Origin of the sequence: Streptomyces rubellus (assembly GCF_036323805.1) — a bacterium.
Taxonomy (GTDB): domain Bacteria; phylum Actinomycetota; class Actinomycetes; order Streptomycetales; family Streptomycetaceae; genus Streptomyces.
In genome coordinates this window covers 226,623-284,293 of record NZ_JAZDCX010000001.1, presented here as the reverse complement: position 1 = coordinate 284,293, position 57,671 = coordinate 226,623, and the positions used below count along the sequence as shown (strand labels likewise).

Genomic DNA, 57,671 nt, shown 5'->3' with positions numbered 1-57,671 from the left:
GGCGGGGTGTGCGTACCCGTCGGACGGCTGCCTGCCGACCGGGTACGGCGGACCGCCGGCGCCTGCCAGGCGCGTCACGCGGTGGTCGACCGCCCGTCCGCCCCGCTGTGGGGCGCCCACTGCAGGACCGTCACCCTCGAGGAGGCGGAACGCCGGGCCAGGGCGGTCCGGCCCGACCCCTCGCTGCCGCGCTCCGGCTTCACCGACCTGGCCTACCTGCTGGGCGGACCGCCCGGCGGGGACCCGTGCCGGGCCCGGCTCTCCGCCCATGAGGCGTGGGTCTCCGCGGCGACCTCCCGGATCCACCGCGTCGGCCGGCCCGCCCGCGAGGTGGTGGTCCATGCCGCACCCTGGGAGCAGACCTACGTGTCCGCGATGTGGTGGGCCTTCCTCAGCGGCGGCACGCTCCGCCCGCACGACCCGGCCGACCGGGGCTTCCGCCGCCTAGCCCGCGGCACGGAGACCGACCTCCTGCTGTCCCCCGGACGCTACCGGCGGATGCTGGACGCGTCGGACACGGTCCCCGGCCCCGGGCCACGCAGCGTCGTGCTGACCGGTGGCCCCTGTCCACCGGAGCTGGCGAAGCTGCACTTCACCCGTGTCCCGGCCGCCCGGCTCCTCACCGAGTTCGGCGCCGACGGCGGGCCACTGCCCTGGACGGTCCGCGAGATCGGCCCGGACGACTGCGGGCACGGCCTCCCACCGCAGGTGGGCCGCCCCTCGCCCAACGTCCGGGTACGGGTCCTGGACGCGGCGGGGCACGCGCTGCCCTACGGCCTCCCCGGTGAACTGTGCGCCGAGGGCAGCGCGCTGCCCTGCGGCGGTGCGGCCCGGGACGGCGCGGCGTCCGGAAACGGTCCTCTGCTGCGCTCCGGCCGCCGGGGCATGCTGCGCGCGGACGGCTCGGTGGAACTGGCGGACCTCCCCGCCGACGCCCCGGTCCGCGGTACGTCCGGCGGCGCGGCCCCCGCGCCCGAACCCCCCGGCGCCGCGTTCCTGCCCGCCTGCGGCACCGGCGTCTGACCTCCTACCGGAGCGGAGGGCGGGCCCCGCCGAGGCGGCCCCGCCCCCACCCCTCCGCCCCTCCCCGCGCGCCACCTCCGTACCACCGGCTCATCCGCAACGCCCATATCGCCCGGGTTCGCACCGCCGTGCAGCGGCGGTCGGAGTCCCGGTGCGCCCGGCCGCGCCCTCCTGCTGTCCCTCGATCTTCCGGGGCCGGTCCCGGGCTGCCCGTACACCCGCCGACAGACGGCGCATCCTGGAGGAGAACACCTTGCGCACCACTGTCCCGATCAACTCGGAGACCGCGTCCGGCACACCCGTGCCGGAGGCGGAGTGCCCGGTCCGGGAGGACTCCGGTCCCCTGGCCGGCCACACCGTCCTGTACACCGGCCGAATACCCGCGGCCGACGTGGCCCTGCGCCACCTGTCCTGTCTGGGCGCCACCCCGCTCCGGCAGCCGGCGGAGGAGGCCGACGGCGGAACGCTGCGGCTGACACCTCCCGGCGCCGGGGAACCCTCTCTCACCTGCCGCCTCACCTGGTCCTGCCAGGGCGGACGGGAGGCCGCCGACGAGACCACCGTCCAGGCCGTCACCGGCATGATGGCCGTGCACGGCCGCCGCCGCGGCGTCCCCACCCGGCTGCCGGTCGACTACGCGTCCGCCTGCGCCGGGGTGCTGGCCGTCCACGGCGTGCTCGCCTCCCTCATCGCCCGCGAGCGGGGCGCCGACATCTCCCGGACCGGCACCTCGGTGACCCACGCGGCACTGCTGACCGTCTGCCAGTACCTGGCGGCGGCCACCGCCGACGAGGAGGAGTTCCTGCCCGCGGACTCGCCCGAGGCGGGGCCGCCGTTCCGCAGCCGGGACGGGGTGTGGTTCGAGGTGGAGGCCCTGGACCCGGTCCCCTGGCAGTCGTTCTGGACCGAGCTGGGCGTCCCCCGCGACGACATCCGGCGCGCCTGGCGGCCCTTCGTGCTGCGCTACCCCAAGGCCGTCTGCCCGCTGCCGCCGTCGCTGTCGGCCGCCGTCCGCAGCCGGGACTTCGCCGGCCTCGCCGCGCTCGCGGACCGGACGGGCATGAGCGTGTGCCGGGTGCGCACGCTCGACGAGCGGCGCGGCGACAGCGACGCCGTGCTCGGCGGGCGGGTGCTCCCGCCGTGGCGGTTCACCCCGTACGGGGACCCGGCGGCGGCCGTGCCCGCCGGGTCCGGTGCCGGGGCGTCCCCCACGCCGGACGCGCCGCTGCGGGGTCTGACCGTGGTGGAGGCCGGGCGCCGCATCCAGGCCCCGATGGCCACGCGCGTCACGAGCCTGCTGGGGGCCCGGGTGGTGCGGATCGAGCCGCTCGACGGCGACCCGCTGCGCGGCATGCCCCCGATGGCGGGCGACTGCTCGGCGCGCTTCACCGCCCTGAACAAGGGCAAGGAGGTGGTGCACGCCGACCTGAAGTCCCCCGCGGGCCGCGCCGCCGTGCTCGACCTGGCCCGGGAGGCAGACGCCTTCCTGCACAACTGGGCCCCGGGGAAGGCCGCGGTCTTCGGACTGGACTCGGACGACCTGCTGGCGGTCAACCCCCGCCTGGTGTACGCCCACTCCTCCGGCTGGGGCGACGCGCTCGGCGAACACCCGCCGCTGGGCACCGACTTCATGGCACAGGCCCACTCCGGCCTCGCCGACATGATGGCCGTCGACGGCTCCCCCCGGCCCTCCCTGATGACGATGATCGACGTGCTGGGCGGACTGGTCGCCGCCGAGGGCCTGCTCGCCGGGCTGCTGCGGCGTGAGCGCACCGGCCGGGGGCTGCGCGTGGACTCCTCGCTGCTCTCCGCCTCCACCGTCCTGCAGTACCAGGAGATCGAGCGCCCGCGGAACCGGTCCGCCCACGGCTGCGGCACGGCCGGCGCGCCCGTGCTCGACGGGCCGTGGGAGACCGCCCGGGGGTGGCTGGCCCTCTCCGCCCGTTCGCACACCTCCGTCGGGCGGCTGTGCCGACTGCTCGGTCTGGTCCCCTCGGCGTCCGAGTCCGTCCTGCGCAAGGAGGTGGCCGCCCGGCTCGCGGAACGGCCCGCCGACGAGTGGACCGGCGTACTGGCCGCCGCCGGAGTCTCCTCGGCGGTCGTCGCCACCGACCTGCGGCTGCTGGACCGGTCGCCCGCCGCCCGCCCCGCCCTCGCCCGTGACGAGTGCGTGCTCGTCACCGCCCCCTGGAGGTTCGACGCATGACCACCGTCTTCCACGACCTGATACCCGTCTCCCTGCGCAAGAGCTGGACCGCGGAGGGCCGCTACCCGGGGAAGCCGCTGTTCACCCTCTTCGAGGAGAACGCCGCGCGCCACCCGGACGCACCGGCCGTCCTGGACAGCACGGGCACCGTCACCTACGCCGAGCTGCGGCGCACCGCGCTCGGTCTGGCCCGGGCCTTCGCCGACGCCGGCGTGGAACCCGGGGACGTGGTGGCGGTGAACCTGGCCAACGGACACCTCGCCTGCGCCGTCGACCTCGCCGTGGCCGCCCTCGGGGCGATCTGCCTGCCCTACCCCGTCGGCCGCCGCCGTCAGGACACCCTCGCCATGCTCCGCCGTTCCGGGGCGACCACCGCGGTGGTCACCCGTCAGGTCGGCGCGACCGACTACGGCGGGCTGCTGCGCGAGCTGGCCCCCGAACTCCCCGGCCTGCGCGAGATCTTCGTACTGGGCGAGCCGCTGGAGGGCACGCGCTCCCTCGACGCCCTGCTCGCCGACCCGCCCGAGCCGCTGGAGCGGCCGGCCGAGCCCGATCCCGACTCGGCCGCGCGCATCCTGGTCTCCTCCGGCTCGGAGGCGGAGCCGAAGATGGTCGCCTACTCGCACAACGCGCTGGTCGGCGGCCGGGGCGAGTTCGTGCGGTCGCTGACGCGCGGGGACGGGCCGCCGCGCATCATGTTCCTGGTCCCCCTGGCCTCCTCCTTCGGCTCCACCGGGACCTCCGTCACCATCGCGGTACTCGGCGGAACCCTGGTGCTGATGCCCCGGTTCGACGCCGCCGAGGCCGTACGGCTGATCGGGGAACACCGGCCCACGCACCTCATGGGCGTGCCGACGATGTTCCAGGAGATGCTCGCCGATCCGCGGCTGGCCCCGGACGCCGCGGACCGGGTCGACACCTCCTCCCTCACCGCGCTGGTGTGCGGCGGCGCGGGTGTGGACCCGGAGACCGTGGCGGAGTGCGTGCGGGTCTTCGGCTGCGCCTTCGTCAACCTCTACGGCTCCGCCGACGGCGTCAACTGCCACACCCAGATCGAGGACGACCTGGTCACCGTGCAGACCACCGCGGGCCGCCCCAACCCCCGGGTGACGACCATCCGCATCGCCGGCGACGACGGCCGCGAGCTGCCGCGGGGCGAGGTGGGCGAGATCTGGTCGCGCGGTCCCATGAGTCCGCTGTGCTACGTCAACGCCCCCGAGCTGGACGCCCGTTACCGCACCGAGGACGGCTGGGTCCGCACCGGCGACCTCGGCCGGATCGACGACGGCGGGCGGCTGGTCATCGTCGGCCGCAAGAAGGAGATCATCATCCGGGCCGGTCTCAACATCAGCCCGGCCGAGGTCGAGTCGCTGGTGAACACCCACCCCGCGGTCCGGCACGCCGCCTGCCTGGGCGTCCCGGACCGGAAGCTGGGCGAGCGGGTCTGCGTGTGGGTGGTGCCGGTGCCGGGGCGGTCCGCACCGGACCTGGAGGAGCTGCGCCGCCATCTGTACGAGGAGCGCGGTCTGGAGCGGGCGAAACTGCCCGAGCTGCTGAAGGTCGTCGACGAACTGCCGGTCAATCCGGCCGGGAAGGTCGACCGGCAGGCCCTGCGCGCCTCGGTGGTCCTCTCGGACGGCCCGGAGAGCGGGGCCGCCCGATGAGCACTCCGGCGATGAGCGACAGGTCGCGCGGCACGGCGGCGGGTCCGGTGGACGGCGCACGCGCCTCCTTCTCGCCCCCGGACAGCGTGCGGGACCTGCGGGACCGGGTGCGGGACTTCGTACGCGGCGAGGTGATCCCCGCCGAGTCCGAGCTGGCCTCCGGCGGCGAGACGGCCCGCGAGACGCTGCGCACCCTGCGGGACAAGGCCCGGGCCAACGGCCTGTGGGCGCTGTCCCACCCGGCGGAGCTCGGCGGCCGGGGACTCTCCCTGAGCGAGTTCGTGCACCTCGGGGAGGTGGAGGGCGAGTCCGAGTACGGCCCGGCCGTCCTGGGCTCCGAGCATCTGCTGGACGCCCTGATGCTGCACCGGCACGCCGGGCCCGAGGTGCGCGAGCGCTACCTGTCCGGGCTCGTCGACGGCGAGGTGGTGCCGTGCTACGGCATGTCCGAGCCGGGGCGCTCCGGTTCGGACCCCTCCCTGCTGACGACCAGGGCCGAGCCGCACGAGGGCGGCTGGACGATCCGCGGCGCCAAGTGGTTCTGCCGGGCGGCCGGCGCGGACTTCATCACCGTCATGTGCCGGACCGAGCCGCTGGGCATCCCCAACCGGCAGGCGTTCACGATGTTCGTCGTCCCCACGGACACCCCCGGCTTCGAGATCGTCCGCGAACTGCCCGTGCTGGGCACCGACGACGCCCACCGCGAGGTCCGCCTCGACGGCGTCCGGGTGCCCGACGCGTACCGGATCGGCGTCCGCGGCGACGGCTTCCCCGTGGCGGGCGAACGGCTCGACCTGGGCCGCACCCTGCGCGCGGTCCAGTGGCTGGGGCAGGCCAGACGCGCCTTCGACCTGATGTGCCGCCGGCTGACCACGCGGACGGCGTTCGGGGAGCGGCTGGCGGCCAAGCAGCTGATGCAGCAGCACGTCTTCGACTCCTACACCGAGATCCAGGCCGCCCGGTCGCAGGTGCTGCGGGCCGCCGCCGCGGTGGACGCCAGCGACCGGCAGGCGTACCCGGAGGTCGCCACCGCCAAGGTGCTGGCGTCGCGGACGCTGTGCCGGGTGCTGGACCGGGCGGTGCAGGTGTACGGCGCGGAGGGGCTGATCGACGACACCCCGCTGAGCCGGATGTTCCGCCGGGCCCGGGCGACCCGCATCTACGACGGTCCGGACGAACTGCACGCCCACACGGTGGCCAAGCGGATCCTCAGGCGCTACGCGCCGGGGTCCGACACCCCGGTGGACGTGTTCTGACCCGCACCGGAGCGCGCCGACCGCAACCGGCGCCCTCCGGTGCGCCAGCCGGGCGCCGCCCGCCGCGACAGGGATCGCGGCGGGCGGCGCCGTCCGTCGTCCCCGGGATCGTCCGGAGCCTCGGGAACCGCCGGGCTCAGCCGCCCGCCGGGCGCAGCAGCGCGGCGAGGAGGAAGTGGTCGCCCCAGACCAGTTCGTGCGCCACGGCCGTGCCGGACTCCCGGTCGTAGCAGCCGTCCAGCAGCATCCCGGCGGGCGGTGCCGCGGCGCCTCCGGCACCCGCGGCCGGGCGCGTCAGATGGCGTTCGGCCAGGGTGCGCAGGAGGTCCGCCGCCGCCTCGCGGTAGCCGGCGCCCCGCGGCTCCCCCAGGACTTCGGCGAGCACCAGCAGCGCCTCGGCGGCGATGGCCGCCGCGGAGGTGTCCCGGAGGCCGTCCGGGTCGGCGAAGCTCCACGGCGGCACGCCGCCGGCCGTACGGTCCAGCCACCAGTCGGCGGTGCGGCACGCCGCCGCGCCGAAGTCCGGTCCCGGGTCCGGGACGGCGGCCGCCGTGGCGAGGGCGAGCATGCCCCACGCCTGCCCGCGCGACCACCGGCCGGCGGGCGGGTGCCCGGCCGCGCCCTCCCGCGGCACGGCGCTCGCCCGTACCGCGCCGTCGCCGTCCACGCAGTGCTCGGCGACGGCGGCGGCGTGCTGCCGGGCCAGCGCCGTCCAGTCGGCGCGCCCCGCGGTCCGGCCGGCCCAGCCGAGTAGGGCGGTCACGGCGGCGGCCGCATCCACGGTGAGCGTGACGGCGCCGCGCGGGCCGCGGCCCAGGGCGGTCCCGGCCGGGACGAACGCCCCCGGCCCGAGTTCCCGGCGGGAGTCCGCCAGCGCCGCCGCCCCTTCCAGTGCGATCGCCGCGGCGCCGTCGTCGCCGCACAGCCGGTGGCCCGCCGCGGCTCCGTACCAGAAGATCATGGCCCGGGCGTCGGTGTCGTCCGCCGCCCTGGGCCGCAGCCGGGCGGTGCACGCCGCCGCGCGCCCGCGGTCGGCGGGGTCGCCGGAACGGGCGGCGGCCAGCCACAGCAGTCCGGCCCAGAAGCCCCCGGCCCACGATCCCCGGCGGCTGGTCCGCCAGCGGCCGGTGGCCGGGTCGGCGTACAGCGGGAAGAGCTCCCCGAGCTCGCCGGCGGTGGCCGTGACGCGTCCGAGGAGCAGTTCCGCCGCTTCCCGGGCGCCGGGGAACGGCCGGGCCGGGGGCAGGTCGGTGTCGGCCGTCATCTCACCCGTCATCCTGTTCACCGTCTCGTGTTCCGTCGATCAGCAGGGTCTGGGCGGCCGAGCCGAAGGCTCCGGCGCTGTCCAGCAGGACCGCCTCGGCCGTGCCCAGTCCGCCGGTTCCGGCCCGGGTGCGGGCCCGCAGGGCGATCCACTCGCCCTCGGGCGGCCGTTCGAGGTGGACCGTCAGATCAAGGTTCGTCCAGTGGTAGCGGTGCGGCGGCAGCACGGCGCCGACACCGTGGGCGAGGTCGGCCAGCGCCACGGCTGCGAGACAGCCGTGGCGGGGCCCGCCCTCGACGACGGCGCGGCGCAGTCTGGCCCACCCGGTCCCGCCGTACGGGTTGGCCGGGTCGTCCACGAGGACGAGTTCGGCGGCGTCCCGGTTGAACGAGGGGCGTCCCGCCGTGTCGGGCAGCGCCCAGCCCTCCTCCCGGGACGGCGGCCGCGGCTCCCGCGGCAGGTGCCGGGGCAGGGCGGTCCGCGCCCGGCGGACCCCCACGACGCCGCCCCGGGCGACCGGGACGCCGCCGGCCCGGACACACACGTCCACCACGTCGAAGCTGCGCCCGGCCCGAACCCGCTCCGCGGTGACCTCCAGCGGCGCCGCCGGTACGGGGCCGAGGAAGTCGACGGTGAGGCGGGCCGGCGGCCGTTCCTCCCCCAGGACCTCCAGGGCCCGGGCGGCCACCAGCGCGGCGACGGCACCGCCGTGGAGATGCCCTGGCCCCCGGGGGCCGGTGGCGCTCGGGGACGGCAGGTGGCGGCCGCCCCCGGTCCGGAAGAGCGCGCCGGGGCTCCTCCCCTCCGCCCGCTTTCGGGCCGCCACCGGCCGCCCGGCTCTCTCTCCTTCGCTCCGCACGGTCCTCCCCGTCGTCTCTCCGGCCTCCGTCGTCATCGGCGCATCACCTGGCGCAGCCGCGCTCCGCACAGCACGGAGGCGAGGAAGGCGGCGCCCACCAGTCCCCAGCCGGTCTGGTAACCGCCCGGGCCGTCCGCCAGGAGTCCGAAGGCGAGCGGCCCGGCGACGAAGCCGCCGAAGAAGCCCATCGAGACCAGGGCCGAGGCGTGCCCGGTGGCGCCGAACGCCGGGCTGCGCACCACCGCGACCATCGAGACCGCGTTGGCCGCCACCGCCGTCCCGCCCAGGCCGACGGCGCCGAGCCACACCAGCGGGGTCAGCGCGGTGGCGGCCGGCAGCAGGAGCACCAGGCACACCGACACCCCCGCCAGGACGAGCAGCGGGACGGAGATGTCGGCGACGCGCCCGCTGTGGCGGGTCCACAGCACACGGGCCGCGATGCCCGCCACGCCGAGCGCCGCGATGAGCCCGCCGGAGGCCCGTTCGCCCATGCCGAGCTCCTCGTGGGCGTAGAGCGGGAGATAGGTGTTGAGGGCGGCCAGACCGGTGCCGACACCGAACGAGTAGCCGATGAGCCAGCGGGCGGGGGCGTTGGGCGCCGCGGGCAGCAGACCGCCCGCTCGCCGCTCGGCCGGCGGATGGTCGGGCGGCAGGCGCAGGGCCAGGGCCGCCGCGGCCAGCGCCACCGGAACGACCAGGGCGAGTGCCGTACGCCAGGAGAGCGCCGCCGCCAGCGAGGGGAGCAGCAGACCGGCGGCGAACGCGCCGATCTGCACCCCGGACTGCTTGACGCCCACGGCCGCGGCCCGCCGCGGGGGCGGCAGATGGACGGCGATCAGCCGGTTGGTCGCGGGGTTGGCGAACGCCTGGGCGATTCCGGCGAGCAGCAGCGCGAGCAGCAGCCAGCCGTACTCGCCGCCCAGCGAGAGGACGGTGAAGGCCGCCGCCACCGTCACCAGGAGCGCCGTCAGGGTGCGGCGGCCTCCCAGGATGTCGGTGAGGTGGCCGGTGTAGAGCGACAGCACGGAGGCGGTGCCGAAGGCCAGCGCCGTCAGCGTGCCGAGCTGGGAGCGCGAGATCTCCAGCTCGCCGAGGAGCCGCGGTCCCAGCGCGCCGAGCGCGAAGAGCACGAACATCGCCAGCCCCATGCCCGCCGTGAGCAGCGGCAGCAGTCCTCCGGGCGTGTCCGACGTCCGATCGTCCGCCCGTGGTGCGGACTGTGCGGTCATACGCGGTCCCCCCTCTTCCTGTACCGAGCATTCCGTATGCGGATAACTTCTATGTAGTCTTACTCTAGATACTAACTCCAACGAGTAGAACGGACGGTGCGAGGATGAAGGCCAAGTCCGGCGTCCGGCAGCAGAAGGCACAGGAAACCAGGAGGCGCATGCTCGACGGGGCGCTCCGGCTCTTCATCGCCAACGGCTACGACGGAACGACGATCGACTCCATCGCCCGGGAGGCCAAGGTCGCGGTCCAGACCATTTACTTCAGCTTCGGGAACAAGCAGACGATCCTCAAGGAACTCGTCGACGTACGCGTCGCCGGGGACGACGAGCCGATCCCGACGCTGGAGCGCCGGTGGGTGAGGGACGCCGTCACCGCCGAGTCCCCGGAGGCCCAGCTGCGCCACCAGGTGGCGGGCGCCCGGGAGATCTACGAGCGGGTCGGCGAGCTGCTGGAGGTGCTGCGCAACGCGGCCGCCTCGAACGAGGACGTGGCCCCGCTGTGGGAGCGCAACAAGCGGCAGCGCCTGGAGGTGCAGCGGCACCTGGTGAAGGCACTGGCGGACAAGCACCCGCTGCCCGGCTCCCTCACCCTCGACCGCGCCGTGGACATCAGCTACGGCCTGCTGGGGCCCGAGATGTACCACCTGCTGGTCACCGAACGGGGCTGGACCTCGCAGCAGTGGGCCGACTGGGTCCACTCCGCCCTGTACCACCACCTCGTCGGCGGGAGCTGAGGTTCGGGAGGGCCCGGGGTCGGGCCCCCGTACGACATCCGTGGCGCCCGGTGGCCCGACACCCGGCGCGTTCCGACCGCGGCGGGGCGGTGACGTGCCCGCACCGCCCCGAGAACCCCTGGGAGAACCCGTGGCTCTGACGACACGGCCACACACCGGCCGGGACGCCCCGCAGCCGTCCCCGCCGCACAGCCGGCTCGCGGCTCTCGCCCGCGCCCTGATCCGGCGCCGGACGCCGGTCTTCCTGCTGGTGGCCGCCTTCTCCGTGGCGGCCGCCCTGTTCGGGAGCGGAGTCGCCGGACATCTGTCCAGCGGCGGCTACACCCCCGAGGACTCCGAGTCCGCCCGCGCCGAGCGGCTGCTCACCGAGCGCTTCGGGGCCGGGTCCCCCAACATGGTCCTGCTGCTGGAGGCCGACGCCCCGGTGGACCGGCCGGAACCCGCCCGGGCCGGCCGGGAGTTCACCGAGCGGCTCCGCGCGGAGTCCTCCGTGGTGTTCGCGGAGTCGTTCTGGACCACCGGCGACCCGTCGCTGCGCTCCGAGGACGGGCGCTCCGCCCTGGTCCTGGTGAAACTCGCCGGCGACGAGGACCGGGCCACCCGCACGGCCCAGGACCTCGTACCGGAACTCACCGGCGAGCAGGGCCCGTTCACCGTGACGGCCACCGGCGACGCCCCGGTCAACAACCAGTTGGAGAAACAGAGCCAGGAGGACCTGACCCGGGCGGAGCTGATCGCCGCGCCGCTGACCCTGCTCATCCTGCTGGCCGCCTTCGGCTCCCTGGTCGCCGCCCTCCTGCCGATGCTGGTGGGCGTCGTGTCGGTCCTGGGCACCCTCGCGGTGCTGCGCCTGATGGCGGAGTTCACCGAGGTCTCCCTGTTCGCGATGAACATCACCACGGCCCTCGGCTTCGGACTCGCCGTCGACTACAGCCTGTTCATCGTCACCCGCTACCGCGAGGAGCTGGCCCGGGGCCGGGAGGTGGGCGAGGCGATCGCCGAGAGCCTGCGCACCGCCGGCCGGACGGTGCTGTTCTCCGCGCTCACCGTGGCGCTCTCGCTCGCCGCGATGCTGGTCTTCCCCGTGTACTTCCTGCAGTCCCTGGCCTACGCCGGGATCGCGGTGGTGGTCCTCGCCGCGGCGGCCTCCCTGCTGATCCTGCCCGCGGTGTTCGCGCTGATCGGCCGGCGGATCGACCGGTTCGACGTATTCGCGGGCCTGCGCCGCCGCCTGCCGGGGTCCCGGCAGGACGGGCAGGGCTTCTGGCACTGGCTGGTGAGCAGGGTGATGCGCCGCCCGGTGCTGCTCGGCGGAGCCGTGGCCGCGCTGCTGATCATCCTCGCGCTGCCCTTCGGCCACGCCCGGTTCGGTCTCACCGACGACCGGATCCTCCCGGAGGGCAGCAGCGCCCGGGCCGCCGCCGACACCATCCGGGAGGAGTTCCCGGGGGCCTCCACCTCCCCGGCGACGGTGGTCCTGCCGGGCCTGGACCCCGGGGAGCGGCAGGCGGACCTGGAGCGGTACGCCCGCGAACTCTCCCTCGTCGGGGGCACGGCGCGGGTGGACGGGGCGGCCGGGAGCTGGGCCGAGGGCCGCCGGGTCGCGCCGCCCGGGCCGGGCTCGGCCGCCTACACGGCCGACTCGGAGGACGGCGGCACCTGGCTGTCGGTCGTCCCCGCCGTCAACCCCAACTCGGCGGCGGGCGAGGAGCACGTGCGTGCCGTACGGGCGGTGGACGCGCCGTCGCGCCCGCTGGTCGGCGGGGAGGCGGCGTCCCTGGTGGACACCAAGAGCGCGCTGGGCGAGCGCATCCCCTGGGCCGCCGCGGTGATCACGCTGAGCATGTTCGTCCTGCTCTTCCTGTTCTCCGGCAGCCTGGTCGTCCCGCTGAAGGCCCTGCTGCTCAACGTGCTGAGCCTCACCGCCTCCTTCGGAGCGATGGTCTACGTCTTCCAGGACGGCCACCTCAAGTGGCTGGTCGGCGACTTCACCCACACCGGGCAACTGGAGGTGACCGTTCCGCTGCTGATGTTCTGTGTGGCGTTCGGTCTGTCCATGGACTACAGCGTCTTCCTGCTCTCCCGCATCCGCGAGGAGTACCTGGCGACCGGGGACAACACCCGGGCGGTGGTGTTCGGGATCGACCACACCGGCCGGCTGATCACCGCGGCCGCCCTGGTCGTCGCCACGGTCCTGGCCGCGCTCGCCACCTCGCAGCTGAGCCTGCTCAAACTGCTGGGCGCGGGACTGGCCCTGGCGGTGCTCGTGGACGCCACCCTGGTGCGCGGCATCCTCGTGCCGGCCGGAATGAAGCTGCTCGGGCGCGTCAACTGGTGGGCACCGCGTCCGCTGCGGAAACTTCACGAGAAGGCCGGACTGCACGAGGGTTGACCGGCCCGCCTCCCCACGCTCCCGCCCCGGCCCGCCTCCCCCACGGGCCGGGGCGGGCCCGTCGGCCCAACTTGACTAGAGTGAAGGGCTAGAGTAGACATATAGCAAGTTCTCCCGAGCGCGGATGACCTGCTCGCGACGGGAGCGAAGGGGGTCGCCCCTCCCGGGATTCCGGCGGAGGGACCAGGTCGCGCGACCGCTTCGGCAACCGTGCCGGCCGTCCCCCGCGGAGACAATCGATTCATGTGTCATCGCGAGAGGCCGGGCACGCAGCCCGCCGTCGCTGACCAACGGGGGGATACGATTGCCTGACTCAAGAGACTTCTCTCGCACCACACGCGCCCTGTTCGGGACGGCGTACCGGGCCACCGCCCGGCACGCCCTCCGGCCCCGCCCCCGCGACCGTGCCGTGTCCGGCGGGCGGCGGCTGCCACGCCCTCTCGTCCACCGCGCCTGACTCCTCCTCCCCGGTCCGCCCCGCCCGCCTCGACGGCGCGGCGAACGGCGGAGCGGGCACCGGTCCCGCCGAAGCGGTGCCGGCCGTCCCCGCACGTCCCCCGTCCGGAACACACCGCCGTGCCCCGGTGACGGGTCCGGCGGACGGTCCACCACAGCCGGGCGGGTACGCGCCGCGGGTCCGTCCGGGGCCGGAGCGGGCCGCACCCGGAAGACCGGAAGAGAAGCCCTCTTCCGCACCCCTCAGCTCTCCTCCGTGTCCGCGCCCGCACGGGCGCGGACACGGAGGACACCCTCACGCGCCGAAAGGCCGAACGGAGTTCCGAACGTGAGCACTGCTGCACCGGCCGGCTCCCCATGCCGTTTCCTCGTCCTGTCCATCGGCAAGCGCGCCTCCTTCCACGACGCCGTCCTCCGCGCCCTCACCGACCTCGCCGACGGATCGGAGCGTCCGCTGACCGGCGTCCACCCCGGTGTCGAACTCCCCTCCTCCGAGTCCCCGGAGACCGCCCGGACACCCGTCTACACCCGGATCCTCGGCAAGGCACGCGCCTTCCTCGACAGCGCCCTCCCCACGGCCGAGCTGTGTCTGGTCACCGCCGACAACCCGGACCGGGCGGCCCGTGCGGTGCGCGGGCTGCCCGCCGCCGGAGCCGCCGGGCCGGTCCCCCTCGTCCTGGTCGACGCGGCGGGCGCGGGCCTGAGCACCGCGCCGTTCGAGACAGCCGTCGCCGAGGCGTTACGGGAGCTGGCCGACGGACTGCCCGGCGGACTGGGCACCGGACTGGGCGCGCGCCACACCGCCGTCTACACCGAGAACCCCGAGACCGCCGGCATCCCCGGGACCACCGGGGACGGGGCGGCGGTCCAGGTGGCGCGGCCGTATCCGCTGCACCTACTCCCCGCGGACCCGTGGACCCTGGCCGCCGACGTCGTCCGCCTCTTCGGCGACCACGTGCAGCGGTGGCTCAACGACTCCGCGGCGCGGGTCGCCGCCCGGGACGGCGTGACGACCCTGGCGGACGCGCTCCACGGCTTCCTCACCGGGCAGGCCGGCTCCGCCTGGGGCCTGCACTACTACACCGGCTCGGTCGTCTCCGGCCTCATCGAGGACCTCGACCGCCTGGCCGGGGAGTCCGGCAACCCCGTGCTGCGCGGACCGAGCGAGCACAGCCTGGCCTGCGGCGCGCTGGCGCGCTGGCAGCTGGACGAGGCGCCCTTCCTCACCGTGGTGACCAGTGGGATGGTCGACGAGTTCCGCGGCACCCTGGCCAACCTCCGGGAGGCCCGCGCCCGCGGCTTCGTCGTCTGCGCCGACTCCCCGTCCACCGCCTGGTACCCCTTCCAGGGGACCGTCCACGGCGCCGAGGACTCCCGCGCGGTGCTCGCGGCCCGGGGCGTGCCCCATGTGTACCTGGACGACCCGGACCGGCTGCCCGCGGACCTCGGTGCGGCGTACGCGGCGTACCACGAGGACCGCGGTCCCGTCGTCCTGCTCGCCACCCCCGCCGTCCTGCGGGCCACCGGTCCGTTGCCCGCCGGTGCGGGTGCGGGTGCGGTGCCGGGCCGCCGCCCGGCCGCCTCGCTCACGGTCCGGGAGGACCAGCTGGCGCCGGTCGCGGACCTCGTCAACCACGGCCCCGGCCGGCTGCTGTGGCAGGTCGGCCGACTGGACCACGAGGAGGCCGGCCTGGTGCATGACATCGCCCGGCGGGCGGGCGTGGCCCTGGCCGACTCGCTGACCCGGCCGGGCCAGGTCTCCCGGTACCGCGACGGCCGCGTGGTGCCCGAGTACCTGGGGACCCTGGGACTGTACGGCTTCTCCTGGCGAGTCCACTCCTATCTGCACAGCCGGGGCCGGCTGCGCCCCCGCTCCGAGCAGTGCCTGCTCTTCCTCAAGAGCCGGATCGCCGAGGCGGCCACCCCCTTCTCGCCCCGCGTGCTGCGGCGCTCCCTGCGCATCGCCCAGGTCACCCGGGAACCGGCGCACCTCGCCCCGTTCACCGACCATCCCGTGCTCGCCGACGCCCGCGGCTTCCTGCACGCCCTGCGCGAACGGCTGGACGTGGCCCCGGAGGTCCTCGCGGCCCGCGCCGCGGCCCTCGCCGACGCCCGGGAGAGCGCCTCCGACGCGGTGCACGAGCTGCCGGTGCTGCCGATGAGCGCCAACCACTTCTTCGGCCGGCTCCGGCAGGTGCTCGACGAGCTCATCACCACCGAGGGCTACACCTACACCGGCGTGTACGACGTGGGCCGCGGCGGCCTGTCCGCCGTCCGCAACCTGCCCCGTACCGGACCGGGCTTCTCCGGCTGGTACGGTCGGGCGCTGATGGGCGACGCCCTCCAGGCCGTCCCCGCCGTCGCGCTCACCCGCGACGACAACGTGCTCGCCTTCATCGGCGACGGCGCCGCGGCGCTGGTGCCCGACATCGTGCCCGCCCTCGTCCAGCAGGTGTGCCTCTACGGGCACCGGCTGCGGCGCAACGTCACGGTCTTCCGGCTGGTCGACGGCGGGCACTCGGTCATCCGCACCTACCACGAGGGCCGTGCCGACGCGGAGCTGAGCCGCCAGAACCAGGTGGTGAGCCTGCCGGAACCGGAGTGGTCGCGGTCCTTCGGCCCGCTGACCGTCCACCACCGGCACCTGGCCGACCCGTCCGGAGCCGAGCTGCGCGACCTGCTGCGGCAGCCGGCCACCGTCAACCTCTGCTCGGTCCCGCTGTCCCACAACAACGAGGGCGACGGGCTGAGTCTGCTGTCCTCGCACGGCTGGCAGCGCGACGAGCTGTCCGACCTGACCGCGGCGATGATCCGGACCGCGCGCAACCGCGCCGGTCTCCCCGGTTCCTGACCCGCCCGCACCTCACGCCCGCTCCCTCACCGGCTTCGATCCGCAGACCGGAGCGCGGCGCGCCCCGCGCGCCCGCGCCCGGACCTTCCCACGGAGGCATCCTCTTGTCCCCCGACACCCCGCACCGCACCGGCGGCCCCCAGTCCACCGCGCAGCCCACCGGCACGGCGTTCGGCTTCCTCGCCCATCCGATCAGCGCCGGGCACCGCAACCAGATACGCGGGCTCGACCTCTTCTCCCGTCTGCTGGACGAGCACCGCGGCGTCCCGCGCCCGCCGGAGCCGCGCCACAGCCTCCCGGTCCCGCTGTTCGAGACGGTGACCTCGGCCGCCGGGGCGCGCTGCACCGGCGAGGTGCGCTATCTGCCGTACACCGCCGACCAGTTGCTGCGCCGCCCCACCACCGCCCGGAACATGGTCGCCGCGGAGGCCGCGAAGCTGCGGGACTCCGGGGCGCGGCTGGTGGGCCTCGGCGGCGCCACCTCCATCGTCGGCGACCGCGGCCTGTGGACGGCCCGCGAGGTGGGCATCCCCGTCACCAGCGGCAACTCCCTGACCGTGTACGCCGCCCACCAGGAGCTGCTGCACATCGTGCGGCTGCTGGAACTGGCCCCGGAGCGGACCCGGGTGGCGGTGGTGGGCTACCCCGGCTCGATCGGTCTGGCCGTCACCCGGCTGCTGCTGGCGGACGGCTTCCCGCTCGACCTGGTGTGCCGCCGCGGCAACCGCTCCCCGAAGGCGCTGCTGCGGCATCTGGATCCGGCCCACCACGACCGGGTGCGGCTCGTCGACGACATCCGGCAGTGCTCGCCGGAGACCCGGCTGTTCGTCTGCGCCTCCTCCGTCGGCGGTCTGGTGGACCCCGACCGGATCCGGCCCGGTTCGGTGGTGGTCGACGTGGCGCTGCCCCGCGATGTCGCCACGCCGCCGCGCGACGGCCACGAGGTGCTGGTCGTCGACGGCGGGCTGGTCAGCGCGGGCGACGGCGTCACCGTCGGGGACGGCTCCCTGCCCAGTCCGACGCAGCAGCTCAACGGCTGTCTGGCCGAGACGCTGGTGCTGGCGCTGGAGGGCCGTGCCGAATCCTTCTCGCTGGGCCGTGAACTGGACCTGGAGCGGGTGCGCACCATCGGGGCGCTGGCGGCCCGGCACGGTTTCCTCCCCACCCCGCTCGCCTCCTTCGGGCGGCCGGTGGCGGACGAGCAGATCCTCCGGCTCGCCCGGCACCTCCGGCGCCCGCCGTCCGGCCCGAAGAACACCGGGGAGGACACCGGGGAGGGCACGGACCGCCCGGCGGACGCCGGGACCGCCGAACAGCTCGCCTCGGCCACCGCGCGGCGCTTCCGCAGCCGGATGAACCCCCCGATGGCCCGGCTGTTCGAGGCGCACGGCATGGACCGGGTGTTCACCGGCGGCAGCGGCTGCACCCTCACCACCGCCGACGGCACCGAGTACCTGGACTTCGTCGCCGGCTACGGCTGCCTCAACCTCGGCCACAACCATCCCCGGGTCACCGGACGGCTGCGGGACTTCCTCGACCGGGGCACCCCCACGTTCGTCCAGTACATCTCCATGCCCGTCCACACCGCCGAACTGGCCGAGCACCTCAGCTCCCTGGCCCCCGGCCGGCCGGAGCGGGTCTTCTTCAGCAACTCCGGTACGGAGGCGGTGGAGGCGGCGCTCAAGGTCGCCCGGGCCGGGACCGGCCGCACCCGGCTGGTCCACGCCGACAACAGCTACCACGGCAAGACGCTGGGCGCGCTGTCGGTGACCGGCCGCGACCGGCACCGGACGCCGTTCGGCCCGCTGCTGCCCGACACCGTCGCGGTCCCGTACGGCGACCTCGACGCACTGCGGGCGGTGATCGACGGGGCGGCGGCCTTCATCGTCGAGCCCGTCCAGGGCGAGGGCGGTGTCGTCCTGCCGCCCGACGGCTATCTGCGCCAGGCGCGCGAGCTGTGCCGCCGGGCCGGGGCGGCGTTCGTCCTGGACGAGATCCAGACCGGTCTGGGCCGCACCGGCGCGCTGTTCGCCGCCGACCACGACGGTCTGGACCCGGACGTGCTGTGCCTGGCCAAGTCGCTCTCCGGAGGCCTGGTGCCCATCGCGGCGACGCTCTGCCGCGGCGACCTGTGGGACGCCGCGTACGGCAGCACCGACCGCTCGATGCTGCACTCCTCGACCTTCGGCGGCGGCAACTTCGCCGCGGCGGCCGGGCTGGCCACTCTGGACGTGCTGGTGGCGGAGGACCTGCCGCGGCACGCCCGCGAGGTCGGCGAGTACCTGCGCCGGTCGCTGCGCAAGGCGTGCGAGCCGTACCACTTCGTCAAGGAGGTGCGCGGCATCGGGCTGATGACGGCGATCGAGTTCGACGGCGACTTCTCCGGCGCGGTCCGGTCGCTGACGGACGAGCTGCTCACCCGGCTGCCCGGCGATCTGCACACCGTGGTCGACTGGCTGCCCGGGGACCTGCGCTCCGCGCTCTCCCGGGCCGGCTCCGCGCTGGAGTCCACCCTCGGCGACCTGATGTGCCTGCGCTTCGTCAACGGTCTGGCCCGCGACCACCGCATCCTCACCTTCGTCACCGCCAACCACAACCGGGTCATGCGGATCCAGCCGCCGCTCGTCCTCACCACGGCCGAAGCGGACCGTTTCGTCGCCGGGGTGGAGGCCGTCTGCCGCGATCTGGCACTCCACTCCGACCTGGACGCCTGGCTGCCGCCGGGCCGCTGACGGCCCCTCGCCCCGCGCACCGCCCCGGGGCGCGCACCGGCCACGACACCGACCACGCACAGAGCAGACACCGAGCACATCGAGTACACACCGAGCACACCGACCGCGCGCCGGCCGGCAGGAGGAGAGACACGAGATGAGCACCGAGGACACCAGGCAGCGGGTCATCGGCTACATGGTGGAGCGGCTGGGCCTGGAGCCCGACGAGATCACCGACACCACCCGGTTCAGGGAGGACCTGGAACTCGACTCGCTGGACATGGTCGAGCTGGCCACCATCCTGGACGAGGAGCTGGGCACCCAGCTGGACGACTCCGCCCTCGAGTCCCTGGCCACGCTCGGCGACGTCGTCGCGTTCGCCGAGTCCCGCGGCACGCCCGACCGGAGCCCGGCGTGAGTGCCTGCCGGGTCGTCGTCACCGGGGTGGGGCCGGTGACGTCGGCGGGCGTCGGCGCCAAGGAGTTCCACCGCGGTCTGCTCGACGGCGTCAGCGCCGTACGGACCATCACCCGCTTCGACCCGGCGGACCTGCCGGTGCGGATCGCGGCCGAGGTGGATCTGCCAGAGCACCTCACGCCGCCGCGGCGGGACGCGGTCTCCACCGACCGGTGCGTCCAGCTCGCCGCCGCGGCGGCGCATCTGGCCCTGGAGGACAGCGGCCTCGACCTGGCCGCGGTGGACCGCGACCGGGTGGCCGTGGCCGTCGGCACCGGCTGCGGGGGCGCGGAGAGCATCGAACGCGGCCACCTCGCCTTCACCGGGCGCGGCCCCCAGGGGCTGCCGGCGCGCTTCATCCCCATGTCCATGGCCAACAGCACGGCCGCATGGCTCTCCATCCGGTACGGCCTGACCGGCCCGTGCGCCACGACCGTGACGGCCTGCGCCAGCGGCGCCGACGCGCTGGTGGCGGCCCACCAGATGATCGTCACGGGCGAGGCCGACGTGGTGCTCGCCGGCGGGGCGGAGGCACCCGTCACCCCGGTGATCGTCGGCGGCTTCGCCCGGATGCGGGCGCTGTCCACGCGGAACGGCGAACCGGAGCGGGCCAGCCGCCCGTTCGACGCCGACCGGGACGGCTTCGTGATCGGCGAGGGCGCGGCCCTCCTGGTCCTGGAGGAGGCGGGGCACGCGGCGGCGCGCGGGGCCGTGCCCCTGGCGGAGTTCCGCGGCTACGGGCGCTCCGCCGACGCCCACCACGTCGTCGCCCCCCGGCCGGACGGTTCCGCCGCCGCGCGGGCGGTGACCGGGGCGCTGCGCTCGGCCGGTCTCACCCCGGCGGACGTCTCCCACGTCAACGCGCACGGCACGGGCACCGTCCTCAACGACGCCGCCGAGGCCCGGGCCCTGCACACCGCGCTGGGGCCGGACGCCGCGCGGATCCCGGTCTCGGCCACCAAGTCGGTGACCGGTCACACCCTGGGCGCGGCGGGCGCGATCGAGGCCGTGGCCAGTGTCCAGGCCGTAGTCCACGGCGTCCTGCCGCCGACGGCCAACCTGGACGTGCCGGACCCGGAGACGGGACTCGACCTCGTCGGCGGGCAGCCGCGCGAGACCGAGGTGACCGCGGTGCTGTCCGACTCCTTCGCCTTCGGCGGACACAACGTCGTCCTCGCCTTCACCCGTCCGGAGCAGTGCTGACCGGCCCGGCCCCCGCCACCACGTCCACAGGAGGAAGAGCATGACCACCGACTACGACGCGATCGTCGTCGGCGCCGGGTTCGCGGGCGTCACCGCCGCCCGCGGACTACGGGCCGCCGGACGGCGGACGCTGCTGCTGGAGGCCCGCGACCGGATCGGCGGGCGCACCTGGACCGAAGAGTTCGCCGGACGGCGGATCGAACTGGGCGGCGCGTGGATCCACTGGAACCAGCCGCACATCTGGGCGGAGCTCACCCGCTACGGCATACCGGTGGTGGCGGACGAGGAACCGGAGGAGATCCTGCTCGCCACCGAGGAGGAGCCCCTCCCGCTGCCGGCCGACGATGTCCTCATGTCCGTCACCGAGCTGCTCAACCGGGTCTTCCGGGACGCGGCCGACTACTTCCCGCGCCCCTACGACCCACTGTTCCGCGCGGATCTGCTCGACGGGTACGACCAGCTCTCGCTGACCGAGCACCTGGCCCGCACCGACCTCACCGCCGAGGAGCGGAACCTGGTCACCGGGGTGCTCGCCACCGAGCTGGGCGGCCGGGCCGACCGGAGCGCGGTCTCGATGCCGGCCCAGTGGTGGTCCCTGGGGAGCCTCGACCGGCACGGCTACCACTCCATCGTCAGTATCCGCCCCGAGCCCGGCACGCTCGCGGTGCTGGAGGCGATGCTGGCCGACTCGCCCCCCGAACTGCGTCTGGGCTCACCGGTCGCCGCGGTCGCCGACGAGGGTGGGCGCGTCGTGGTGACGACCCGGGCGGGCGAACGGTTCTCCGCGCGGACGGCGGTGGTGGCGGTGCCCGTCAACATGTGGCCGGCCATCGACTTCTCCCCCGGGCTGCCCGCGGCGCACACCGCCGTGGCCGGGGCGGGGATGGGGGTGGCCGACAGCGTCAAACTGTGGCTGCGGTTCCGCAGCGGTCTGGGGAGGTTCATCGCCCAGGGCGCGCCGGACGCCCCGATCTCCCTGCTGATGCCGCACTCCGAGTCCGAGGACGGTGTGCACCTGATGACCGGCTTCAGCGTCGACCCGTCGTTCGACGCGGCAGGCTTCGGGGAGGTCGAGAAGGCGGTACGGCGGCTCGTCCCGGATGCCGAACTCATCGACTACCGGGCGCACGACTGGGGCCGGGACCCGTTCTCGCGGGGTGGCTGGGGCAACCGGCGGCCGGGGCATCTGATCAACTGGCACCGGGCGCTCGGAAAACCCCACGGCAGGGTCGTCTTCGCGGGCGGCGACCTCGCGGACGGCTGGGCCGGCTGCATCGACGGGGCCGTCGAGTCGGGCCTGCGGGCCGCCCGGCAGGCGGTGCGGTACTCGGCGCCGGAGGCGGACTGACCCCGGCTCCCGTCCGCGCACGGTGCTCCCACGGCCGGGCGGGCAGGAACTCCGCGCGGCGGCGGGGACTCCCGGAGAACGGGAGGCCCCGCCGCCGGCGGCCGGACAGGCAGGCAGGCAGGCAGGCAGGCAGGCGCCGGACGCTACGGGGCGTCCCGCACCCTGCCGGTGGCCAACGGGCCCTCCACCGGGTCCCCGGAGCCGTCCTCGACGACCAGCCGGAGCCGCAGTGACTCCTCCGGCTCGGCCGCCCCGTCCACGGCGACGGGCACGCTCACCTCGACGCTCGGCTCGTCCGGTGGAAGCGTCAGATACACGCGGAGATCGTCCCCCACCTCCGACAGCGGCCGCTCCGGGAGCGCCGGGACGTCGTGGTAGTCCTCCAGCCAGGTCCGGTCGAGGTCCGCGGTGGACAGCTCCGTTCCGCCGTCCACCGGCACCGGCCGGAACCAGCCGAAGACGTAGGTGTCGATCTCCTCGTCCAGGGACACCCGCCAGGTCAGTTCCTGCCCCTCGGCGACCCGGTCGGCGACCGGGGTCACGGTGATCTCGGGCAGGGGGTCGTCGTTCCGCGCGGTGACCGTGCCGGTGGCGGAGCCGATCACCGTGCCGCGGACCGCCTTCGCGGCCGCGTACTGGGAGAGGTCGTTCCCGTAGCGGGTGTTGCCCTCCACACCGACGGGCATCTCGGGGCTGTCGCCGGGCCGCACCGTCACCGTCCGGACCGCGATGTCGCCCGAGCCCGGTTCCGGGACGAACAGCCGCACCTGGCCGCCGCCCTGGCCGGAGATCCGCACCGGTACCCGGTGGGTGCGGACGCCGGAGTCGCCCTCGTCGACCGTCAGATGGCCGAGGTCGATGCGGGTCAGCGCGGCCGGCTCGGCCTCGGGGGTGCCGGGGCGCCAGCCCCAGGAGTCCACCAGCCACGCCCGCCCCGAGTCACCGCGCGGGACCAGCTCCAGGCTCTCGATCCGCTCCGGGTCGAGACCGGCCTCGGAGACGGCCGCCAGCGGCACCCGGACCTCACGGGCCCAGTGCGAGACGGTCCGATCGCTGCCGGGCAGCCCGTCGACGCTCACCCGGCCGAGTTCGGCCCGCCGTCCGGAGGTGTCGGTGAGGGCCACGTCGAACCGGGTGCCGGTGGTGTTGGGCGGCACCATCAGCCGGAGGGCCAGCTCCTCCGACCCGGCCACGGAGACCGGTTCGGCCGGGGTCACCCGCACCGCGGCCGCGGATCCCGGTGCCGACCACTCCAGCGCCACGGCGTACCGCCCCGGTTCGTCGTTCGTCAGCATCCAGAGGAAGTGCGGTGATCTCCCGTCCTCCGCCGGGTCCAGGCAGGCGGTGGCGGGGTCGGGGTGGACCTGCCGGCACAGCCGCCCGCCGGTCACGGCGGGTTCGTCGTCGGGCAGGAAAGCGGGGGTGCGGTGGGCGCCCACGGCGTGCGTCAGGACCTGCGCGGGACCGGCCGAGGGGGCCCGTACGCCGGAACCGTCCAGCAGCGGGCGCACCCGGTCGTCGCCCTGCACGAACAGCCGGGCCGCGGCGGCGAGGTACGTCGCCCCGGCGGTGTGCTGCTGGGCGGCGGTCAGCCGTGTCCCGGTGGCGGCGTCCGGCGAGCAGACCGGATCCGGATCGTTCTCGCCCCAGTCCTGGAAGTCGTCGTCAGCGGGTGCCTCGGCCTCGCCCGGCGTCCACTCGCTGTTGAAGAAGTTGTGGTTGGCGCCGACCATGTACACCACGCTGTGCAGGGCGGCGCCCCGGCTGACGCCCCGGGTGGCGTCCGCGTACACCTGGCCCTGCAGGTCGGAGACGTCCCCGTCGCAGCCCGGCAGGATCGTCACCGACGGCACATCGGGGACGGGGTTCTGCCCGAAGGCGGTGGGGGCGATGTGGGCGGTGCCGCGTATGGTCCAGCGCGTCTCGCCGCGGTAGCCGTCCTCCTCGGCCGGCGGGGGGTAGAGGCTGTCCATGGCGGCCCGGTTCACGCCCTCCCCGCCCCGCGAGTGGCCGACCAGCAGCACCTTCGACAGATCGGCGGTCGGCGCCGACCGCACGGCCGCCGGTGCCGTGGCCGGGTCGGCCGACCAGTCCGCCCAGCGGGCCAGATGCAGCCGCACCAGGGAGGAGCGGGCCTGCGCCCCGCCGTCCTTCGCCAGATGGTCCTGGCTGTTGACGCCGTTGGCGGAGACGGACACCGTCACATACCCCTGGGAGGCCAGGAGTTCCTGGTCCTTCAGGTAACCGCGGTGGCTCGGCACCGGCTTGGCGCCGGAGGGGCAGGGCCACTCCCCGGTCAGCGCCTCCTCACCGCCGTAGCAGGTGCCGTGGCGGCCGTGCAGGAAGAGCGCCAGCGGACGGCGGCCCTCGGCGCCGGCCGGCGCGACGACCACCGCACGCATCTCCACCGGGGTGTCGAACCCGGGCAGCGCCACCGGCGGCAGCTCGTACTCGCCGGTGACCGTCCCGTACTCACCGGGGGTGCCGGGATCGACGGAGTTCACCGGAAGCACGGCTCCCGGTTTCGCCGAGGGCACGGGGCGCCGGGGCTGCTGTCCTCCGACCGGGCCGGGCCGGTCCAGGCGCAGGCCGCCCGCCCGCACCTCCAGGTGCTCCAGCCGCTCCGGGCGGGCCTGGCGCAGAGCGAGGCGGAAGGTGCGCCCGTCGGCGTCCGCCACCGGATGGCCGAGGAGCCGGTCCCCGGAGTAGAACCCGACGGCGGCGTCGGTCAGGGGCACCGGGCCGGCCGAGCGCCAGACCAGCTGCCTGCCCGGGCCCTCACCCGATAATCCCCAGCCTTCCGGGAGTTCACCTCCGGGCGGCGCCGACGACGACGGCGGTGGTGGCACGGGCTCGGCCGGCTGGGCCCGGGCCACGCCCGGCGCCCCCGCCGCCACCGTGCACAAGGCGGCCAGGGCCGCCAGGGCGGCTGTCACACGCGGGACACGCATCGACGTTCCTCGCTTTCTGGACCGGCACCGGGCCGGTCCCGGTGCCTCGTCGCTCCCCGGGGGCTTCCACTTCTCCTGACCGACACCTGGAACCGGCGGGTTGCCTCGCGCCGGGAACGTCACCCGGGGGCGTTCCTTCCGGACGCTCCCGGGCCCACCGCGCGTCACATGAAGTTGCGGGTGTGCAGCGCGGAGAGCTCGGCCGCCTCGTCGGCGGGGAAGCCGAGGTGGACCAGGCGCCGCTGCCGACCCTCGTCCATCTCGGCCTGGAGCCGCAAGACCGCGTCGAAGCCCCGGCCGACCGCCTCCGGCGTCCACTCCCCCGCGGCCAGCACCACCAGGGAGTCGAAGACGTCCTGGTTGAGCCCGGCGGTGTCCACCAGCGCGTCGTGGCGGCGCTCGACGGCGGCCCGGAGCCCGCCGCGCAGCGCCGGGTCGAGGGTGCCGCGGTGGTGGAGGTGGGCGACGCCGAAGGCGACGTGCCGGGCCTCGTCGCGGCGGGCCAGGGCGGTGATCCGGCGGGTGAGCGGGTCCGGGGCGTGCCGCTCCAGGAAGCCCAGCAGGTTCAGGAAGCTGCCCTCGCCGAGCACCGACAGCAGGAACGAGGCCAGCGAGAAGTCCGGCTCGGTCAGCAGGGCGTGCAGCGACTCCCGCCCGCCGGCCGAGGAGGTGCCCAGCTCACCGCCGCGCAGCAGGGCGCGGCGGGTGAAGACCTCCATGTGCCTCGCCTCGTCGGCGGCCTGGACGGCCAGCAGTTGCTGCACCTCCCGGAAGTGCGGGTGGATACGGGCCAGCAGCCGGGCGGGGACGACGAGGGCGGCCTGCTCGTTCTCCACCAGGTACGTCATCACCTGGACGACGGCCCGCTCGACCTCGCCGGGCAGGGTGAAGCCGGCGTCCCAGTCCACCGCCCGCGCCGGATCCCACTGCTCGGCCGCCGCGCGGGCGTACAGGGCGGGCGCGACATCCGCCCAGACGTGGTCGCGGTCGGCCAGGTCGAAGGGCCCGGCCGGTCCGCCGTCCTCCACCAGCGCACCGCGCGCCGCCAGGCCCCAGGCGGCCGGAGGGCGGGCGACGAGCCCGTCCGGGCCGGGACCGCCCGCCCGGACAGCGCCCGCCCAGCGGTCCAGGTCCGCGCGCCCGCGGACGACGCGGGCGCGTATCCCGTCGGGCCAGTGCTCGCCGGGCCCCGGTATCCGCACCCGGTGGCCCCGCTCGCGGCACCAGGCCCGCAGATGGACGGGCAGCATCGGGTCGTCCCCGGCCACCGCCAGCTCCTGGCCCGGGCGCAGGTCGCGCAGCGCGCGCTGCACCAGCATATGGGCGCCCCGCTCGAAGCCCAGCGTCCCGAGCCGTACCGCCGGCGGGGTCGGCCCGGGTGCCTCCCCGGGGACGTCTTCGGGGGCGTCTCCGGGCGCGGGCGCCGTCACGGTGTGTACTCCGCGGCGGTGATCCGGCCGTCCGCGGTGTAGAAGCCGCTCTCGTCGACCGCCTGCGCCAGCGAGGCGTAACCGCCGGTGCGCCCCGGCAGCCACTCGGTGAGCCCCTCCAGGTCCAGCAGCGGGCGCACCTCGGGATCGGCGTAGGACATCGACAGCAGCAGCCTGCCGAACTCCTCGGCCGTCTCCAGCGGCGCGCTGTCGGAGACGGTCATGTTGCAGTGGTCGTACGGCTCGGTCTGCGCCAGCACCCGGGTGCCGCCCGGCGGCAGGACGCCCTCCCGGCCGAACAGCAGGTGGTTGGCGTCGATGACGCACGCGGCGTCCACCTCGCCCGCGGCCAGGGCGCGGGCCGCCTCCCGCTCCCCGCCGACGTGGTCGCCGTGCAGCCCGGTGCCGATGTCGAAGCGGCGCACCGCGAAGTCCTCGCCGGGGCGCAGCCCGGCCCGGCGCAGCAGCCCCAGCGGCAGCAGGGTGGCCTGCGGCGAGTCCACCGCGCCGACGGCGACGGTGCGGCCCTTGAGGTCGGCGGGCGAGTCGATCGGCGAGTCGGCGCGGACGAGGACGAGGGAGGTCAGGTCCTGGTCGGTGTCCCGCATCACCAGCGTGCGGACCGTCCGGCCCTCCGCCCGGGCAAGCCGTTCGGCCCGGAGCCAGGCCAGCGGCGAGTTCCACGCGGCGTCCAGCCGGCCCGCGACCAGGTCCTCGACCTGCCGCTCGTAGTGGGAGTACAGGACGTAGTCGAAGGGCAGGCCCTGGCCGCGCAGCCAGGAGCGGAAGCCCTCCCAGATGGTGACGACCTTGGGGTCGTAGGCCACCGCGCCCATCAGCAGCGTCATCTCTCGCACCTTCCGTTCCCGCCGTCGTCCCCTGCGGGCCGCCGTCCGGGCCCGGGTTTGGGGAGCGCCGTTGTGGTGACCCGTCGTCAGAGTCCTGTCGTGTCCGGTGGATCCACGCGTCCACGGCCTGGAACGCCTCATACGGGATTTTTCTCCGGGAACCGTATAAGAGTGTGATCTTCCGGGCAACCATCCGTCCCGGCCGCCCTTGGGGACGCCTCCCGCCGGCTGTGTCGCGCGTCACACTCCGCCGCTCCGTCAAACCGTGCCGACCACCGCTCCGTGGCAGCGAACGGGCCGGCGCCCGCGGCCGGCCCGTTCGAGGAAGACGCCCAAAAGACCGGACGGAGCCCACCGTGGCCAGGACCAGGACCAGGCGCAGGCTGTTCGCCGCGGCCGCCACCGTCACCCCGCCCTCGCCCTGCCCCTCGCCACCGCCTCCAGCGCCGCCGCCGAGACCCGCCTCGGCCCGCACTACACCGGCTCGTTCCTGGAGTGCCAGACCCTGGACAACAAGTTCGCCCAGCAGGGGCAGCTGACGGGGTTCACCTGTGTGCAGCAGGGCAACTGAGTGGTCATGTACCCCTGGTGACCCGTTTCCGGGAATCCGGACCGCACCCTCGATGAGACACCCGGCCCCGCGGCACCCCGCGCCGCGGGGCCGGACCCCCGGGCCGCACCGGCACGGCCCCCGGCTTCCCCCCCTCGCCCGTGCGGCGGGGGGCCGGGGCACCGCCGGGCGGGTCAGGCGCCCCGGTCGCCGTCGAGGGCGAACCGCACCGGCGGCGGCCCCGCGTCCGGCACGGTCAGTGCCGTCGGAGTCGGCGGATCACCGGCCCCGCCGAGGACACCTTGCTCGGCGAGATCATCGAACCCAACATGGGGCCGGTTCACCTGGCGATCTGCCGAAAGCACCGCGACCCACGGCGCTGAGGAGCAATGAGTGGCCTACTACCCCGACCTGGCGCCCTACTCCTACGACGAGTCGGACCGGGAGATGCTCAATGCCGGGTGGCTGGCGCCGGAACACGACTATTGCAAAGGGATCGTGGACGAGCGTGTGGTGCATGCATCGAGAGTCCTGAACGCCGCCTACGACAACCAGACGCGTGGCGTCCACCACTGCGAGTTCTGTGACGCCGACCGGCCCTTCGTTCTGGGTGGAACGACCGGGGACACCAAGGTGCGGCTTGGTTCGACGGAGATTCGGGTGAGAGGGAACAACACAATCTACGCCGCACCGGATCTGACCACCCATTACATCACAGAGCACCAGTACCGCCCGCCCGAGGAGTTCTGCCGTGCGGCAGCAAAGGCGGCGGGAATCGAGACGGCGGGACAACTGACCTTGTCCGAGCAGAGCTCCGAAGAAGACACCGGGTTCTGACCCTGTCACGTGCGCGGCGGGGTCGGGCTCGTTGTTGTGGTGAGGGGTGAATGAGGCTCCTCTGCGAGGACACGCAGGCCAACGGCGTAGAGAAGGTTCTCCCCACTGAGGACGGACTGATGCTGGAATTCGAGCAGGCGGCCGAGCTGGCCCAGAAGTTCCTGGACGAGGAAGTGGGGAGCCCGGATTTTCCCATGGCTCTCGTCAGGGACGAGCACGCCCGGATCGGGAAGGAACTCTTCTTCGACTGCCAGTCGGCCGCCTACCTGGAGAGCGGGGACTTGTCCGACATGGCCATCGGCACCGGGTACGTGTGCGTGGACTTGGAGACAGGCGCCTGCCGTCTGCTCGGGGCCGTCGAGTCGGTCCAGATGGGTCTGTTCGAAGATGATGAAGAAAGCATGGACGAGGAGGAAGAGGAGGAACGGTCACTGAAGTGATCCGTGAACCGACACGCGGCCGGGCGGGCGCACCGCCCGCCCGGCCACCCGGACCGGCGCGAGGCGCTCCCGGCGAGCCGGCCCCACCGGAGCAGGTCCGATCCGGCGAAACCCACGTACCGCTGCCGCCGCCTCACGAGGAAGGACCGAGATGCTCGACCGGGAAGAAGCCGAGCGCAGGGCCGCGGAGTTCCTGGCGGAGAGGAGCAGGACCTGGGGTCCCTCGTCCGACGTACGGATCATCCCTGAGTACTGCTTCACCGACCAGGGGTGGTTCGTCGCCCCTTACGACCACGTCGAGTACCTCGACCACGGCCGTGAGGACATGCAACTGGGCGGGAACCTACCGGTTCGCGTCGAGCTGAGCACCGGCTCCTGCCGCTTCCTCACCTGGGCCGAAGCGCACGACTTCCTGGAGCGCGGCCTGCTGTGAACCGGCGTCTACCGGACATGCTCCACCGGTCCCGCCAGGATCGTTCTGGCGGGGCCGACTCTCATGGCGCGTACGTCCCGCCTCGGTCCCGTCGCCGTCACTCCCGGCCGGCCCACCCGCCGAAGCGGTCGGACCGCCGAAGGCCCGGGCGAGTGCCGGGCCGCCCGTCCTAAGCTCCGCCCACACCGTCTTGCCCGGCCCGCACCGCTCCCGCACCCCCCAGCGGTCCGCGACCGCCGCCACCAGCGGCAGCCCCCGGCCCCGCTCCCCCTCCGGCTCCCGGGCGGCGGGCCGGACGAGCGGCAGCGGGCGGGACGGGTGCGTGTCGGACACCTCCACGCGCAGGACACCGCCTGCCGGTTCGTGCCCGAGCGCCAGCTCGAAGTCCCGGCCGGGCACGCGTCCGTGCAGCACGGCGTTGGCGGCCAGCTCGGCGACGACGAGCACGGCGGCGTCGTGCACGGCCGTGCCGCGCGGGACGCCCCACACGGCGAACTGGTGCTCCGCCAGCAGCCGCGCCAGCCGCGCACCGCGCGGGGTGGGCGAGAAACGCTGCGCGAACATACGTACGGTGACGGAAGTCGGGGGGTGCGATTTCGTCATGGCGGCCAGCGTTCCGGGGTGAAAGCGCAGTTCGTCAGGGGCTCCCCTGGTACAGGACCAACTGTGCCGGTGGGCACTGTGAACTGGGTCTGTCACCCGGTGTGACCATGAACCGATTGTCACGTTGGGAGATGAGAAAGACACAGCGAGTACGGGGAGGCGGACTGCCGTGACGGACGACAAGGACCAGCAGGACCAGGAGAGCCGGCAGAACCGGAAGGCCGGGCACGGCGGCGTGAACGGCGGTGCGGGCGGCGGTACGAGCAGTGAGCCGGAGCTGTCGGACAGCCTGCGGACCTTCGGCGCGGTCCTGAAGGCGCTGCGGGAGGAGGCGCGGCTGACGCAGGAGCAGCTCGCCTCGAAGGCCCGGTACTCGGCGCACTACATCGCCAAGATCGAGCAGGGCAAGCGGTTCCCGCCCAGGGGCCTGCTCGACCGCTCGGAGGAGGCCCTGGGACCGGCCGCCTCCCGCGTCCTGGCCGCCGCCGCCCGCACCCTGATCCGCCGGGCGGGGCTGGCGTCCTGGTTCCACCAGTGGGCGGGCATCGAGGAGGAGGCGCTGTCGCTGTTCACGTACGACCCGAGCGTCATCCCGGGGCTGCTCCAGCCGGAGGCGTACATCCGCGCCGTCTTCGAGCGCCGCCTGCCGCCCCTGACCGAGGAGACCATGGAGCGCCAGGTGGCGGGCCGCCTGGCCCGGCAGCAACTCCTGCTCGAACGCCCGAACACCACCTTCTCCTTCATCATCGAGCAGGCCCTGCTGGAACGCCGCCTGGGCGGCGCCGAGGTGACACGGGAACTCATCGACCACCTCCTTGAGGTCGGGAAACTCCGCAATGTGGAGATCCAGACGATGCCGCTGCGGCAGGAGGACCACTCGGGCTTCGAGGGACCGATTTGCCTGGCCGAACTGCCGGACAACCGATGGGTCGGCTACGTCGAGGCGCACGACACCACCATGCTGGTATCCGACTCGAAAGTGGTCAGCAACATGCTCCAGCGCTATGGCAGGATGCGCGCACAAGCCCTGAGTCACCAGGCCACCAGGGACCTGCTGGAGCGGATGCGAGGGGAGCTATGACCACCACGGAACTGGACTGGTTCAAGAGCAGCCACAGCGGCGGCGGGGGTGGCAACTGTGTCGAGGTCGCCGTACAGCCCGAAGCCGTCCTCGTCCGCGACTCCAAGGACACCCGGCGGCAACCACTGACCGTGTCCCCCACCGCCTGGACAGCCTTCACCACCCACACTACGAACTCGCGCCTCTGAAGCCGAGAGCCGTCGGGATGGCGTGCGAACACCGTCCCGACGTGCCGGACTACTCGCAGCCCGTCTCGCTCATGCCCAGCGGCGGGTGCGCCTTCGCGAAGCGCTCGAGCTCTGCCCGCCGGCCGGCAGGCTCGACCGTGTCGAGGCGGTCGGCCGTGCTCTCCGGAACGCGGATGCCGGGCAAGCGGCACTCATGCCCTCAGTCTGAGGTCTGCACCGGCCTTCGCTGGTCTCCCGCCACTCCCTTGGCGCGGTCGTTGCCGTCGTACGCGGCGCCACCGGCCCTTTCGTACGGCAGGTAAGTGCCGTCTGCCAGGTCGTGGTTCGGATTGCCCCTGGCCCACTCTGCGGTGATGGCCTCCGGCTGCCTCTCATGGCCGTCGAAGTTCTCGATGTTCTTTCCGCTGACTTCTTCGCCGTCCCGGCGAGTTCGGACTCGATCGCGCGGGCCGGGGCGACGGCCGGGGTGGCCGCCCATGGTCCGGCTGGAGGAGTGCTCGTCGGCGAGCGCCGGACGGGACGCCGTCTCGCGGAAGCCTGTCGGCTCCGGCAGACGGCGGAAAGGAAAGAGAAAAGGCAAGGAGACCTCTCCTTGCCACTCTCAACGTATAGCGCATCGGGGGGCTTGCGGCAAGACCCGGGGCATGGCGCAGAATCCTCCGCCGAGGCCACAACCTGCGGAAACAGGGGGGCGGGCCGGCCGGGTGCCGCTCGTCGGCGGCAATGCCGATCGGGGACGGAGAAGGGCCGACAGGAAATCCGGCGGAGCTTGAGGTGCCGGGAAACCGGCCGATCGGTGCGGTGCGACGGAGCACGGCCGCCATGGAGGGTGTCGCGATGACCGAACAGTATGTGCTGGATCTTCGAGAGGTGGACGGGACGCGGGCCGCGGTCGTCGGCGGCAAGGGCGCGCACCTGGGGGAGCTGTCGCGGATCGAGGGCGTCCGCGTGCCGGACGGGTTCTGCGTGACGACGGACGCCTTCCGGCGGATCATGGCGCAGGCGCCGTCGGTCGACGGCCGGCTCGACGAGCTGTCGCGCCTGGGCCCGGACGACCGGGAGGGGATCCGCGCGCTCAGCGCGGAGATCCGCCGGAGCATCGAGCAGATCGCCGTCCCCGGCGATCTCGCGGCGGAGATCACCCGGGCGCTCGACCGGCTCGGCGGGCGGGCCGCCTGCGCCGTCCGGTCCAGCGCGACGGCGGAGGACTCGCCGACGGCTTCCTTCGCGGGCCAGCAGGACACGTACCTCAACGTCGTGGGGACGGAGGCGGTCCTGCGGCACATCGGCCGGTGCTGGGCGTCGCTGTTCACCGAGCGGGCCGTGACCTACCGCCTGCGGAACGGCTTCGACCACCGCGCGGCCCGTATGGCCGTGGTCGTGCAGCGGATGGTCCTCCCGTACGCGGCCGGGGTCCTGTTCACGGCCGACCCCGTGACGGGCGACCGGAGGACCGCCACCGTGGAGGCCGGCTTCGGCCTCGGCGAGGCCCTGGTCTCCGGCCTGTTGAACCCGGACGTCTTCGCGGTGCGCGACGGCGGGATCACCGCCAGGACGGTCGCCGTCAAGCAGCGTGCCGTCCAGGCCCTGCCCGGCGGCGGCACGCGGGAGGTGGCCGTCGACCCGGAGCGCCGCGAGCAGCCGGCGCTGACGGACGAGCAGGCCGTGCGGCTCGTGGCGCTCGGGCGACGGATCGAGGCGCACTTCGGCCGCCCGCAGGACATCGAGTGGTGCCTGGCCGACGACGGCTTCGAGATCGTCCAGAGCCGGCCGATCACCACGCTGTTCCCCGTGCCCGAGACCGGCGACGCGGAGAACCACGTCTACGTCTCGGTCGGTCACCAGCAGATGATGACCGACCCCATGCGGCCGCTGGGAATCTCCATGTGGCAGCTGACCGCCATGGTGCCGATGCACGAGGCCGGCGGGCGGCTGTTCGTCGACGTCACCCGGCACCTGGCCTCGCCCGCGAGCCGCGCCGCCCTCCTGGAGGCCATGGAGAGGTCCGATCCGCTGATCAGGGACGCGCTGGTGACCGTCCTGGAGCGCGGCGACTTCGTCCCCTCGTCCCCGGACGCGGGTCCCGGCCGGCTGCTGGGAGCGCCGGGGCCGGGGGCCGCCCCGGTCGAGACCGACCCGGTCGTCGTCACCGGGCTGATCGAGCGCAGCCGGGCGTCCCTCGCCGCCCTGGAGCGCGACATCCGGACGAAGACCGGGCCGGCGCTGTTCGACTTCCTGCTGGAGGCCGTCGAGGAGCACAAGCGGGTCCTCACCGATCCGCTGAACCTTCAGGTGATCACGGCGGGGATGGAGGCCACCTGGTGGCTCAACGACAGACTGCGGGAGTGGCTGGGCGAGAAGAACGCGGCCGACACGCTCACCCTGTCCGCCCCCGGCAACGTCACCTCGGAGATGGGGCTGGCGCTGCTCGACGTCGCCGACGCGGTCCGCCCGCATCCGGAGGTGGTGGCGTTCCTGCGGGACGTCAAGGACTCCGGGGACGCCGGCTTCCTGGACGAGCTGGTGGGACTCCCGGGCGGTGCCGAGGCGCGCGGCGCCATCGAGGGCTACCTCGACCGGTACGGCATGCGCTGCGTCGGCGAGATCGACATCACCAGGCCGCGCTGGCGCGAGCGCCCCGCCACGCTCGTGCCGCTGATCCTCGACAACGTCGGGAAGTTCGGGCCGGGCGCCGCCGCGCGGCGCTTCGAGCAGGGGCTGCGGAAGGCGCGGGAGAAGGAACGGGAGGTGCTGTCGCGGCTGCGGGCCCTGCCGGACGGGGAGCGGAAGGCCGCCGAGACCAAGCGGATGATCGACCGGGTCCGGACCTTCATCGGTTACCGGGAGTATCCGAAGTACGACATCGTCAGCCGCTTCCTCGTCTACAAGCGGGCCCTGCTCGAGGAGGCCGAACGCCTCGTGCGGGCCGGTGTGCTCCCCGAGCGGGAGGACGTCTTCCACCTCACGTTCCAGGAGCTCCGCGAGGTCGTCCGCTCGAACCGGGCGGACGACGGGCTCATCCGGCGGCGCAAGGACGCGTTCCGGTCGTACCACGCGCTCACCCCGCCCCGGGTGCTCACCTCGGACGGCGGGGCCGTCGCCGGGGCGTACCGGCGCGACGACCTGCCGGCCGGTGCCCTGGCCGGCCTGCCGGTCTCCGCCGGGACCGTCGAGGGGAGGGCCCGCGTCGTCCTCGACATGGCGGAGGCCTGTCTGGAGGCGGGCGACATCCTGGTCACGGCCTGCACGGACCCCAGCTGGTCGCCCCTGTTCGTCGGCATCACGGGCCTGGTGACGGAGGTGGGCGGCCTGATGACCCACGGCGCGGTGATCGCCCGGGAGTACGGCCTGCCGGCCGTCGTGGGCGTGGAGCGGGCCACCCGGCTGATCCGGGACGGGCAGCGGGTCCGCGTGCACGGAACCGACGGGTACGTCGAGCTCCTGCCCTGACCGTCGCCCGGGTCAGCCCGCGGCGCCGCTCAGCAGCAGGGCCCAGCACAGACAGCCCAGCGCGAGGCAGCACAGCACCGCGCGCACGGTGTTCCAGCGGTTCCAGGCCGCCTCGAAGTTTCCGCGCACCCCGCCCGGATCGGCGATCCGGGCGGGGTCCCCGGCCGCTTCGAGGGCGTTGTTGAGCGGAATGCTGACCCGGGCGGTGACGCCCATCGCCGCCAGGTAGAGCACCAGGGCGGCCAGGACGGGGGGCAGGACGTCCCGCTCCCCGCCCGGCAGGTGCAGGGCCGCCGCCAGGCCGGTGAAGAGTAGCGCGCCGAGGTAGCCGAAGAGGAACCAGCCGTTGAGGATCGCCACGTTGACGCGCTGCATCACCTCGACGAAGGTCCTGTCCTCCACACCGCGCAGCGCGCGCATGACCGAGCAGGCGTACGCGTAGAACAAGCCGCCGACCAGTCCCATGGTGACCGTCGCCGCCACCAGCGAAGCCGTCCGTACCGTTTCCACCACTGCCGTGCCCCTCCCCGTCTCCGGCCCCCGCCCGGCCCCGGCGGGGGCCGGCCGACCGACAGCGTAGGACAGCGGCGGCGGTCCCCCACGGCTGGACGGGGCCGTGTCGCACGGCCTCCGAGTGGGAGGCGTTCCGGCGGGCAGTCGTCACCGGAGGGCTCTGCCGGGGCGTCCGGGTGCCGGTGGCGGCCGCCGCGGCGCACGGCGCGCACGGCCTTCCTGCCCGTCGGGTCAGCGCTCCGCGGACCGGGCGTCCGGCACGTCCGGCAGTGCGGCGCCGGGGGCCGGGTGGGCGGACCGCGTACGGGCGCCCGGGTCGCTCTCCAGCACGTGCTCGACGATCCTCGTCACGGCCGCGAGCCCCTCGGGGGAGAGTTCCAGGGCGCGCAGGGCGAGCCTTCTGACGCCCAGGTTGTGGGCGACCCTGGCGAGTTCGATCTCCGCGTCGGTCCGCGCGGCCGTGCGCTCGTCCAGGAAGTAGGAGGCGGGGACGCCGAAGAAGCGGGCCAGGGCGTTCAGCAGTTCGGTGGAGGGGTTGCGTTTGGTGCCCTTGCGCAGGGCCGACAGATAGGCGCCGCCCACCCGGAGCCCGGGGTGCGCCGCCTTGACGGCGGTGGCGACCTCTTCGTTGGTGTACCGGCGGCCCCTGGGACCCTCGGGGCGGATGGCGTCGAAGAGCCGGTCGAGGTTCTCGGCCAGCGCCCGGCGCCCCTGGAGATCGGACACGCCTCCACCTCCACCGCAGCCGGACCGCCGGAAACCGCCGCCTCATCATAACTTCCGCCGTCCTCACGGAAGTCGGCAGTCCAGCCGCCCGGATGACCGCCCGGAGCCCCGGAATCGCCCTCCGCCGCCGCCGCCCGACCGCGGGTCGAGCGGTTCCCGGAACGCCTCGGTCACGGGTTCGCCGGCCCGCCGGCGCGGGGCCCGGGAGTTCGGGGTCTCCCGGGCCCTCGCCCCGCACGGCGGGCGCCGGCGGTCACCGTGCCCGGGCCCGCTCCCGGAACGCCTCCGTCACCTCGGCCCACCGGCGCGCCCGCTCCCCCGTCAGCCGGCCGCGCAGCCCGGCGAGCCGGAGCAGGTTCGCCTCCGCGTCCCGGCCCAGGGTCCGGGCCTGCGCGGTGTAGTGGTCGTCGAGCAGCGCCTCCACCTCCTCGTCCGTCATCACCGGGACGAGCCGTCCGGCGAGCGCGGCCGTGTCGCGGTAGGAGCCCTGGAGCCGGAACGGCGGCTCGGTGCGGGTGTCCTCGTCCTGGGCGGCGGAGGCGATGTAGGCGGCGTTGACGGCCAGGACCGTGCGCCGTACCCGCAGCAGGCCGCGCAGCACGCCCAGCACCGGCTCCAGTTCGGCCGGGGAGCAGGGGTGGGCGAGGCGGTCGGCGCGGGCGGCGGGGTCGCCGGCGGCCAGCCGCACCAGCAGTTCGACGTCGCCGCGCTCGCGGGCGGCCAGCGGGGCGAGCACCGGGTTGGCGGTGAGGGCGTTCTCGACGTGGCTGAGCGCGAACAGTTCCCGGCGGCCGGCCAGGACGTCGCCCAGGTTCCACACGTCCGCCCGGTTGGCCAGCATGTCCGGGACCCGGAAGCGGGCGCCGGACTCGGTGAAGGGGTTGCCCGTCATGCACACCGCGAACCGCCGGGCGCGCAGATCGTACGTGGCCTGCCGCCCGTCCGAGAACCGCACGCCGTCGATGCGGCGCTGGGCGTCGCACAGCGGGATGAACCGCTGGAGCAGCTCCGGCGAGGTGTGCTGGATGTCGTCGAGGTGGAGCAGCACGTCGTCGCCCAGCTCCAGCGCGAGGTTGATCTTCTCGACCTCGCGCCGCGCGCCGGCGTCCGGCGCCGCCGCCGGGTCCAGGGAGGTGGTGCGATGGCCCAGCGCCGGTCCGTCGACGCGGACGAAGGCCAGGCCGAGCCGGGCGGCGACGTACTCCATCAGCGTCGTCTTGCCGTAGCCGGGCGGGGACAGCAGCATCAGCAGGCCCTGGCTGTCGGTGCGGCGGTCCTCGCCCGCGGTGCCGAGCTGCTTGGCGAGGTTGTCGCCGACCAGCGGCAGGTACACCTCGTCGACCAGGCGGTTGCGCACGAAGGTGGGCAGCACCCGGGGCGTGTGCGCGTCCAGCCGCAGCCGCTCGCGCTGCCCGGCCAGCACCTCGGCGCGGCGCCGGGTGTACGCGCGGTGCGCCGGGACGCGGTGGGCGCGGAACTCGCCGGTACGCGCCAGGAACTCGTCCAGCCGCAGCGGCAGGGTGCCGCCGGTGATCCTCGGGTGGGTGCCCAGCAGGCCGGTGACGGCGGCGGTCAGCGGGGCGTCGGCGTCCCGGCCGGGCACGGCGCCGTCGCACAGCAGCAGGGCGACGGCCTCGGGCAGGTCCGGGTTCTCCGCGCCGCCGGGCGCGGGGTCGCCGGACGCGGGATCGCCGGACGCCGCCCAGGAGCCGAGCCAGGCCGCCGCGAGCTGGTGGCGGGCGGCGAGGTGCTCCGGCCCGCCGGGGGTGCCGCCGGAGACGCTGTCGCCGAGCGCCCGCAGGTCCTCGGCGAGCTCCTTGGCGGCGGCACCCTCCGGGCCGCCGAGCGCGGCGTGGAAGCCGTCCAGCAGGACGCGGGCGCCGGGTCCGGTGACGAACCGGCCCCGGCCCTCGGCCAGTTCCTCGACCAGATAGGCGCCCACGGCCGCCGGGCTCGGCGGACGGGGCAGCCCGGCCCCGGTCAGGAAGGCGTCGGCGGCGGCCCCGAGTTCGGCGGCCAGCTCGTCCACCGCGCCCCGGGCGGCCTCGGTGGCGAAGGTGTCGCGGGCCCGGACCAGGGACTGGGCGCGGGCCGTCCAGACGGTACGGGCGGTGGCGCCGTCCGTACCGCCGGTGCCGCCGGTGCCGCCGGTGCCGCCGGTGCCGCCGGTGCCGTACGCCCAGAACAGCCGGGCCGCGGCCCGCGCTTCGGGAGTGAAGCGCAGCAGTCCGGCCCCGGCGCGCAGCCGCAGCAGCGCGGCCAGGATCGCGGCGGCGTCGTGGTCGTGGACGCCCCGGTCGTACCCCTCGTCGTACGCCGCCTCGGCGGCGGCGCGGACGGCCGGGAGGAGGTCCCCGGGGCCGGGGAGGTTCCCGTCACCGGCGGTGGGGGGACCGGCGGTGGCGGCGAGCAGCGCGGCCGGGCCGCGGTCGGCGAGCACGCACGCGGCCAGGTGCTCGGCGCGGTAGACCGCCGGCGACTCCGAGGCCAGCGGCTGGTCCCAGAACTCGCGGGCGGCGGTCAGCTCCGCGTCGTGGACGGCGGCCCGGTAGCCGGTGCCGGACACCGTCAGCAGCAGCCCGCCGTCCGCCGGGACCAGGGCCGCCTCCAGCGGGCGGGCGGTGACGGCGAAGCGGTGCCGGCCCAGCCGTACGGCACCGTCGGCGCCGTACAGGTCGGCGCGGTCGCGCAGGGCGCGCAGCGCCTCCTGCCGGGCGGCCTTGAGCCGCCCGGCCAGTTCCTCGGCGCGGGCGACCGCGCCGAGACCGCGCAGTTCCCCGGCGGCGGCGCGGGCCCGGGCGACGAGCGGGTCGGTGGCGAAGTGGGCGGCCACCTCCTCGGCGGAGGCCAGGGCCGCGCAGCGGCGGGCGACGGTGTCCAGCACCCGTGCCGCGGAGCGCGCCAGGCGCTCGGCGCGGCGGGTGCGCTCGTCCAGCAGCGCCTGGCGGCGGGCGGTGAAGGCCCGGTCGATCTCCTCGCGCCGCTCGGCCAGCCGGTCGAGGAAGTCGTCGAAGGCGCCGAAGCGGGACTCCAGGTCCTCCAGCCGGGCCAGCAGCCGGGCGAGCTGCCCGTCGCACTCCTCGGGGGTGGCCGCGGCGGCCACCGCGGCGGCCACCGTCTGGCCCAGCAGGGCGGTCTCGGCGGCGAACGCCGCCCGCCCCTCCGCCTCCAGCAGCTCCCGGCGGCGTCCCGCCAGCACGGCGCGGGCGCGGTTGACGGCGGCGGTGGCCTCGCCGATCCGTTCCAGTACGGCGGTGCGCACGGTGGTGTCGGCCGCCTCCAGGGAACCGATCACGTCGGTGACGGCGGCCAGCCCGTCGGCGTGCCCGGTGAGTTCCCCGTCGAGCGGTTCGGTGGCGGCGGCCGTGCCGGCGGCGCGGGCGCGGTCGGCCAGTCCGCCGACGGCCGCGGTGATGCCGTCGAAGGCGCCGGGACGGGCCAGCCGGGTCAGCGCCCGGCGCCCGGTGGCCTCCAGGACCGCGTCCAGCTCCGCGGCGAGCGCGTCGATCCGGCCGGGGTCGGCGTGGCGCAGCTCGCGCAGCGCCTCCGCCTCGCCGCGGGCCCGGCGCAGTCCGGTGAGCAGGGCGGCCCAGCCGGCCGCGTCGGCCGGGGCCTCGCCGCGGGCCCGGCGCACCAGCGCGGTCGTCCGCTCGCCGGCCGCCGCCACGGCGGCGGCGTCCCTCTCGCGCAGTTCGGCCGTCCGCTCGTGTTCGGCCAGCGCCTGCTCGGCGCTCTCGCGCAGCGCGCGCAGCGGCTCGCCCAGTCCCTCCAGTGCGCCGGCCAGTTCGGGCGCGGACAGCCAGTGGTGCCGGTCGGCGACGCGCGCGCAGGCGGCGGCCACCGCCTCCAGGGCCGCGGCGGGCACCTCCCGTTCCCCGGTGGTGAGGGGCTCGGTCAGCCGTACGACGGACAGGCAGTCGGCGAGGCCGCTCACCAGCTCGGCGTTGCCGACCCGGGCGAGCGGGCCGTCCCCGGCCGGCCGCGCGGCGGCGTGTGCCTCGGAGACGTACGGGGTGCGCCACACCTGGACGGGGTGGGTGCGCGCCGCGCCCGTCCCGTCCGGGTGGGGGGCGCCCGCCCCGCCGGGCTCCCGCAGGACGGCCAGGGTGCCGTCCTCGAACAGGGCGTGGCCCAGGGCGGTGACGGGGGCCGCGGCCTCCTTGCGGATCAGGTTGTACGGCATCAGCAGGGTGCGGCCCAGGGCCGGGGCGCGGAAGACGTACAGCACCTCCTCGCCGCCCGGGGAGCGCACCTCGGTCTCGTACGCGAAGCCCGCGGTGCTCCCGGCGGCCCCGGTGTCGAAGACGCGGACGGCGGACCCGGCCGGGGCGTCGGCCAGGCAGCAGCCGCCGGGGAAGACCAGCCCCTGGCCGCCGGGGAGCCGGCGGCAGGACTGCCCGATGCCGTCCAGCCGTACGACCTCCCGGGTGCGGGTGTTGAACACCAGGTGGCGGTGGGCGGTCTCGTTGTACGGCAGGACGCGCAGCAGGACGAGCGGGCCGACCCGGGCGTGGGCGATCTCGGCGTCGGCCAGGGACTGCAGGGGGTCCTCGACCGGCTCGGAGTGGATGCCGTCGGCGGTCTCGGTGTCGTTCTCGGTCTTGACGGTGAGGGAGCCGCCGACGGTGGAGACGTACAGCGCCCCGCCGGCGACCGCCACGTGCGGGTGCCGTCCGGTGAGGTGGTCCTCGCGGGTGGCCGCGGTCCAGTCGAGGTCGGAGGCCGGCAGGACTCCCTGGTCGCGGTGGTCGCGCTCCCCCTTGTCGTCGAGGTACGCCACCGTCCCGTCGGGCGCGACGCGCCAGCGCAGGACCCGGATGTCGGTCAGTCGCTCGCCGGTGCGGAAGACGGCCAGCAGCAGCGGGCCGGTGCGGCGCAGCCGCAGCAGCCGGGCCTGGCGGTAGTAGCGGTGCAGCTCCTCGACGTCGCGCCGGAAGCGGGGGTCGTCGAGCAGGCCGGGGACGGCGTCGTGGCCGGCGGCCGTGAAGAACGGCGGTCCGCCGCCGTCGCGGCCGGCCGGGCGGTACAGGGCGAACACGTCGGCGGCCCCGGCCGTCTCCCCCGGCCCGGTCCCGCGGCCCTGGGAGTGGCCGCCCAGCAGCAGCGCGCCACCGACCTGCACGACGTCGCACGGCTCCAGGGGGTGTCCGGTGCGCAGCCGGTCGGCGCCCGCCAGCTCCATCCCGGCGCCGCCGAAGGTCTCGGTGCGGCGGGCCTCCAGGGCCTTGGCGCGGGCCGCCAGCTCGGCGGCCGCGGCGGCCGTCCGGGCGCGCAGCACCTCGTGGGTGCCCTCGTCCGGCCGCGGTTCCCGCCGGTTCTCCACAGCACGGTCGGCGGGCCGGTCGGCGGTCCGGTTCTCCACGTCGTCCAACTCCTCGTCCACTGCCGGTTCTTCGGGAGGGGTGCCGGGCTGGTGGCCGGCGGGCGCGGGCCCGCCGGCCACCGCGGGTCACCGGCCGGCCGGTGACCCGTTGGCGCCGGCCGGGTGCGGGCCCGTCAGGGCCGACAGCGGCAGGTCGGCCGCGCCCGAGTCGCGTACCGCCGCCAGCAGGGCGGACAGCTTCGGCGCCTCGGGGCCGCCCGCGGCGGCCAGCTTCGCCAGCAGGCCGGCCAGGGTCGCGTCGCGCAGCCCGCCGGCGCCCAGTCCGGCGGCCAGTGAGGTGAGGTCGGCGGTGAAGGTGGACTTCTCCCCGTCGAGCCAGGGGCCCGCCATGGCCTGGACGGTCCCGCTGTGGTTCACGAAGCCGTCGACGCTCTTCCCGGCCGTGATCGAGCCGACGAGCTTGTCGAAGAAGACCGAGTCCCCGCCGACGATGTCGATGTCGGCGTTCTCCAGACCGGTGGCGATCATGGTCGCCTGGGCCTCGGCGATCTGCCGCTGGACGTCGATGCCGGCGATGCGGACCTCCTTCTCCGCCTCCAGCCGCAGCCGGTACTCCTCGTGCTCCCGGCTCGCCTCGTCCAGGCGGGCCATGGCGGCGGCCTTCTCGGTGAGCCCCTCGGCCTCCGCCTTCAGCTTCTCGCGCAGGCCCTCGGCCTTCGCGACGGCCAGCTCCCGTTCGGCGACGGCCTCGACCTGCCGGGTCCTGGCGACCGCGTCGGCCATCCGCTCCTGGACCTCGGCCTCGGCGAGCCCGGCCGCGGCGGCCTCGGCCTTCCTCCCCTCGGCGAGGCGGACGGCGGCCTGGGAGTCCAGCTCGGCGGCCTTGCGGCGCGCCTCGGCCATCGTCAGCTCCTCGGCGGCCCGGTGCCCGGCGGCCTGCTCGGCGGCCTCGGCCGCCTTGATGTCCTTGACCAGCCGCTCCTGCGCCTGCGCCTCGGCGGCGATGACCAGGGCCTGGCGCTCCCGCTCGGCCTCCTCGACGGTGCGCAGCTTCTTGATCTCCTCCTCCTGCTGCGCGACGGTCTTCTCCACCGCGATCCGCTCCCGGACCACGTCGGCGATCTCCCGCTTCTCGGCCTCGATCTCCTTGTCGGCGGCGATGCGGCGCAGCTGGGTCTCGCGCTCGCGGGCGATGACCTCCAGCAGGCGGTCCTTCTCGATGCGCTCGTTCTCGACGGCCACCACCCGGTCGCGGTTGAGCCGGGCGACGGCGATCTCGCGCTCGCGGTTCTCGCTCTGGATGCCGAGGGACTCCTCGGTCTTCAGGTGCGCGGTGTGGGCGCGCAGCCGCTCCTCGGCCTGGACGCGGGCGGTCTCGGCCTCCTCGCGGGCGCGTACGGTCTCGATCTCGCGCTGCTGGCGGATCTCGGCGTCGGCCCGGCGGCGCTCCAGTTCCAGGACGGCCTCCTTGGCGTCGACGTCCTGCCGGGTGATCTCCTTCTCCTCGTTGCGCTGGAGCTCGTTGGTGCGGATGTGCTCGGCGGCCGTCAGCTCGGTGATCTTCCGGATGCCCTGGGCGTCGAGGATGTTGTCGCTGTCGAGCTGGGACAGCGGGGTCTGCTCCAGGTGGTCGATCGCCGCGTCCTCCAGGCTGTAGCCGTTGAGGTCGGTGCCGACGACGGCGATGATCCGGTCCCGGAACTCGTCGCGCTTGGTGTAGAGGTCGGCGAAGTCGAGTTGCTTGCCGACGGTCTTGAGCGCCTCGGAGAACTTGGCGTTGAACAGTTCCTGGAGGGTGGTCCGGTCGCTGGCCCGCTCGGTGCCGATGGCCTGGGCGACCTTGACGACGTCCTCGACGGTCTTGTTGACGCGGACGAAGAACGAGATGCGGATGTCGGCGCGGATGTTGTCCCGGCAGATCAACCCCTCGCCGCCGGTGCGGGCGATCTCGATCGTCTTCACCGAGATGTCCATGACCTCGGCCCGGTGCAGCACGGGCAGCACGACGGTGCCGGTGAAGGTCACGTCGACCTTGCGCATCTTGGAGACGATCAGCGCCTTGCCCTGTTCGACCTTGCGGAACAGCCGGCTGACGGCGAGGAGGAGGGCGATCCCCATGAGCAGGAGCACGGCGAGGAGTACGCCGAGGCCGGTGGAAATGGCGTCCATGGCGGTGGGTTCCCTTGTGAGGTGGTGGGAGTTCGCGGGTCCGCGGGCCCGGGCGGGCGCGCGGCGGCGCGGCGGGGCACCCGGGGACCGGGTGTGCGGGATCGGGTGTGCGGGAGGCGGGCCGGTACGGGGGCGGCGCGCTCAGCGCGCCGGGCGTTCCGGGTCCAGGGCGGGGTCCCAGGGGGTGACGCGGAAGAACTCGCCCGCGGGGTCGTAGTCGAAGACCAGGGCGGTGTGTCCGGCGGCGAGCCCGGCGGCGTCCGCGCCCTGGGCGCGGACCTGGACCAGCACCGCCGACCCGTCGTCCGTGGTGATCTCGGCCTGCCCGAAGCGGTGGCTGACGTGCCCGGTGCGGATGGTGCAGACCCGGCCGACCAGGTCCCGCCGTCCGGTCCCCGTCTCACGGGGCACCAGCCGGCCCAGCGGGCGGACGAGCAGCCGGGTGCCGAGCCAGGCCGCGCACAGCGCGGCGGGCAGGACCAGCAGCCGCGGCAGGGGGGCCGCGGCGGGGCCGCCGACCAGTGCGGTACCGCTCAGTGACGCGAACCAGGCAACGGCGATGAAGACCGTCAGGGTCACCGGGGCGGGTGCGCCGCCGAGCCCGGCGGCGGCCAGCACCCCGGCGGGCCCGAGGCCCGGGGCGTCGGCGTCGATGCCCTCACCCCCGTCGAGGGCATCGGCGCCGACCCCTCCCACCAGCGCGAAGAGCCAGTAGAGGAACACCAGCAGCAGTCCGAAACCGAACAGGCTGGCGGGGAAGACCATGGCCACCCGTATGAACTCGCCCATGACTCTCCCCCGTCCCGGTTGCGTTGCGTTCCTCATGATGACAATCCGTCGTCAGCCGCACATTGCCAGGATCCGGCAATCTTTATGCGCTGTTTACGTCCGGCAGCGGAACGGCCGCCGGGGCCGCCGCGCCCGCGCGGGGAGGACCCGCCGCGGCGGTGCGGCGGCCGTCACCGGCGAGGGGCGCCCGAGTGCCCGGACCGGGCTCAGAGCTGCTTCTCCGGCCAGCCCAGCAGCCGGGCGCCCATCGCGGCGGTCTCCAGGGTGTAGCGCTGGAGGCCGTCGCCGGGGTCGTAGCCGGTCAGGGAGCGGATACGGGCCAGGCGGTAGGACAGGGTCCGCACGCTCACGCCCAGCCGCCGGGCGGCCTCCGCGTTCACATAGCCGGCCGCCGCGCACACCGACAGGGTCTCCAGCAGCGGCGCGGCCCCGCCCCGGGCCCGGGTGAGCGGGCCCAGGACGGTGCGGACCAGATCGGCCATCGCCGCGCGGTCGCGCAGCAGGACGGGGAAGACCAGCAGCTCGGAGGCGTTGAAGCGGACGCCGTCCAGGTCGAGCCGGTCGGCCAGGTCCAGCGCGCCGAGCGCCTCCTCGTAGGAGCGCACCACACCGCCGGGGCCGCTGTGGTCACGGCCGACCGCCACCCGCCGGGCGGGCGGGTAGCCGGGGCCGGGGCTCTCCGCCAGCCGGGCGAAGGCGTCCAGCACCGGCCGCTCGGCGGTGGCGGCGATGCACACCAGCCGCCCGTCCTTGGTGGCCAGCAGTACGTCGCGCTCGCGGAAGCGGTCCACCAGCTCGCGGTCGATGCGGCGGACGGCGGGGTGCACGTCGTCGTACTTCTCGGTGCCCTCGGCCACCGCCACCGCGTGCGAGCGGGCCAGCCGCAGGCCGAAGCGCTGGGCGCGCTCGGCGAGGCGGCCCAGATCGCTGCGGCCGTAGAGCAGGTCGTCCACGAACTCGCGGCGCTCGGCCTCCTCCTGCCGCACCGCCAGCCGCTGGGCCCGCTCGTGCCCCTCGCCGAGCGCGGCGACCGCGGCCTCCAGGGCGGCCAGCAGGGCGTCCCCGGTGCGGGCCCGCTCCGCGCCGGTGGCGGACCGGGCGATCCCGGGCAGGGTGCCCCACAGCCGCCGGGTCGCGGCGAGGTAGAGGCCGACCAGCTCGCGCAGCCCGTAACCGCTCTCGGCGGCGCGCTCCCCCGTGGTCCGGAAGGCGTCCAGCTCGGCGCGGCGCGGCAGCCGCCCGGTCTCGGACACCTCGGTGAGCAGTTCCGAGTAGCCGTCGAGATAGGAGTCGGGTATCCCGCCGCGCCTCACCGGTCGCCACCTCCAGCCCTCGCCCGGCCGCGGACCTCTCCCCCGCGTCCTCGCGCGGGGAGCCGGACGGCCCGGGTCACGGGCACAGCGTAGGGGAGCACACGGGCAGCGGCGCACGGACCCGGGGCGTTCGCGCCCGGCCTCCTGCTCCGAATGTATGAGCGGACAAGGGAGCGGGTACGGTGGGATAAGTCGCTCCATGATCAAGACACGAGATGTGATCAGGACGTGACCAGGGAGGCATCGCGGCGCGGCGATCCCCTCACGTAGAAAATCCCCTACAGAACTTCATAGGTGTGCCGGGAAGTCTGGTCGGCGACGTTTCACCCGTTTTTCCGATTTCCCCGTTGTCCCGTTGCCCGCAACCGACCCCCCGGGAGGCCCACCCATGTCGTCCAGCCCCTCCAAGGAGCCGCAGGAGCGCACCTCCCTCTTCGGCCTGCCGTCCTTCCAGGAGCGCCGCTTCCTGCTGGACGCGCTGCGCACCGAGACGGTCGGCGGAATGGTGCTGCTCGCCGCGGCCCTGGTGGCGCTGGTGTGGGCGAACTCACCGTGGGGGAACGTCTACGAGTCCGTCCGGGACTTCCACTTCGGCATCCCGGAGCTCCATCTGGACCTGTCGATCGGCCACTGGGCCTCCGACGGCCTCCTGACGATCTTCTTCTTCGTCGCCGGCATCGAGCTGAAACGCGAGCTCGTCCTGGGCGAACTGCGGCGGCCGGCCGCCGCGGCGCTCCCGATCGTCGCCGCGCTCTGCGGCATGGTGGTCCCCGCCCTGTTCTACGTCGCCGTCAACGCCGCGGGCGGCGGGCAGATGGACGGCTGGGCCGTGCCGATGGCCACCGACATCGCCTTCGCGCTCGGGGTGCTCGCCGTGATCGGCACCAACCTGCCCTCGGGCATCCGGGCCTTCCTGCTCACCCTCGCCATCGTCGACGACCTCGGCGCGATCATCGTCATCGCCGTCTTCTTCACCTCCTCCCTGAACCTCGTCGCCCTGGCCGGGGCGCTGGCCGGGCTGGTGGTGTTCTGGTTCCTCCACCACCGGCTGCGGGTGGGCGGCTGGTACGTGTACGTGCCGCTGGGCATCGTGATCTGGGCGCTGATGCACGCCAGCGGGGTGCACGCCACCATCGCCGGAGTGGCGATGGGCATGCTGCTGCGGGTGGTCCCCCTCAAGGGCAGCGGCGGCTGGGCGGCCGAGAAGGAGTCCCCGGCCGAGCGGATCGAGCACCGGGTGCGGCCGCTGTCGGCGGGCTTCGCGGTGCCGGTGTTCGCCCTCTTCGCGGCCGGGGTCAGCGTCTCCGGCGACGCGCTGGGCGAGACCTTCCGCCAGCCCGAGGCCCTGGGTGTGATGCTCGGCCTGTTCCTGGGCAAGATCCTGGGCATCTTCGGCGGCACCTATCTGATCGCCCGCTTCACCCGGGCCCAGCTCAGCAAGGATCTCGCCTGGGCGGACGTGGCCGGGGTCTCGATGCTGGCCGGCATCGGCTTCACCGTCTCGCTGCTGGTGGGCGAGCTGGCCTTCGCCGGTGACGACGCGCTCACCGAGCGCGTCAAGGCGGCGGTCCTGATCGGCTCGCTCGGCTCGGCGCTCGTCGCCTGCGTCCTCCTGCGGGCCCGCAACGCCAAGTACCGGCGGCTGTGGGAGGAGGAGAACCGGGACGAGGACCACGACGGCGTCCCGGACGTCTACCAGCGGGCGGGCGAGGACCCGGTGGGTGAGGAAGCCGCCGTCACCGCCGACCCCGCCGCCCCGGGAGAGGGCGCCGGCGAGCGGCCCGACTCCGTCAACCGCGAGGGCTGACGGGGTCGGCCGGGCCGGCGGCCCCGCCGCCGTCCGCGCCCCCGCCCGTACCGGCGTCCCGGCCGGTCCCCCCGCCGCTCCTCCCGCCGCCACGCCCGGACGACGGCAGCCGCGGCCCCTTGCCGTCGTCCGGGATGCCGGCCAGCTCCTCGACGTCGAAGACCCGTGCGATCGGCACGTCCGTGCTGCTGTGCGCGACGATCGAGAAGGCGATGGTGACGGCGATCAGGGTGAAGGCGTCCTCGGCCTGGGGGATGCCGGACTGGAGCACCAGCAGGCCGTAGACCACCGAGGCGAAGCCCTTGGGGCCGAACCAGGCCGCCGTCAGCTTCTCCCTCCGGTCGAAGTCGGTGCCCGCCAGCGACAGCAGCATCGAGGCCGGACGGATGAGCACGATGGCCAGGACCGCGACCGCGTAGCCGCCGACCGACAGCTCCCCGAACAGCTGCGGGGTGAGCAGCGCGCCGAAGACCAGCAGCGCGGCGAACTTCGCCAGCTCCGCCAGGGACTCCCCCAGCGGCTCGAAGGCCTTCTGGGACTCCGGCGCCACGGAGACGATCACCGCGCCCGCGGAGAAGGCGGCCAGATAGGGATTGGCGTGGGTGAGGTGGCAGGCCGCGTACAGGATCACCCCGGTGGCCAGCGGCAGCAGCGGCTGCAGCTTCGGCTCGGCACCCAGCAGCCGGAACCGGACGAGCCAGTGCACCAGCAGCGGCAGGGCCACGCCGAAGAACAGGCCCAGCGCCAGCTCGGTGGCGATCGCGGCGAAGTCGGCGTTCTCGGCGTGTCCGGAGGGCGCGGCGGCCGCGATGAGGATCAGGACGAAGGGCAGCGCAAGGCCGTCGTTGACGCCGCTCTCGATGTTGAGCAGCTGCCGGAGCCTGGCGGGCACCTCCTTGCGGCCCACGATGGCCGAGGCGAACACCGGGTCGGTGGGCGCCAGCACCGCGCCGATCAGGAAGGACGTCGTCCAGTCCAGGCCCACCAGGAAGTGGGTGAGCAGGGCGACCCCGAGGAAGGCCAGCGGCATGCCCAGCCCGAGGGCGCGGGCCGGATTGCGCCAGGCCCGGCGCAGCGCCGGGAAGGAGACGTGCATGCCGTCGGTGAACAGCACCGCGAAGAGCGCGAGATCGGCGGTGACCGCCACGATCTCGCTGTCCGGGGTGATGTGGATCAGTCCGAGGAAGCCGTCGCTGACGATCGCGCCGCCCACCAGGAACAGCAGTGAGGTGGAGAGCACCGACCGGGCGGCCAGCCCGGACAGCAGCACCGCCACCAGCAGCGCCACTCCGAACACGATGACGAGTACCACCTGAGCCGCTCCCCGCTGTCGGTCGTTCTTCCGTCCCGGTACCGGACCGGCGGCACCCTACCCGGCCGGCGGGACGAGCCCCGGCGGCGGGTCCGGCGAGCGGCGGCGGCACACCTTTGCCTAATACCCCCTAGGGGTATAGTGTTGTCATCGTCGGAAGGCGCGTCCGCCAACAGGAGTGCCGCCGAGAGACCGTTCGAGGGAGCAACAGCCATGAGCACCGTCACCACCACCTACAAGGTCACCGGCATGACCTGCGGCCACTGCGAGGGCGCGGTCACCGAGGAGGTCTCCGGGATCGACGGCGTCACCGGGGTCGAGGCCGCCGCCTCGACCGGCCTGGTGACCGTCACGTCCACCCGCGAGCTGGACGACGAGGCGGTACGCGCCGCCGTGGACGAGGCGGGTTACGAGCTCGCCGGCCGGGCCTGACCACCGTCACACCACGACCCCACCGCCCGGGCCGTACCGCCGCCGCGCAGCCGCGCGGACGGTACGGCCCGGTCCTCCCGGGAGACGCCATGACCAGTACGACCGACACCATGACCAGTACGGCCACGGCCGCCGGACAGCCGGCGGCGGCCTTCGAGGTCGAGCTCGCCGTCGGCGGGATGACCTGCGCCTCGTGCGCCGCCCGCGTCGAGAAGAAGCTCAACCGGATGGACGGGGTGAGCGCCACCGTCAACTTCGCCACGGAGAAGGCCCGCGTCTCCTACCCCGACGGGGTCACCGTGGACGACCTCATCGCCACGGTCGAGCGGACCGGCTACACCGCCGCCCTCCCCGAGCCGCCCGCGGCCCGGCGGCCGGACGGCGGCCCGGACGGCGGCACGGACACGGACACGGACACGGGTGCGGACGGCGGCGGGGAGACGGAGGCGCTGCGGCAGCGCTTCTGGGTCTCACTGGTGCTGTCGGCGCCGGTGGTGCTGCTGTCGATGGTCCCCGCGCTGCAGTTCGACAACTGGCAGTGGCTGTCCCTGACGCTGGCCGCGCCCGTGGTGGTCTGGGGCGCCCTGCCCTTCCACCGCGCGGCCTGGACCAACGCCCGGCACGGCGCGGCCACCATGGACACCCTGATCTCCATGGGCACGCTCGCCGCCCTCGGCTGGTCGCTGTGGGCGCTGTTCTTCGGCCACGCCGGAATGCCCGGGATGCGGCACGGCTTCGAGTTCACCGTCTCCCGGACGGACGCCTCCTCCGCCCTCTATCTGGAGGTGGCGGCCGGGGTGACCACGTTCATCCTGCTCGGCCGCTATCTGGAGGCGCGTTCCAAACGGAACGCGGGCGCCGCCCTGCGCGCCCTGCTGGAACTGGGCGCCAAGGAGGTCACCGTCCTGCGGGACGGCCGCGAGGAGCGGGTTCCGGCCGACTCGCTGGCGGTCGGCGACCGCTTCCTCGTCCGCCCCGGCGAGAAGATCGCCACCGACGGCACCGTCGTGGAGGGTTCCTCGGCCGTGGACACCGCCATGCTGACCGGCGAGTCGGTCCCGGTGGACGTCACCGTGGGCGACACGGTGACCGGGGCGACCGTCAACACCTCCGGACGGCTGGTCGTGGAGGCCACCCGGGTCGGCGCCGACACCCGGCTGGCGCGGATGGCGAAGCTGGTGGAGGACGCGCAGAACGGCAAGGCGGAGGTGCAGCGGCTGGCCGACCGCGTCTCGGCGGTCTTCGTGCCCGTCGTCATCCTGCTGGCCCTGGGCACCCTGGGCTTCTGGCTCGCCACCGGCGGCGGGGCGACCGCCGCGTTCACCGCCGCCGTCGCCGTACTGATCATCGCCTGCCCCTGCGCCCTGGGCCTGGCCACCCCCACCGCGCTGCTGGTCGGCACCGGGCGCGGCGCCCAGCTCGGCATCCTCATCAAGGGGCCCGAGGTCCTGGAGAACACCCGGCGCGCGGACACCATCGTGCTGGACAAGACCGGCACCGTCACCACCGGGCAGATGGAGCTGCGGGACGTCGTCGCCGCGGACGGCACCGCCGAGGACGAGGTGCTGCGGCTGGCCGGGGCGCTGGAGAACGCCTCCGAGCACCCCATCGCCCAGGCGATCGCCGCCGGGGCGGCCGAGAGGTTCGGCACCCTGCCCGTCCCCGAGGGCTTCGCCAACCTCCCCGGACTGGGCGTGCGGGGCACCGTCGAGGGCCGTGAGGTGCTCGTCGGCCGCGAGCGGCTGCTCGCCGGGGGCGGCGCTGCCGCCCCGGAGCTCCCCCGGGAACTGGCCGGGGCCCGGGGCGCCGCGGAGGCGGCGGGCCGTACCGCGGTCCTGGTCGCCTGGGACGGGGCGGTACGCGGGGTGCTGACGGTGGCCGACGCGGTCAAGCCCACCAGCGCCGAGGCCATCGACCAGTTGCGCGCCCTGGGCCTGACCCCCGTCCTGCTCACCGGCGACAACCGCGCCGTGGCCGAGGCCGTCGCCCGCGAGGTGGGCATCGACCCCTCCCCCGAGACCGTGATCGCCGAGGTCATGCCCGAGGACAAGGTCGAGGCCGTCAAGCGCCTCCAGGACCGGGGCCGCACCGTCGCGATGGTCGGCGACGGCGTCAACGACGCCGCCGCCCTCGCCCAGGCCGACCTCGGTCTGGCCATGGGCACCGGCACCGACGCCGCCATCGAGGCCGGCGACCTCACCCTGGTCCGCGGCGACCTGCGCGTCGCCGCCGACGCCATCCGGCTGTCCCGCCGCACCCTGGGCACCATCAAGGGCAACCTCTTCTGGGCCTTCGGTTACAACGTCGCCGCCCTGCCGCTGGCCGCCGCCGGTCTGCTCAACCCCATGATCGCCGGTGCCGCCATGGCCTTCTCCTCGGTCTTCGTGGTCACCAACAGCCTGCGGCTGCGCACCTTCCGCTGACCGTCCCCGGCGGCTCCGGCCGTCCCGCCCGTCTGCCGACGCCCCGGCGGACGGGCGGGGCAGTCGGATGATCATATGAGCGTGAATACGTTCCTTTGGCAAACAGCGCACCTCGCCCGCCGGCCGAGGTTGGCGCAAAAGTGCGTTGCACGTGCCTCTGGCTGGTTGTGAATGTGATCCCGTTCGCCACTCCAGCAACAGTCCGGATGCTGCGCGGTCGTTCGCAGCAGTACACGGCTGTTCCGCCACCAGAGGAGAGTGCACAAGAAGTGAAGAAGACGCAGAAGAAGACCTACGTGAAGCCCGCCCTGTTCAACCAGGGCAGCTTCGGCAAGAAGACCGCAGGTTACTTCTACGGCTCCTACAAGGAGTTCCTCTCCCGCCGGATCGTCTGACCCGCAGGAGATCCCGTAGGAGATGAAGATGCCCGGTCACCTGCGTGACTTCTTCGCGGTCCTCCCGGACACTGCCGAAGGGCAGGCCGTGGCCGGGCATCTTCGCTCGGCGGCGGAGGACCTGCGCTCCGTGCCCCATCCCTCCGGACGCCCCTGGATCGTCTTCCGCCTCCCCTTCCGGCAGGTCAGCCGGGTCACCCGCGGCGAGGACTCCCTCGTGCTGATCGGCCCGGCCCCCGTCCCCGAGGACGTGCTCGCCGGGATCCTGGAACCGGCCCGCGACACCGCCGACCTCCACCGCCGGCTGACCCGGCTGCCCGGCATCCACCATGTCGTCTCCCGGGTCGGCGGGGAGGTCTGCGTCCGGGGCACCGCGTCCGGACACCGGCGCGTCTACCACGCCCGGCACGGCCGCACCCGCCTCGTCTCCGACCGCCCGGCGGTCCTGGCGCACCTGACCGGGGCGGAGCTCGACGACGGCGCGCTCGCCCTGCGCCTGCTGGACGTCGTCCCGCACCCGCTGCGGCACCGTCCGGTGTGGCGCGGTCTGGAGGAGCTCGACCCGGCCCACGCGCTCAGCCTGCGCGACGGCCCCGGCGGCTCCGGCGCCGGGCACACCGTGTGGCGCTGGTGGCACCCCCCGGAGCCGGAGCTCGACACCGCCCGGGGCGCCCCGCTGCTCGCCGCCGCGCTCACCGAGTCCGTCCGCGCCCATCTCGCGGGGCGCACCCGGATCAGCTGCGAGCTCTCCGGCGGACTGGACTCCACCTCCGTCACCTTCCTCGCCCTGCGGACGGGCGACCGGGAGACGACGCTGCTGACCGCCGCCGCACGGGACGGCCACGCCGAGGACGAGACGTGGGCCCGCCGCGGCGCGGAGGACGCCCGCCGGATCAGCGCCCTTCCGCTCGAACACCGCGTCGTTCCGGCCGACGAGGTGCCGCTGTTCTACGCGGACCTGCGGGGGAACGCCGCGGAACTGCTCGACGAGCCCTTCCCCGTCGCCCCCGCGCGGGCCCGGGCACAGCTGCTGACCGGCCACGCCGCCGCCACCGGGTCCCAGTACCACCTCACCGGCTACGGCGGGGACGAACTCTTCAACGGCCTCCCGGCGGCCTGTCTCGACCTGCTCCCGGGCAGCCCGCTGAAGGCGTGGCGCCGGATCGGCGCGCTGCGCCACCAGCTCGGCTGGCCGCTGCTGCCCACCCTGCGCGGCCTGCTCGCGCGCCCCTCGTACGCCGGCTGGCTGGCGGGCGCCGTGACGTGCGAGCCGCCGTCCGCCGGCCGCACCCCGCTGCTCTCCTGGGGGGTGCGGCAGTCGATGCCGCCCTGGTTCACCGACGACGCCCGGACGCTGATCCTGGACGAACTCCGTACGGCCGCCGGGCACGCCGAGCCGCTGAGCCCCCGCCCCGGGCGGCACGCGGACCTCGACGCGGTGCGGCTGGGGGCCCGCGTCTTCCAGGCGCTGGAGGACGTGGGCGTCACCGTCGGCCTGCCGGTGGCGGCGCCCTTCTACGACGACCGGGTCGTCGAGGCCGTCCTCGCCGTCCGGACCGAGGACCGGGTGGTCCCCTGGCGGTACAAGCCGCTGCTGGTGGCCGCCATGCGCGAGGTGGTGCCCGACCGGCTGCTGGCCAGGACCACCAAGGACCACATGGCGGCCGACGACGTGCGGGGGCTGCGCGAGCACTCCGGCGAGCTGCGCGCGCTGTGGAGCGGTTCCCTCCTGGGCGGGCGCGGGCTGGTCGACGCCCGGCAGCTGGGCCGGCTGGCCGACGACCCGTTCTCGCCCCTCCTCCAGCAGTACCCGATCGACGCGCCGGTGTCCTGCGAGACCTGGCTGCGGACGGCCCGGGACGCCTGGCCGGCCGGAGAACCCGGCCGCGGCCCCAAGGGCGGTCCCGAGCACACCCCCGGAAACGATCCCGGCAACGGTCCCGGGAAGTCGGCGAAGAGCGAGGCGGTCTCTTGAAGCTCAGACAGGGCGTGGCCCTCACCACCACCGAGTACGGCGCCGTACTGCTCGACGAGCGCAGCGGCACCTACTGGCAGCTCAACGAGTGCGGCGCCGTCGTGGTGAACGCGCTGGCCGAGGGGCGGGGCCGGGAGGCCGCCGTCGAGCGGCTGCTGGCGGAGTTCGACGTCGGACGGGCCGAGGCGGAGGCCGACGTCGAGGAGCTGACCCGGCAGCTGGTCGAGGCGGAGATCGTCAGCCCATGACCACCGAGATGACCATGCCCCGCCGGGGTTCGGGCTCCGGCGGGCTCCGGCTGCGCGCCGCCGTCGCCGCGGCCCTCGTCCTGAGCCGGCTGCGCCCGGGAAGGCTGCGCCGGGTGCTGGCCCGGGTCAGCCGCGGTGCCCGTCCCGCCGGGTACGAGGAGACCCTCCGGGTGTACGAGGCGGTCGTGGCCACCAGCCGCAGATGCGCCGGCTGGTACGGCTGTCTGCCCCGCTCCATCGCGATCGCGCTGGCCTGCCGGATGTCGGGCGTGTGGCCCGACTGGTGCGTGGGAGTGCGCGGCGCGCCGCCCTTCTCGCCGCACGCCTGGGTGCGGGCCGGGGGCAGGGCGGTCGGCGAGCAGTCGGCGGAGGACCTCCGGCCGCTCATGACGGTCACGGTGTGCGAAGGGGGCGGCGGTGACGGCGACGGCGGCTCCGGGGACGGGCGCGGAGGCGAGCACGGAGGCGAGCACAGGGAAGGGCACGGGACCGGGAGCGGAGAAGGATCCGGCGGCCGCGGCGGGGACGGCGGCGCCCGGACCGGCCGGTAGCCCCTCCCCGCTGCGGCTGCTCCGGGACCGGGTGCGGCCGCACCGGGGAGCGCTGCTCGGCGGCGCGCTGCTGACCCTGGCCGGCTCCGGGGCGGACCTCGCCATGCCGATGATGGCGAAGTACGCCGTGGACGCCTTCGCCCAGGGGCGCTCGCCGGTCGGCCCGCTGATCGCCCTCACCCTCGTCGTGCTCGTCGGGGCGTTCCTCGCGGCGGGCGGCAGATACCTGCTGGCGCGCACCGGCGAGACCGTCGTCCTGCACGCCCGGCGGCGGCTCGTCGGCCGGATGCTGCGGCTGCGGGTCGCGGCCGTCGACCGGCTCACCCCCGGCGACCTGCTCTCCCGCGCCACCGGCGACACCTCACTGCTGCGCACCGTGCTCTCCCGCAGCATCGTGGAAGCGGTCACCGGGCTGCTGATGCTGCTGGGCACGATCGTGCTGATGGCCGTCGTGGACCTGGTGCTCCTGGGCGTCACCCTGCTGGCGGTGCTCCTCGCCCTGGGGCTGCTCGCGCTGCTCATGCCGAGGATCCAGCGGGCGCAGCTCCAGGCGCAGGAGGCGGTCGGCGCGATGGGGTCGCTGCTGGACCGCTCGCTCCAGGCGTTCCGCACGGTCAAGGCGAGCGGGGCCGAGGAGCGCGAGACCGCGGCCGTCGCCGAGGCGGCGCGGCGGGCCCACGACCGCGGGGTGGCGGTGGCCGGGTGGACCTCGGTGTCCGAGGTCACCACGTCCGTGGCGGTGCAGTTCGCCTTCCTCGCCGTGCTGGGGGTCGGCGGTGCCCGGGCCGTTTCCGGGGCGATGGAGATCTCCTCGCTGATCGCCTTCCTGCTCTACCTCTTCGCGCTGATGGGCCCGCTCGGCCAGCTCACCGACGGCTGGACGGGGCTGAACAGCGGCCTGGCCGCGGTACGGCGCATCCAGGAGGTCGAGTCGCTGCCGCGGGAGTTCCCCGACGGCACCGACAGCGGCAGTGACACCGGTGGCACCGACGCCGCCGGCGGTGTCCCGCCCCGCGGGCGGCCGGCACCGGTCGGCGTCGCGTTCGAGGACGTGGTCTTCGGGTACGGCGGCGAGCGCGCCCCGGCGCACCGGGGGGTGACCTTCGAGGTGCCCGCCGGCGGGCTGACGGCGCTCGTGGGCCCCTCCGGCGCCGGCAAGTCCACGGTGTTCGCCCTGCTGGAACGCTTCTACGACCACGACGCGGGCACCGTGTCCGTCGGCGGCCGCGACATCCGGGACTGGCCGCTGGCCGAACTGCGGTCGGCGATCGCCTATGTCGAGCAGGACGCGCCCGTGCTGGCCGGCACCCTGCGGGAGAACCTCCTCCTCGCCGCCCCGCGGGCCACCGGGGAGGAGGTGCGGCGCGCGGTGTCGCGCGCCCGGCTCGACGCCCTCGTCGAGCGGCTGCCCGAGGGTCTGGACACCCAGGTCGGACACCGGGGGGTGACACTGTCGGGCGGTGAGCGCCAGCGGATCGCCATCGCCAGGGCGCTGCTGCGCAGGCCCCGGCTGCTGCTGCTCGACGAGGTCACCTCACAGCTGGACGCGGTCAACGAGGCCGCCCTGCGGGAGGTCGTCGTGGAGCTCGCGGCCGAGACCACCGTCCTGGCCATCGCGCACCGGCTCTCCACGGTGGTGCGGGCCGACCGCATCGTGGTCATGGAGAACGGCCGGGTGCGTGCGACGGGCCGCCACGACGACCTGCTGGGCTCGGACGCGCTGTACGCCGGGCTCGCCGCCACCCAGCTCGTGGCGGACGGAACGGACCGGCCCGCCCGGCCCGCCCGGACGGCGCCCGCCCGGGCCGCGGAGGGCGCCCCCGGCCCGGGGTGAGGGCGGGCGGTCACAGGCCCGCGGTTCCCGGCACGCGATCCCGCGCCGGCCCGGCGCGCCGGACGCACCCGGCGTCCGCGCGGAGAGCCCCCGCACAACAAGAAGCACCCCGCGACGAGTCCCCCCACGGGCCCGTCTACGGGGTGCTTCCCTTCTCCCGGTCATGGACTCCCCCCACGGGATCCTGGCCGGGTGTCTCGGGCGGCACACGGGCGGGAGGGCCGCTCAAGCTCCCCCGATGTGTGTCGCCTGCGGACCACCGTCTCCGTCCCCCACAGACGAACACGGTTGGTGGCAGTGGGCTCCGCCGGAGTACCGACCGCCACACGTATAGACACACTGGATGCTCGGATGGTTACCCCGAATCTCATGTGACATGCGTCACTCCCGGTCCACGCCCCCTCCACCCCCTCCCCTCCCGCCGGACGCATACGGAAGGCCCCGTTCCGCTCGTCGGAGTGCGGAACGGGGCCCGGGGCGCAGGGGGTGCGCACCGTGCGCGCGGGCGCCTCCTCAGCGCTGCTCGACCGGGACGTAGTCGCGCTCGACGACGCCCGTGTAGATCTGCCGCGGACGGCCGATGCGGGAGCCCGGCTCCTTGATCATCTCGTGCCACTGGGCGATCCAGCCGGGCAGCCGGCCCAGCGCGAACAGCACGGTGAACATGCTGGTCGGGAAGCCCATGGCCCGGTAGATCAGACCGGTGTAGAAGTCGACGTTCGGGTAGAGGTTGCGCTCGACGAAGTAGTCGTCGGCCAGCGCGTGCTCCTCCAGCCGCAGCGCGATGTCCAGCAGTTCGTCGCTCTTGCCGAGCGCCGAGAGGACATCGTGCGCCGCCGCCTTGATGATCTTCGCCCGGGGGTCGAAGCTCTTGTAGACGCGGTGCCCGAAGCCCATCAGCCGGACGCCCTGCTCCTTGTTCTTCACCCGGCGGATGAAGGAGTCGACGTCACCGCCCTCGGCCTGGATGCGCTCCAGCATCTCCAGGACCGCCTGGTTGGCGCCGCCGTGCAGCGGGCCCCACAGGGCGCTGATGCCCGCGGAGATGGAGACGAACATGTTGGCCTGCGAGGAGCCCACCAGGCGCACCGTGGAGGTGGAGCAGTTCTGCTCGTGGTCCGCGTGCAGGATGAGGAGCTTGTCCAGCGCGTCGGCGACCACCGGGTTGATCTCGTACTCCTCGGCGGGGACCGAGAAGGTCATGCGCAGGAAGTTCTCGACGTAGCCCAGGTCGTTGCGCGGGTAGACCGGGGGGTGGCCGATCGACTTCTTGTACGCGTAGGCCGCGATGGTGGGCAGCTTGGCCAGCAGCCGGATGGTGGAGAGGTGCCGCTGCTCCTCGTCGAAGGGGTTGTGGCTGTCCTGGTAGAACGCGGACAGCGCGCTGACCACGGAGGA

The 57,671-nt window shown here is 74.6% G+C and carries 42 protein-coding genes (2 of these 42 cut by a window edge); 26 read left to right on the top strand and 16 right to left on the bottom strand.

From position 1 onward, the window contains the following. The 4 genes from V1L54_RS01180 to V1L54_RS01165 all read left to right on the top strand — a co-directional run. A protein-coding gene (locus V1L54_RS01180; protein ID WP_330115896.1) for an AMP-binding protein crosses the window boundary here: on the top strand, positions 1–1,023 show its 3' portion. 741 nt of this gene lie to the left of the window's left edge; only the last 1,023 of its 1,764 coding nucleotides appear in the window; its start codon lies off the left edge, out of view; the stop codon is at positions 1,021–1,023. Positions 1,024–1,276: 253 nt separating this feature from the next. Next, complete coding sequence (locus V1L54_RS01175) at positions 1,277–3,229, top strand: CoA transferase (protein ID WP_330115895.1); 1,953 nt, start codon at positions 1,277–1,279, stop codon at positions 3,227–3,229. Then, complete coding sequence (locus V1L54_RS01170; RefSeq protein ID WP_330115894.1) at positions 3,226–4,893, top strand: class I adenylate-forming enzyme family protein; 1,668 nt, start codon at positions 3,226–3,228, stop codon at positions 4,891–4,893. The genes V1L54_RS01175 and V1L54_RS01170 overlap by 4 nt, the downstream gene beginning before the upstream one ends. An 11-nt stretch (positions 4,894–4,904) precedes the next feature. Beyond that, positions 4,905–6,149 (top strand): acyl-CoA dehydrogenase family protein, encoded by a 1,245-nt coding sequence (locus V1L54_RS01165; protein WP_330115893.1) that lies wholly within the window; start codon positions 4,905–4,907, stop codon positions 6,147–6,149. A 136-nt stretch (positions 6,150–6,285) separates the two neighbouring features. On the opposite strand, the gene V1L54_RS01160 is transcribed toward V1L54_RS01165, so the two are convergent. The 3 genes from V1L54_RS01160 to V1L54_RS01150 form a co-directional block, all read right to left on the bottom strand. Further along, complete coding sequence (locus tag V1L54_RS01160) at positions 6,286–7,425, bottom strand: sugar ABC transporter permease (protein WP_330115892.1); 1,140 nt, start codon at positions 7,423–7,425, stop codon at positions 6,286–6,288. Further along, the gene (locus V1L54_RS01155; RefSeq protein ID WP_330115891.1) at positions 7,415–8,239 is read right to left on the bottom strand and encodes a thioesterase family protein; all 825 of its coding nucleotides are present in this window, start codon (positions 8,237–8,239) and stop codon (positions 7,415–7,417) included. Before V1L54_RS01155 ends, V1L54_RS01160 begins: the two co-directional genes overlap by 11 nt. Before the next feature lie 65 nt (positions 8,240–8,304). Further along, positions 8,305–9,501: an MFS transporter gene (locus V1L54_RS01150; RefSeq protein ID WP_330115890.1), complete on the bottom strand. Its 1,197-nt coding sequence runs from the start codon at positions 9,499–9,501 to the stop codon at positions 8,305–8,307. A gap of 104 nt (positions 9,502–9,605) precedes the next feature. Between V1L54_RS01150 and V1L54_RS01145 the strand changes: the two genes are divergently transcribed. The 7 genes from V1L54_RS01145 (at position 9,606) to V1L54_RS01115 (ending at position 21,652) form a co-directional block, all read left to right on the top strand. Next, positions 9,606–10,235: a TetR/AcrR family transcriptional regulator gene (locus V1L54_RS01145; protein WP_330115889.1), complete on the top strand. Its 630-nt coding sequence runs from the start codon at positions 9,606–9,608 to the stop codon at positions 10,233–10,235. Between the two features lie 130 nt (positions 10,236–10,365). Continuing rightward, entirely contained in the window at positions 10,366–12,627 is a 2,262-nt protein-coding gene (locus V1L54_RS01140) for an MMPL family transporter (protein WP_330115888.1), read from the top strand. 784 nt (positions 12,628–13,411) lie between these two features. Continuing rightward, a complete protein-coding gene (locus V1L54_RS01135; protein WP_330115887.1) occupies positions 13,412–15,934 on the top strand; it encodes a hypothetical protein in 2,523 nt (840 codons plus the stop codon). Between the two features lie 104 nt (positions 15,935–16,038). Next, positions 16,039–18,666, top strand: coding sequence for a prodigiosin MAP biosynthesis aminotransferase PigE (gene pigE, locus V1L54_RS01130; RefSeq protein ID WP_330115886.1), 2,628 nt, complete (start codon positions 16,039–16,041; stop codon positions 18,664–18,666). A gap of 136 nt (positions 18,667–18,802) precedes the next feature. Further along, positions 18,803–19,063: an acyl carrier protein gene (locus V1L54_RS01125; RefSeq protein ID WP_330115885.1), complete on the top strand. Its 261-nt coding sequence runs from the start codon at positions 18,803–18,805 to the stop codon at positions 19,061–19,063. Further along, positions 19,060–20,304, top strand: coding sequence for a beta-ketoacyl-[acyl-carrier-protein] synthase family protein (locus tag V1L54_RS01120; protein WP_330115884.1), 1,245 nt, complete (start codon positions 19,060–19,062; stop codon positions 20,302–20,304). Before V1L54_RS01125 ends, V1L54_RS01120 begins: the two co-directional genes overlap by 4 nt. Before the next feature lie 40 nt (positions 20,305–20,344). Further along, entirely contained in the window at positions 20,345–21,652 is a 1,308-nt protein-coding gene (locus tag V1L54_RS01115; RefSeq protein ID WP_330115883.1) for a flavin monoamine oxidase family protein, read from the top strand. Between the two features lie 143 nt (positions 21,653–21,795). Here V1L54_RS01115 and V1L54_RS01110 read toward each other — a convergent pair whose 3' ends face one another. The 3 genes from V1L54_RS01110 to V1L54_RS01100 form a co-directional block, all read right to left on the bottom strand. Then, positions 21,796–24,603 carry a hypothetical protein gene (locus V1L54_RS01110; protein ID WP_330115882.1) on the bottom strand — a complete coding sequence of 936 codons (2,808 nt, stop codon included), beginning with the start codon at positions 24,601–24,603 and terminating at the stop codon, positions 21,796–21,798. 164 nt (positions 24,604–24,767) lie between these two features. After that, positions 24,768–26,033 (bottom strand): ferritin-like domain-containing protein, encoded by a 1,266-nt coding sequence (locus V1L54_RS01105; protein WP_330115881.1) that lies wholly within the window; start codon positions 26,031–26,033, stop codon positions 24,768–24,770. Continuing rightward, positions 26,030–26,881, bottom strand: a complete 852-nt coding sequence (locus V1L54_RS01100; protein ID WP_330115880.1) for a phosphate/phosphite/phosphonate ABC transporter substrate-binding protein — start codon at positions 26,879–26,881, stop codon at positions 26,030–26,032. Before V1L54_RS01100 ends, V1L54_RS01105 begins: the two co-directional genes overlap by 4 nt. Before the next feature lie 265 nt (positions 26,882–27,146). Between V1L54_RS01100 and V1L54_RS01095 the strand changes: the two genes are divergently transcribed. The 4 genes from V1L54_RS01095 (at position 27,147) to V1L54_RS01080 (ending at position 29,141) form a co-directional block, all read left to right on the top strand. Continuing rightward, a complete protein-coding gene (locus V1L54_RS01095) occupies positions 27,147–27,452 on the top strand; it encodes a hypothetical protein (protein WP_330115879.1) in 306 nt (101 codons plus the stop codon). A 372-nt stretch (positions 27,453–27,824) separates the two neighbouring features. After that, entirely contained in the window at positions 27,825–28,268 is a 444-nt protein-coding gene (locus tag V1L54_RS01090) for a DUF7919 family protein (RefSeq protein WP_330115878.1), read from the top strand. A 50-nt stretch (positions 28,269–28,318) separates the two neighbouring features. Further along, positions 28,319–28,708, top strand: a complete 390-nt coding sequence (locus tag V1L54_RS01085; RefSeq protein WP_330115877.1) for a hypothetical protein — start codon at positions 28,319–28,321, stop codon at positions 28,706–28,708. 151 nt (positions 28,709–28,859) lie between these two features. Then, positions 28,860–29,141 (top strand): hypothetical protein, encoded by a 282-nt coding sequence (locus V1L54_RS01080; protein ID WP_330115876.1) that lies wholly within the window; start codon positions 28,860–28,862, stop codon positions 29,139–29,141. Here V1L54_RS01080 and V1L54_RS01075 read toward each other — a convergent pair. Further along, positions 29,052–29,705, bottom strand: coding sequence for an ATP-binding protein (locus V1L54_RS01075; RefSeq protein ID WP_330115875.1), 654 nt, complete (start codon positions 29,703–29,705; stop codon positions 29,052–29,054). The two genes, V1L54_RS01080 and V1L54_RS01075, sit on opposite strands and share 90 nt — an antisense overlap. Before the next feature lie 316 nt (positions 29,706–30,021). On the opposite strand from V1L54_RS01075, the gene V1L54_RS01070 reads away from it, so the two are divergent. Next, positions 30,022–30,825 carry a helix-turn-helix domain-containing protein gene (locus V1L54_RS01070; RefSeq protein WP_330116116.1) on the top strand — a complete coding sequence of 268 codons (804 nt, stop codon included), beginning with the start codon at positions 30,022–30,024 and terminating at the stop codon, positions 30,823–30,825. After that, entirely contained in the window at positions 30,822–31,013 is a 192-nt protein-coding gene (locus tag V1L54_RS01065; protein ID WP_330115874.1) for a DUF397 domain-containing protein, read from the top strand. The genes V1L54_RS01070 and V1L54_RS01065 overlap by 4 nt, the downstream gene beginning before the upstream one ends. A 199-nt stretch (positions 31,014–31,212) precedes the next feature. On the opposite strand, the gene V1L54_RS01060 is transcribed toward V1L54_RS01065, so the two are convergent. Next, positions 31,213–31,593 carry a hypothetical protein gene (locus V1L54_RS01060; protein ID WP_330115873.1) on the bottom strand — a complete coding sequence of 127 codons (381 nt, stop codon included), beginning with the start codon at positions 31,591–31,593 and terminating at the stop codon, positions 31,213–31,215. A 257-nt stretch (positions 31,594–31,850) separates the two neighbouring features. Between V1L54_RS01060 and rph the strand changes: the two genes are divergently transcribed. Next, positions 31,851–34,463: a rifamycin-inactivating phosphotransferase gene (gene rph, locus V1L54_RS01055; RefSeq protein WP_330115872.1), complete on the top strand. Its 2,613-nt coding sequence runs from the start codon at positions 31,851–31,853 to the stop codon at positions 34,461–34,463. Positions 34,464–34,475: 12 nt separating this feature from the next. On the opposite strand, the gene V1L54_RS01050 is transcribed toward rph, so the two are convergent. The 6 genes from V1L54_RS01050 to V1L54_RS01025 form a co-directional block, all read right to left on the bottom strand. After that, on the bottom strand, positions 34,476–34,976 hold the full coding sequence (locus V1L54_RS01050; RefSeq protein ID WP_330115871.1) for an anthrone oxygenase family protein: 501 nt from the start codon (positions 34,974–34,976) through the stop codon (positions 34,476–34,478). 231 nt (positions 34,977–35,207) lie between these two features. After that, on the bottom strand, positions 35,208–35,702 hold the full coding sequence (locus tag V1L54_RS01045; RefSeq protein ID WP_330115870.1) for an XRE family transcriptional regulator: 495 nt from the start codon (positions 35,700–35,702) through the stop codon (positions 35,208–35,210). A gap of 253 nt (positions 35,703–35,955) precedes the next feature. Continuing rightward, complete coding sequence (locus V1L54_RS01040; RefSeq protein WP_443076420.1) at positions 35,956–41,085, bottom strand: DNA repair ATPase; 5,130 nt, start codon at positions 41,083–41,085, stop codon at positions 35,956–35,958. A 66-nt stretch (positions 41,086–41,151) separates the two neighbouring features. Next, positions 41,152–43,194, bottom strand: coding sequence for a flotillin family protein (locus V1L54_RS01035; RefSeq protein ID WP_330115869.1), 2,043 nt, complete (start codon positions 43,192–43,194; stop codon positions 41,152–41,154). A gap of 141 nt (positions 43,195–43,335) precedes the next feature. Next, the gene (locus V1L54_RS01030) at positions 43,336–43,983 is read right to left on the bottom strand and encodes a hypothetical protein (protein WP_330115868.1); all 648 of its coding nucleotides are present in this window, start codon (positions 43,981–43,983) and stop codon (positions 43,336–43,338) included. Between the two features lie 206 nt (positions 43,984–44,189). Further along, a complete protein-coding gene (locus V1L54_RS01025; RefSeq protein ID WP_330115867.1) occupies positions 44,190–45,296 on the bottom strand; it encodes a PucR family transcriptional regulator in 1,107 nt (368 codons plus the stop codon). Positions 45,297–45,684: 388 nt separating this feature from the next. Between V1L54_RS01025 and nhaA the strand changes: the two genes are divergently transcribed. Further along, entirely contained in the window at positions 45,685–47,103 is a 1,419-nt protein-coding gene (gene nhaA, locus V1L54_RS01020; protein ID WP_330115866.1) for a Na+/H+ antiporter NhaA, read from the top strand. Here the strand turns inward: nhaA and V1L54_RS01015 are convergent. Then, a complete protein-coding gene (locus V1L54_RS01015) occupies positions 47,087–48,415 on the bottom strand; it encodes a cation:proton antiporter (RefSeq protein ID WP_330115865.1) in 1,329 nt (442 codons plus the stop codon). The genes nhaA and V1L54_RS01015 overlap by 17 nt on opposite strands. A 141-nt stretch (positions 48,416–48,556) precedes the next feature. Here V1L54_RS01015 and V1L54_RS01010 point away from each other — a divergent pair, with 141 nt between their 5' ends. The 7 genes from V1L54_RS01010 to V1L54_RS00980 all read left to right on the top strand — a co-directional run bounded on the left by V1L54_RS01010 (position 48,557) and on the right by V1L54_RS00980 (position 56,273). Continuing rightward, on the top strand, positions 48,557–48,847 hold the full coding sequence (locus V1L54_RS01010) for a heavy-metal-associated domain-containing protein (RefSeq protein ID WP_443076418.1): 291 nt from the start codon (positions 48,557–48,559) through the stop codon (positions 48,845–48,847). A gap of 89 nt (positions 48,848–48,936) precedes the next feature. Beyond that, positions 48,937–51,270, top strand: a complete 2,334-nt coding sequence (locus V1L54_RS01005) for a heavy metal translocating P-type ATPase (protein ID WP_330115863.1) — start codon at positions 48,937–48,939, stop codon at positions 51,268–51,270. 269 nt (positions 51,271–51,539) lie between these two features. Next, positions 51,540–51,665 (top strand): keywimysin-related RiPP, encoded by a 126-nt coding sequence (locus V1L54_RS01000; RefSeq protein ID WP_107488074.1) that lies wholly within the window; start codon positions 51,540–51,542, stop codon positions 51,663–51,665. Positions 51,666–51,693: 28 nt separating this feature from the next. Continuing rightward, positions 51,694–53,640, top strand: coding sequence for an asparagine synthase-related protein (locus V1L54_RS00995; RefSeq protein ID WP_330115862.1), 1,947 nt, complete (start codon positions 51,694–51,696; stop codon positions 53,638–53,640). Continuing rightward, positions 53,637–53,888: a lasso peptide biosynthesis PqqD family chaperone gene (locus V1L54_RS00990; RefSeq protein ID WP_330115861.1), complete on the top strand. Its 252-nt coding sequence runs from the start codon at positions 53,637–53,639 to the stop codon at positions 53,886–53,888. The genes V1L54_RS00995 and V1L54_RS00990 overlap by 4 nt, the downstream gene beginning before the upstream one ends. Continuing rightward, complete coding sequence (locus tag V1L54_RS00985; RefSeq protein ID WP_330115860.1) at positions 53,885–54,439, top strand: lasso peptide biosynthesis B2 protein; 555 nt, start codon at positions 53,885–53,887, stop codon at positions 54,437–54,439. Before V1L54_RS00990 ends, V1L54_RS00985 begins: the two co-directional genes overlap by 4 nt. Before the next feature lie 31 nt (positions 54,440–54,470). Next, the gene (locus V1L54_RS00980; RefSeq protein WP_443076444.1) at positions 54,471–56,273 is read left to right on the top strand and encodes an ABC transporter ATP-binding protein; all 1,803 of its coding nucleotides are present in this window, start codon (positions 54,471–54,473) and stop codon (positions 56,271–56,273) included. Positions 56,274–56,786: 513 nt separating this feature from the next. Here the strand turns inward: V1L54_RS00980 and V1L54_RS00975 are convergent. After that, positions 56,787–57,671, bottom strand: the 3' portion of a protein-coding gene (locus tag V1L54_RS00975) for a citrate synthase (RefSeq protein ID WP_100204765.1). Its footprint extends 405 nt past the window's final position; the window shows 885 of its 1,290 coding nt (coding positions 406–1,290); the start codon falls outside the window, past its right edge; its stop codon occupies positions 56,787–56,789.

Coding starts and splice junctions, on each gene's coding strand:
- V1L54_RS01100 (WP_330115880.1), bottom strand. CDS start 26,881: ATGACGCTGCTGATGGGCGCGGTGGCCTACGACCCCAAGGTCGTCACC.
- V1L54_RS01030 (WP_330115868.1), bottom strand. CDS start 43,983: ATGGGCGAGTTCATACGGGTGGCCATGGTCTTCCCCGCCAGCCTGTTC.
- V1L54_RS01005 (WP_330115863.1), top strand. CDS start 48,937: ATGACCAGTACGACCGACACCATGACCAGTACGGCCACGGCCGCCGGA.
- V1L54_RS01165 (WP_330115893.1), top strand. CDS start 4,905: ATGAGCGACAGGTCGCGCGGCACGGCGGCGGGTCCGGTGGACGGCGCA.
- rph (WP_330115872.1), top strand. CDS start 31,851: ATGACCGAACAGTATGTGCTGGATCTTCGAGAGGTGGACGGGACGCGG.
- V1L54_RS01065 (WP_330115874.1), top strand. CDS start 30,822: ATGACCACCACGGAACTGGACTGGTTCAAGAGCAGCCACAGCGGCGGC.
- nhaA (WP_330115866.1), top strand. CDS start 45,685: ATGTCGTCCAGCCCCTCCAAGGAGCCGCAGGAGCGCACCTCCCTCTTC.
- V1L54_RS01110 (WP_330115882.1), bottom strand. CDS start 24,603: ATGCGTGTCCCGCGTGTGACAGCCGCCCTGGCGGCCCTGGCCGCCTTG.
- V1L54_RS01160 (WP_330115892.1), bottom strand. CDS start 7,425: ATGACGGGTGAGATGACGGCCGACACCGACCTGCCCCCGGCCCGGCCG.
- V1L54_RS01125 (WP_330115885.1), top strand. CDS start 18,803: ATGAGCACCGAGGACACCAGGCAGCGGGTCATCGGCTACATGGTGGAG.
- V1L54_RS01080 (WP_330115876.1), top strand. CDS start 28,860: ATGCTCGACCGGGAAGAAGCCGAGCGCAGGGCCGCGGAGTTCCTGGCG.
- V1L54_RS01085 (WP_330115877.1), top strand. CDS start 28,319: ATGAGGCTCCTCTGCGAGGACACGCAGGCCAACGGCGTAGAGAAGGTT.
- V1L54_RS01115 (WP_330115883.1), top strand. CDS start 20,345: ATGACCACCGACTACGACGCGATCGTCGTCGGCGCCGGGTTCGCGGGC.
- V1L54_RS01145 (WP_330115889.1), top strand. CDS start 9,606: ATGAAGGCCAAGTCCGGCGTCCGGCAGCAGAAGGCACAGGAAACCAGG.
- V1L54_RS01150 (WP_330115890.1), bottom strand. CDS start 9,501: ATGACCGCACAGTCCGCACCACGGGCGGACGATCGGACGTCGGACACG.
- V1L54_RS01075 (WP_330115875.1), bottom strand. CDS start 29,705: ATGTTCGCGCAGCGTTTCTCGCCCACCCCGCGCGGTGCGCGGCTGGCG.
- V1L54_RS01035 (WP_330115869.1), bottom strand. CDS start 43,194: ATGGACGCCATTTCCACCGGCCTCGGCGTACTCCTCGCCGTGCTCCTG.
- V1L54_RS00995 (WP_330115862.1), top strand. CDS start 51,694: ATGCCCGGTCACCTGCGTGACTTCTTCGCGGTCCTCCCGGACACTGCC.
- V1L54_RS01170 (WP_330115894.1), top strand. CDS start 3,226: ATGACCACCGTCTTCCACGACCTGATACCCGTCTCCCTGCGCAAGAGC.
- V1L54_RS00985 (WP_330115860.1), top strand. CDS start 53,885: ATGACCACCGAGATGACCATGCCCCGCCGGGGTTCGGGCTCCGGCGGG.